The organism is Arthrobacter sp. RIT-PI-e (assembly GCF_001187915.1).
Classification (GTDB): Bacteria; Actinomycetota; Actinomycetes; order Actinomycetales; family Micrococcaceae; genus Arthrobacter_D.
In genome coordinates, this window is record NZ_LGIU01000054.1 from 1 (window position 1) to 49,019 (window position 49,019).

The 49,019-nt window shown below is 71.8% G+C and carries 41 protein-coding genes, 2 tRNA genes and 2 pseudogenes; 25 read left to right on the forward strand and 20 right to left on the reverse strand.

The annotated features are described in order from the left end of the window. Positions 1-375, forward strand: a pseudogene (locus AC792_RS07385) (hypothetical protein); the annotation flags it as partial. Here AC792_RS07385 and AC792_RS07390 read toward each other — a convergent pair. The 8 genes from AC792_RS07390 to bcp form a co-directional block, all read right to left on the reverse strand. Beyond that, positions 376-1,299, reverse strand: coding sequence for an oxidoreductase (locus AC792_RS07390; protein WP_049829920.1), 924 nt, complete (start codon positions 1,297-1,299; stop codon positions 376-378). It lies immediately after the preceding pseudogene. 139 nt (positions 1,300-1,438) lie between these two features. Then, on the reverse strand, positions 1,439-1,999 hold the full coding sequence (locus tag AC792_RS07395; RefSeq protein WP_049829921.1) for a MarR family winged helix-turn-helix transcriptional regulator: 561 nt from the start codon (positions 1,997-1,999) through the stop codon (positions 1,439-1,441). Between the two features lie 54 nt (positions 2,000-2,053). Continuing rightward, entirely contained in the window at positions 2,054-5,389 is a 3,336-nt protein-coding gene (locus AC792_RS07400) for an efflux RND transporter permease subunit (RefSeq protein ID WP_049829922.1), read from the reverse strand. Positions 5,390-5,445: 56 nt separating this feature from the next. Further along, the gene (locus tag AC792_RS07405) at positions 5,446-6,933 is read right to left on the reverse strand and encodes a malate:quinone oxidoreductase (RefSeq protein WP_152916085.1); all 1,488 of its coding nucleotides are present in this window, start codon (positions 6,931-6,933) and stop codon (positions 5,446-5,448) included. A 118-nt stretch (positions 6,934-7,051) separates the two neighbouring features. Further along, positions 7,052-8,770: an ABC transporter substrate-binding protein gene (locus tag AC792_RS07410; protein WP_235436452.1), complete on the reverse strand. Its 1,719-nt coding sequence runs from the start codon at positions 8,768-8,770 to the stop codon at positions 7,052-7,054. A 206-nt stretch (positions 8,771-8,976) separates the two neighbouring features. Further along, entirely contained in the window at positions 8,977-9,711 is a 735-nt protein-coding gene (locus tag AC792_RS07415; RefSeq protein ID WP_049829924.1) for a fasciclin domain-containing protein, read from the reverse strand. Between the two features lie 249 nt (positions 9,712-9,960). Next, a tRNA-Leu gene (locus AC792_RS07420) sits at positions 9,961-10,042 on the reverse strand. A gap of 61 nt (positions 10,043-10,103) precedes the next feature. Then, positions 10,104-10,577, reverse strand: coding sequence for a thioredoxin-dependent thiol peroxidase (bcp, locus tag AC792_RS07425; RefSeq protein ID WP_049829925.1), 474 nt, complete (start codon positions 10,575-10,577; stop codon positions 10,104-10,106). Positions 10,578-10,731: 154 nt separating this feature from the next. On the opposite strand from bcp, the gene AC792_RS07430 reads away from it, so the two are divergent. Then, a complete protein-coding gene (locus tag AC792_RS07430) occupies positions 10,732-11,238 on the forward strand; it encodes a MarR family winged helix-turn-helix transcriptional regulator (RefSeq protein WP_049829951.1) in 507 nt (168 codons plus the stop codon). A 209-nt stretch (positions 11,239-11,447) separates the two neighbouring features. Then, positions 11,448-12,266, forward strand: a complete 819-nt coding sequence (locus tag AC792_RS07435; protein ID WP_235436453.1) for a sigma-70 family RNA polymerase sigma factor — start codon at positions 11,448-11,450, stop codon at positions 12,264-12,266. A 48-nt stretch (positions 12,267-12,314) separates the two neighbouring features. Here the strand turns inward: AC792_RS07435 and AC792_RS07440 are convergent, their stop codons facing one another. Further along, the gene (locus tag AC792_RS07440; protein ID WP_082177557.1) at positions 12,315-13,325 is read right to left on the reverse strand and encodes a glycosyltransferase family 9 protein; all 1,011 of its coding nucleotides are present in this window, start codon (positions 13,323-13,325) and stop codon (positions 12,315-12,317) included. A 130-nt stretch (positions 13,326-13,455) separates the two neighbouring features. Between AC792_RS07440 and AC792_RS17730 the strand changes: the two genes are divergently transcribed. The 7 genes from AC792_RS17730 to AC792_RS07475 all read left to right on the forward strand — a co-directional run bounded on the left by AC792_RS17730 (position 13,456) and on the right by AC792_RS07475 (position 20,219). Further along, positions 13,456-14,004, forward strand: coding sequence for a D-glycero-alpha-D-manno-heptose-1,7-bisphosphate 7-phosphatase (locus AC792_RS17730; RefSeq protein WP_049829926.1), 549 nt, complete (start codon positions 13,456-13,458; stop codon positions 14,002-14,004). Further along, positions 14,001-15,104 (forward strand): glycosyltransferase family 9 protein, encoded by a 1,104-nt coding sequence (locus tag AC792_RS07450; protein ID WP_049829927.1) that lies wholly within the window; start codon positions 14,001-14,003, stop codon positions 15,102-15,104. Before AC792_RS17730 ends, AC792_RS07450 begins: the two co-directional genes overlap by 4 nt. Next, positions 15,101-16,102, forward strand: coding sequence for a glycosyltransferase (locus AC792_RS07455; protein WP_049829928.1), 1,002 nt, complete (start codon positions 15,101-15,103; stop codon positions 16,100-16,102). The genes AC792_RS07450 and AC792_RS07455 overlap by 4 nt, the downstream gene beginning before the upstream one ends. Further along, positions 16,099-17,391, forward strand: a complete 1,293-nt coding sequence (locus tag AC792_RS07460) for a glycosyltransferase (RefSeq protein ID WP_082177559.1) — start codon at positions 16,099-16,101, stop codon at positions 17,389-17,391. The genes AC792_RS07455 and AC792_RS07460 overlap by 4 nt, the downstream gene beginning before the upstream one ends. Before the next feature lie 74 nt (positions 17,392-17,465). After that, entirely contained in the window at positions 17,466-18,086 is a 621-nt protein-coding gene (locus AC792_RS07465) for a D-sedoheptulose-7-phosphate isomerase (protein ID WP_049829953.1), read from the forward strand. Beyond that, positions 18,083-19,450, forward strand: coding sequence for a PfkB family carbohydrate kinase (locus tag AC792_RS07470; RefSeq protein ID WP_049829929.1), 1,368 nt, complete (start codon positions 18,083-18,085; stop codon positions 19,448-19,450). The genes AC792_RS07465 and AC792_RS07470 overlap by 4 nt, the downstream gene beginning before the upstream one ends. Before the next feature lie 55 nt (positions 19,451-19,505). Further along, positions 19,506-20,219 carry an SDR family oxidoreductase gene (locus AC792_RS07475; RefSeq protein ID WP_049829930.1) on the forward strand — a complete coding sequence of 238 codons (714 nt, stop codon included), beginning with the start codon at positions 19,506-19,508 and terminating at the stop codon, positions 20,217-20,219. On the opposite strand, the gene AC792_RS07480 is transcribed toward AC792_RS07475, so the two are convergent. Next, entirely contained in the window at positions 20,185-21,336 is a 1,152-nt protein-coding gene (locus AC792_RS07480) for a glycosyltransferase family 9 protein (RefSeq protein WP_049829954.1), read from the reverse strand. The genes AC792_RS07475 and AC792_RS07480 overlap by 35 nt on opposite strands. A 310-nt stretch (positions 21,337-21,646) precedes the next feature. Between AC792_RS07480 and AC792_RS07485 the strand changes: the two genes are divergently transcribed. The 4 genes from AC792_RS07485 (at position 21,647) to AC792_RS07500 (ending at position 26,090) form a co-directional block, all read left to right on the forward strand. After that, complete coding sequence (locus tag AC792_RS07485; RefSeq protein ID WP_049829931.1) at positions 21,647-23,056, forward strand: aldehyde dehydrogenase family protein; 1,410 nt, start codon at positions 21,647-21,649, stop codon at positions 23,054-23,056. Beyond that, positions 23,056-24,582: a D-glycero-beta-D-manno-heptose 1-phosphate adenylyltransferase gene (gene rfaE2, locus AC792_RS07490; RefSeq protein ID WP_049829932.1), complete on the forward strand. Its 1,527-nt coding sequence runs from the start codon at positions 23,056-23,058 to the stop codon at positions 24,580-24,582. Before AC792_RS07485 ends, rfaE2 begins: the two co-directional genes overlap by 1 nt. A 205-nt stretch (positions 24,583-24,787) precedes the next feature. Beyond that, entirely contained in the window at positions 24,788-24,976 is a 189-nt protein-coding gene (locus AC792_RS07495) for a DUF2795 domain-containing protein (protein ID WP_049829955.1), read from the forward strand. A 163-nt stretch (positions 24,977-25,139) separates the two neighbouring features. Beyond that, positions 25,140-26,090 (forward strand): cation diffusion facilitator family transporter, encoded by a 951-nt coding sequence (locus AC792_RS07500; RefSeq protein WP_049829933.1) that lies wholly within the window; start codon positions 25,140-25,142, stop codon positions 26,088-26,090. Here the strand turns inward: AC792_RS07500 and AC792_RS07505 are convergent. Beyond that, the gene (locus tag AC792_RS07505) at positions 26,087-26,575 is read right to left on the reverse strand and encodes a VOC family protein (RefSeq protein WP_082177562.1); all 489 of its coding nucleotides are present in this window, start codon (positions 26,573-26,575) and stop codon (positions 26,087-26,089) included. The two genes, AC792_RS07500 and AC792_RS07505, sit on opposite strands and share 4 nt — an antisense overlap. Positions 26,576-26,936: 361 nt before the next feature. Continuing rightward, positions 26,937-27,009: transfer RNA gene (locus AC792_RS07510), tRNA-Lys, on the reverse strand. 158 nt (positions 27,010-27,167) lie between these two features. Between AC792_RS07510 and AC792_RS18005 the strand changes: the two genes are divergently transcribed. Further along, on the forward strand, positions 27,168-27,773 hold the full coding sequence (locus AC792_RS18005; RefSeq protein ID WP_326947887.1) for a hypothetical protein: 606 nt from the start codon (positions 27,168-27,170) through the stop codon (positions 27,771-27,773). Next, positions 27,773-28,132 carry an NAD(P)-dependent oxidoreductase gene (locus AC792_RS18010; RefSeq protein ID WP_326947891.1) on the forward strand — a complete coding sequence of 120 codons (360 nt, stop codon included), beginning with the start codon at positions 27,773-27,775 and terminating at the stop codon, positions 28,130-28,132. The genes AC792_RS18005 and AC792_RS18010 overlap by 1 nt, the downstream gene beginning before the upstream one ends. Positions 28,133-28,170: 38 nt before the next feature. Here AC792_RS18010 and AC792_RS07520 read toward each other — a convergent pair whose 3' ends face one another. Beyond that, entirely contained in the window at positions 28,171-28,665 is a 495-nt protein-coding gene (locus AC792_RS07520) for a hypothetical protein (RefSeq protein ID WP_049829934.1), read from the reverse strand. A gap of 231 nt (positions 28,666-28,896) precedes the next feature. Between AC792_RS07520 and ilvD the strand changes: the two genes are divergently transcribed. The 7 genes from ilvD (at position 28,897) to metG (ending at position 38,740) form a co-directional block, all read left to right on the forward strand. Next, positions 28,897-30,600, forward strand: a complete 1,704-nt coding sequence (gene ilvD, locus AC792_RS07525; RefSeq protein ID WP_049829935.1) for a dihydroxy-acid dehydratase — start codon at positions 28,897-28,899, stop codon at positions 30,598-30,600. A gap of 356 nt (positions 30,601-30,956) precedes the next feature. Further along, complete coding sequence (locus AC792_RS07530; protein WP_049829936.1) at positions 30,957-32,837, forward strand: acetolactate synthase large subunit; 1,881 nt, start codon at positions 30,957-30,959, stop codon at positions 32,835-32,837. A 2-nt stretch (positions 32,838-32,839) separates the two neighbouring features. Next, positions 32,840-33,352, forward strand: coding sequence for an acetolactate synthase small subunit (ilvN, locus tag AC792_RS07535; protein WP_049829937.1), 513 nt, complete (start codon positions 32,840-32,842; stop codon positions 33,350-33,352). A 63-nt stretch (positions 33,353-33,415) separates the two neighbouring features. After that, positions 33,416-34,441, forward strand: coding sequence for a ketol-acid reductoisomerase (ilvC, locus tag AC792_RS07540; protein ID WP_049829938.1), 1,026 nt, complete (start codon positions 33,416-33,418; stop codon positions 34,439-34,441). A 131-nt stretch (positions 34,442-34,572) separates the two neighbouring features. Then, positions 34,573-36,165, forward strand: coding sequence for a phosphoglycerate dehydrogenase (gene serA, locus AC792_RS07545; protein ID WP_049829939.1), 1,593 nt, complete (start codon positions 34,573-34,575; stop codon positions 36,163-36,165). Between the two features lie 24 nt (positions 36,166-36,189). Next, on the forward strand, positions 36,190-37,119 hold the full coding sequence (locus AC792_RS07550) for an acetamidase/formamidase family protein (protein ID WP_049829940.1): 930 nt from the start codon (positions 36,190-36,192) through the stop codon (positions 37,117-37,119). Positions 37,120-37,165: 46 nt separating this feature from the next. Beyond that, positions 37,166-38,740, forward strand: a complete 1,575-nt coding sequence (metG, locus tag AC792_RS07555; RefSeq protein WP_049829941.1) for a methionine--tRNA ligase — start codon at positions 37,166-37,168, stop codon at positions 38,738-38,740. 24 nt (positions 38,741-38,764) lie between these two features. Here the strand turns inward: metG and AC792_RS07560 are convergent, their stop codons facing one another. From AC792_RS07560 to AC792_RS07590, 7 genes and pseudogenes are all read right to left on the reverse strand, one after another. Next, positions 38,765-39,304 carry a hypothetical protein gene (locus AC792_RS07560; RefSeq protein ID WP_049829942.1) on the reverse strand — a complete coding sequence of 180 codons (540 nt, stop codon included), beginning with the start codon at positions 39,302-39,304 and terminating at the stop codon, positions 38,765-38,767. Between the two features lie 31 nt (positions 39,305-39,335). Further along, positions 39,336-41,021, reverse strand: a complete 1,686-nt coding sequence (locus tag AC792_RS07565; RefSeq protein ID WP_152916086.1) for a sensor histidine kinase — start codon at positions 41,019-41,021, stop codon at positions 39,336-39,338. Positions 41,022-41,105: 84 nt separating this feature from the next. Beyond that, entirely contained in the window at positions 41,106-43,406 is a 2,301-nt protein-coding gene (locus tag AC792_RS07570; RefSeq protein ID WP_049829944.1) for an ABC transporter permease, read from the reverse strand. Next, a complete protein-coding gene (locus AC792_RS17735) occupies positions 43,331-43,708 on the reverse strand; it encodes a hypothetical protein (protein WP_049829945.1) in 378 nt (125 codons plus the stop codon). Before AC792_RS17735 ends, AC792_RS07570 begins: the two co-directional genes overlap by 76 nt. After that, on the reverse strand, positions 43,683-44,468 hold the full coding sequence (locus tag AC792_RS07580; RefSeq protein WP_049829946.1) for an ABC transporter ATP-binding protein: 786 nt from the start codon (positions 44,466-44,468) through the stop codon (positions 43,683-43,685). The genes AC792_RS17735 and AC792_RS07580 overlap by 26 nt, the downstream gene beginning before the upstream one ends. A 100-nt stretch (positions 44,469-44,568) precedes the next feature. Further along, a pseudogene (locus AC792_RS07585) lies at positions 44,569-45,197 on the reverse strand (LuxR C-terminal-related transcriptional regulator). Positions 45,198-45,380: 183 nt separating this feature from the next. Beyond that, complete coding sequence (locus AC792_RS07590; RefSeq protein WP_049829947.1) at positions 45,381-46,586, reverse strand: sensor histidine kinase; 1,206 nt, start codon at positions 46,584-46,586, stop codon at positions 45,381-45,383. Between the two features lie 111 nt (positions 46,587-46,697). On the opposite strand from AC792_RS07590, the gene AC792_RS07595 reads away from it, so the two are divergent. Both AC792_RS07595 and AC792_RS07600 read left to right on the forward strand, forming a co-directional pair. Beyond that, the gene (locus tag AC792_RS07595; protein WP_049829948.1) at positions 46,698-47,753 is read left to right on the forward strand and encodes a 3-isopropylmalate dehydrogenase; all 1,056 of its coding nucleotides are present in this window, start codon (positions 46,698-46,700) and stop codon (positions 47,751-47,753) included. Between the two features lie 91 nt (positions 47,754-47,844). Next, the gene (locus AC792_RS07600) at positions 47,845-48,951 is read left to right on the forward strand and encodes a branched-chain amino acid aminotransferase (protein WP_049829949.1); all 1,107 of its coding nucleotides are present in this window, start codon (positions 47,845-47,847) and stop codon (positions 48,949-48,951) included. Positions 48,952-49,019 lie beyond the last annotated feature (68 nt).

Below are 49,019 nucleotides of genomic sequence, written 5' to 3' on the forward strand. Positions count from 1 at the left end.
CGCGCCCCGCCGCGGGGCGCGCGGGGGCCCGGCCGCGCGCCGGGGCCCGACCGGGTGGAGCCCCATTTCGTGATCCGGCTCATCACCGGGTTCAGGTTCTTCGGTTCCTATGGCATCACGGACCGGGTGGGAAGCGACGACGGTCTGGCCTGTGCGCTCCCGAACACCGTGGAGGCGGGGGAGAGGCTCGGGCGCGTGAGCTTCGGCGACCTCCCGGTCCTGGTCCCGAAGACCCCCGCCGACACCGGACCCGCGACGGGGGCCCTCGGCCCACCCGGCGAGGCGGGGGAGTACCACGCCACCACGGACTTCGACGTCGTCGGACAGGTCATCCGGTCCCTCCGGTTCGAGGAGGGCGCACGGGAACCCGGGTGATCACCCGTCCGTGGGCCGGAGCGAGGAGAAGTCGACGCCCGTGAGCTCCACGCTGCGGTTCCAGAGCCGGACGGCGACGTCGCGGTCGAGCACGCGGGGGACGGGGGCCACGAGTGCGGGTGCGCCACGGGTCTCCCCGGGACCGGAGGGCCCGTAGTAGTCCCCGCCCCGGACGCCGTCCGCCGTCGCCGCGTACAAGGTGGGCAGTGCTCCTTCGGCGTCCGACTGGCTGACCATCCTGACGACCACCGAGACGACGTCGAGCACCGCCGGGATCTTCATGCCGGCCGTCAGGTTGGTGTTGGCGACCCCGGGGTGCGCCGCGACCGAGACGAGGTCCCGACCCGCGGCCCGTGCGCGGCGGTCGAGCTCCGTCATGAAGTACAGGTTGGCGATCTTGCTCTGGCCGTAGGCCGCCCATCGGCTGTACCGCCGCTCCGACTGCAGGTCGTCGAACGCAATCCGCCCGCGCTTGTGGGCGAGACTGGACAGCGTGACCACGCGGGCCGGCCCTGCAGCCTGCAACTGGTCCAGGAGCAGCCCCGTGAGGGCGAAGTGGCCGAGGTGGTTCGTGCCGAACTGGAGCTCGAACCCGTCCGCCGTCGTGCCCCGGGGGGTCGCCATCACGCCGGCGTTGTTGATCAGGAGGTGGACCGGGCCGGTGAGGTCCGCCGCGAACCTCCGGACGGATCCCAGGTCGGAGAGATCGAGCTGCCGCATCTCCACGGAGGAGCTGCCCGTCTCCGCGCGCACCCTCCGCTCCGCCTCCCTGCCGCGTCCGGCGTCCCGGCAGGCGAGGACCACGTCGGCGCCCTTCCGTGCCAGGCCGATCGCGGTCTGCAGACCCAGGCCGCTGTTGGCCCCGGTGATGACCGCACGTCTGCCCGTGAGATCGCCGATCGCCTCCGCTGTGAAGTTGCTCATGATGTGCCCTCCCTGGGTCCTGGTATCCTCGAGCGGTGTCCACCGCCGGCGTCAGGATGATCCTCCTCTCAGCTTAGGGTCGCGAGCGGTCCGGTGGGTGCCGGGGGTTCGCAGGGGGTCGGAGCGCCCCCGGAGGGCTTCAGCCGGCGTGGTCCAGACGCGTGTTGATGCGATCCGTGAGCATCTTCAGCTGCTCCATCTCCCCGGAGGTCAGCGCCGGTGCCAGCACGTCCTGGATCCGCTGCACGTGGGCGGCGCCGATGTGCCGCTGGACGGCCCGGCCCTCCTCCGTGAGGGCGATCTCCACACCCCGCTGGTCGTTGTGCGCGGGACGTTTCTCGACGAGCTGCTTGGACTCGAGTCGATCCACCATGCGGCTGAGGCTGGGCTGACTGATGAGCAGGTGCTGGTTCAGTTCGTTCAAGCGGGTCCAGCCGGTCGCGCAGCGGCTCAGGTTGAACAGGACGTCGTACTCGCTGATCGGCAGTTCCCGGAAGGCGGGATCCTGACGGAGCCGACGCATCACTCCCACCTGGGCCCGGAAGAGCGACTCCCAGGTCTCGGACGCCTGGCGCGCGGAGGGCTGTGCCGACGGTGCGCCGGCGGAACTCCCCGCCGGTCGTCCGGCCGTCCGGGTGCCGCACTCCTCCGCCGGTACAGGACTCCCGTCCTGCGCCGTGGTCGACGTCTGCTCGGTCATGCCGTCCTCCCGGGACGCCTGGGTGCGCCCGCCCGATGGATTCGAATGCATCTACTATACGTGGGAACCCCGGACGGCATCATCCGTGCCCCTCGCTGCCCTGCGCAGGGCCCGCTCCTCGCGTCCTCCCTCCACCAACCGGTAGAGCACGGGGACGAGCACGAGCGTCAGGACCGTCGAGGAGACGAGCCCGCCGATCACGACGACCGCGAGGGGCTGGGAGATGAAGCCACCGCCACCGGTCAACCCCGAAGCCATCGGGATGAGGGCGAAGATGGTCGCGGAGGCCGTCATCAGGATCGGGCGCAGGCGCTGCCGCGCCCCCTCGCGGATCGCCTGGGGCACCGGCATCCCGGGCACGCCGTCGCGGGGGAGACGGTACTGGTTGATCAGGTCGATCAGCACGATCGCATTGGTGACCACGATGCCCACGAGCATCAGCATCCCGATGAGGGACGGCAGACCGAGGGGGATCCCGGTGAGGAGCAGCAGTGCGATCGCCCCGGTCCCGGCGAACGGGATGGAGACCAGCAGGATCAGGGGTTGGACGAGGCTCTTGAAGGTCGCCACCATGATCACGTAGACGATCGCCACCGCGGCCCAGAGCGCGAGGAACAGCTGGCCGAACGAATCGGCCTGCTCCGCCGTCGCGCCGCCCACCGTGGCGGTCGCACCGGCCGGGAGGTCGATCGTGGACAGCCGCGTGTCGACAGCCGAGGAGAGGGTGCCGAGATCGTCGCCCGACGGGGCGATCGACACCCGCGCCGTCCGCTGCCCGTTGGAGCTGGTGATGGAGAGCGGGACCTGCACCTCCTCCACCGACGCCACGTCCGAGAGCGGTACGGGGCCGCCGGCCGTGGGGATCTGGAGCCCACGCAACTGGTCCAGACTCGTGATCGGCGTCCCCTCACCGATCAGTACCGGGTAGTCGTCGGTGTCGAAACGGACGGAACCGGCCGGCAGGGCGCTGACCGTGCCACCCAGCAGTCCCGCGATCTGCCCCTCGCTGAGCCCGGCCGCGGCCGCGGCCGCGCGGTCCACGTCCACCTGCACCTGCGGCTGGTCCGAGGACAGGTTGCTGCTGACCTCCCCGGCGCCGTCGATGCCCTGCATGCCGTCGAGCACCGCGGCGCTCGCGGCCTCGAGGTCCTCGCTCGACGGAGCGGTGATGTCGATGTCGATGGTGTTGGACGTGCCGAGACCGCCGCCCTGGCTGGTCAGGGAGAACGTCCCGGCGTCGTCGAGCTCCTCGAGTTCGCGGCGCACCGCGTCCTGCAGCGCTTCCTGGTCCGCTTCCGCGTCCGTGATCACGGTGAACGTGGCGACCGACGCACCACCGGAGAACTGGGCGGCGAACCCTCCCTGGGCATTGCCCACCGTCAACTGGACGTCCTGGATGTCCGGATCGTCGGCGAGGATCTCCTCGGTGCGGCTTGCGGCCGCGGTGGTGGTCGCGAGACTGCTCCCGGGAGCCAGGGTTTGGGTGAGGGAGAAGCTGTTCTGGCCCGTCCCGCCCAGCAGGTTGGTGGGCAGGAACGGGATCATGGAGGCGGTGGCCCCGAGCACCAGCACCCCGCACAGCAGGGTGATGACGGGGTGGCGCTGGGTCTTCTCCAGCACCGGGAGGTAACCGCGCTGCAGGAACGAGCGGCGCTCCACGGCGGCGGTGTCCTGCGGATCTCCCGCGGACGACGCGGCGGCGTGCCGGGCCCGGCGCTTCCACGGCGGTGCGGCCGAGGTCCGGGGCAGGAACCAGTAGGCGAGGACCGGGACGATCGTGAGGGAGACGGCCAGGGAGGCCAGCAGGGCGATCCCGCTGGTCACCGCGAAGGGCCGGAACAGCTCCCCGGCCAGACCGCCCACCAGGGCGATCGGCGCGAAGACGGCGACCGTGGTCAGGGTGGAGGCGGTGATGGCTCCGGCGACCTCCCGGACGGCGGTGAGGATCGCCTCCCGCTTCTCCTCGCCGTAGCCCAGGTGCCGCTTGATGTTCTCGATCACCACGATGGAATCGTCCACCACGCGGCCGATGGCGATGGTCAGGGCTCCGAGGGTCAGCAGGTTGAGGGAGTACCCGGCGGTGTAGAGCCCGATGAAGGTGACCAGGAGGGAGAGGGGGATGGAGATGGCCGTGACGAGCGTGGAACGCACCGAGAGCAGGAAGACGAGGATCACGAGGACGGCGAAGCCGAGCCCCAGGATGCCCTCGGTGGTGAGGTCCTCGATGGACTGCTCGATGAACGGGGCCTGATCGAAGATGACGGTGATGTCCGCGGCGTTGCCGAGCTCGGTCTCGAGATCCGGGACGAGGTCGATGATCTGGTGGGAGATGTCCACGGTGTCGCCGTCCGGCACCTTGGTCACCGTGAGCGCGAGGGTCTCCACCCCGTTGGTGCGCGTGACGGAGGTCGGGTCGTCGTCGACGAGGTCCACGTCCGCGACCTCGCCGATCGTCACCACGGCCGCCGGGGCCGCGGGCGTCCCGGAGCCGCCGGCGTCCGGGAGCTCCGTGGGCACCCCTGTGCCGCCCTCCGCTGCGCCCGGTCCACCGGGAGGCGCGGTTCCCGCGGTGGCACCTCCCGGTGGCGTGCCGTCAGCCTGGGAGGCGCCGCCGGATGCGTCCGTGCCGGCACCGCTGTTCCCGGATCCATCGGGGAGCACCGGCAGCGTGCGGATGTCGTCGAGCGACCCGATGCGGCTCCCGGCCTCGATGGTCAGGGACTGCGGGTCCGCCTCGAGCGTCCCCACGGGGAACAGCGCGCCGTTGTCCTCCAGGGTGGAGGAGAGATCGGCGACGCTCAGCCCGGCGTCCGCCAGGGCCTCCTCCCGGGGGAGGACAGCGACGTGCTGGGTCGTTCCTCCTGAGATGTCCGCCGTGCGGACGCCCTCGATCTCCTGCAGGCGCGGCACCGTCAGCCGGGCGAGATCCAGATTGAGCTCGCTCAGGGACCGGTCCGAGGAGACCGCCATGAAGACGATCGGAAGATCGTTCACGCTCCCCGCGAGGGACTGCGGCTCCACGTCGCTCGGCAGGGCAGGACGCACCGCGGAGATCGCGCGGTCCACCTGTGCCCGGGCACGGTCGAGGTCGGTGCCGTAGACGAACACCAGGCTCACCGTGGACAGGCCGGTGCGGGAGGTCGCCGAGGACGACTCGAGTCCCTCCACCCCGGTGAGCGCCGCCTCGAGCGGTGCGCTCACCTGCTGGTCCAGGTATGCCGCGGAGGCGCCCGGCACGGTGGAGAGGACCGTGATCTGCGGGAACTCGAGGGACGGGACCAGTTCCTGCCGCAGGGAACCCAGCGTGATGACGCCGAATACCGAGGCGAGTACGGTGATGAGCGCGATGAGCGCTCGGTTGGCCAACGACAGCTGAGCCAGACGGAACAATGAACCTGCCTCTTGTCACGAGCGGAAGTGCAGCGGACCGGCGTGGCCGGCGGTGGCTAGGTGAGCTGGAGTACGCGGTCGGTGTGCGCCTGGACCTCGCCGGCCAGCGCGGCGTCCTTGTTCAGCTTCACGCCGTAGCCGGGAAGCATGTCCTTGAGCTTGGGCTCCCACTCGGACACCTTGCCGGGGAAGCAGCGCTTGAGCAGTTCCACCATGATCGGCGCAGCGGTGGAGGCTCCCGGGGAGGCGCCGAGCAGTGCTCCGACGGACCCGTCGGAGGAGGTGATGACCTCGGTCCCGAACTGCAGCACCCCGCCCTTCTTCGGTGCCTTCTTGATGACCTGCACGCGCTGTCCGGCGGAGATCAGTTCCCAGCTGCTCCCCTCCGCGAGCGGCATGAAGTCCGTGAGGGCCTCGTTCTTGGCCTCGCGGTTCTTCAGTACCTCCGTCACGAGGTACTTGGTCAGCGCCATGTTGTCCTTGGCGACGGCCAGCATGGGCACCAGGTTGGAACTGCGGATGGAGGTGGGCAGGTCCAGGTAGGATCCGCGCTTCAGGAACTTGGTGGAGAAACCGGCGTAGGGGCCGAAGAGCAGCGACCGCTCACCCTTGACGAAGCGGGTGTCGAGGTGCGGCACGGACATCGGCGGAGCGCCGACCGAGGCCTGGCCATACACCTTGGCCCGGTGCTGGTCCACGATCTCCGGGTCCGTGCAGCGCAGGAACTGCCCGGAGACCGGGAAGCCGGCGAAGCCACGGCCCTCGGGGATACCGGTGCGCTGCAGCAGGTGGAGTGCACCGCCGCCCGCCCCGATGAACACGAACTTGGTGGTGACGGTGCTGGTCTCGCCGGTCGCCTTGTTCTTGACCTTCACGTCCCAGCGTCCGTCGGAGGCGCGGGCCACGTCGAGGACGTCGAAGCCGTAGTGCAGGTCCACGCCCGTGCCGTCGAGGTAGGTGGTCAGCTGACGTGTGAGTGCACCGAAGTCGACGTCGGTGCCTCCTGCCACGCGTGATGCCGCCACCGGCTGGGACGGGTTGCGGCCGGCCATGATGAGCGGTGCCCACTCGGCGATCTTCGCGTGGTCCTCGCTGTACTCCATGGAGGAGAAGAGCGGTTGCGGGCTCAGGGCCTCGTGACGCCGGCGCAGGTACCGGGCGTTCGCCTGGCCCCAGACGAAACTCATGTGCGGGACCGCGTTGACGAAGGTCCGGGGGGAGCTGATGTGCCCCTCGGACACCAGGTGCGACCAGAACTGGCGCGAGACCTGGAACTGCTCGTTGATGGCCACGGCCTTCGTCGGATCGACCGAGCCGTCCTTGGAGGCGGGGGAGTAGTTCAACTCGCAGAGGGCCGAGTGTCCGGTCCCGGCGTTGTTCCAGGGATCGGAACTCTCGAGCCCGGCGACGTCGAGCCGTTCGAACAGGGAGATGTCCCAGTCGGGCTGGAGCTGTCGGAGGAAGGTGCCGGGCGTGGCGCTCATGATCCCACCGCCGATCAGGACGACGTCGGTGGTCTTGGCGGGCGAACCCTGGCTGTTCATGGTCAACATCGTCTCCAGTCGCGAGGTCCTAGCAGGGAAAGCGTGGCCTCTGCCGGTGACCTTACTTAAATCCGGAGGACTGCCCCGCGGCGGCCTGGTGCCGGGTGTCCGAGGGCGGTCACTCGGGGCGGGCGGGAACGGAGGTGTCGAGGTCGATCCGGTTGAAGACCTCGTTCATCACCGGGCTGGTGGGGTAGGAGATGACGCGGGGACCCATGGCCAGCGCGGAGATCGGGAACGCGAGGGGAACGGCGGGGATCCGGCGCGAGAGCTGGGCACTGATGTCCGCGTAGGCGGCACGCCGGTCATCCCCCTCGGACAACCCCCGTGCCCGATTGATCTTGCTGACGAGCTGGGGGTCCGAGTACCCGAACTCCGCGCTCGTGCTCCCGAACAGCGCACCCACGAAGTTGTCCGGGTCCTGGTAGCTGCCGCTCCACCCGAGGAGGTGGAACGCCCGGTCACCCTCACGCTGCACCGTGTCGAGGTAGTCGTCGCTCCACTGCACGGGCACCGGCTGGATGGTGAATCCCGCCTCCGTGAGCTGCCTGCTCAGCTCCGCGTACACCTTCTCCGGCGACGGGAGGTACGGCCGCGAGACGTTGCGCGGGTAGTAGAAGGGGAGGGGACGGCCGTCGTACCCCGATTGCTCCAGCAGTTCCCCCGCCAGCTCGGGGTCGTACCCGTAGTCCTCGACGTCCTCGGTGCCGACGCCGAGCTTCTGCGGGATGAACTGCGAGGTCGAACGGGTCCCGTTGAGGAAGCGTCCGTCGATCAGCGCGTTCTTGTCGATGGCGTGCGCCACGGCCTGACGGAAGAGCAGGTCGTCCACGCCCGGGAAGTCCTGGTTCAGCCCCAGGTACAGCACCGAGTAGGGATCGCGCTGCAGGAACTGGAGGCCGTTGCGGGCGAGGTCCCCGGCGCTCTCCACCGAGACGAAGTCGTAGCCGTCGATCCTCCCGGAGGTCAGGGCCCGCGCCCGCGAGTCGGGGTTGGAGATGGTGGTGAACACGACCTCGTCGATGTCACCGCGCTCCCCCCAGTACGCGTCGAAGAAGCGCAGGTCCACCCGGCCGGCCTGCCAGTCCTCCAGGACGAACGGCCCGGTGCCCACGGGGGCGAGGCCGTAGCGGGACACCGCACCGCTGTCGCGCGTCTCCGAGAGGACGTCGGCGGTCTCCGCCTCGAGCGCCGCGGGGGAGGCGATGGCGAAGGCGGGGGACGCGAGCGCGGACAGCAGACCCGTGACCGGGCTCGCGAGCCTGATCTCCGCCGTGTACTCGGACGTCGCGCTGCAGCCCTGGTAGAGGCTGAGTTCGGGCTGGTCGGAGTAGGCACGGAAGACGTTCTCGAACGGCAACCGCGCGGTGCCGCGTGCCTCGCTCGGGAGCTCGTACCAGCGGTCGAAGTTGGTGCACACCGCCCGGGCCGTGAAGGGCGTGCCGTCGTGGAAGACGACGTCCTCCCGGAGGTCGAACTCGTAGCTGCGCCCGCCGTCCCCCTGTTCCCAGGACTCGGCGAGCAGGGGGACGGGTTCGGAGGTGAGGGGGTCCACCCCGGTGAGACCCTCCATGATCTGCTGCGTCACGCGGTAGGACTCGGTGTCGTTGGCCAGGGCCGGATCGAGGGTGCGTGGATCCGCGGCCGTGCCGAAGGTGAAGGTGGAGAGCTCTGCGGCGCCCCCGCCCTCGGTCGCTGCCGTGGTGGGCTGCTGCGGTGCGGGGACCTCGGCGGGTGTGCAGGCGACGAGCGAGAGCACGGCGGGGACCGCGACCACCGGGGGGCGGCGGACGACGGGGCCGCCGGGGCGGACGCGGCTCGCAGCTGGGGGCTTCACGGGGTGGTGCTCTCCGGGCAGGGGCGGTCCCGGTCAGCGGGGCCGGGCGGGGTCGACTGCCCAGTCTAGGCGATGGTCCTGGTGGCATCCGCCGGGGAGGTGGACGGGCAGGGGCGGGAACGAGCAGGACCCCCTCGCCGCGTGGCCGAGGGGGCCCCGCTCAGGATGCTGCACGGAGGCGGGTGCGCCCGGGTGGCGTGCCGGCTCTACTCGGCCGGAGGGGTGAGCACGCCGTCGATCAGGTAGACCACGGCGTTGGAGGTCTGCACGCCACCGCAGATGACGTTGGCGTCGTTGACCATGAGCTCGTCGCCGGAGCCGGTGATCTCCACCTCGCCGCCCTGGACGGTCTCCTGCATGGTGCCCTCGAGCTCGGTCGGCTGGATCTTGCCGGCGACCACGTGATAGGTCAGGATGCTGCTGAGCGTGTCGGCGTCGGTCTGCAGGGTCTCGAGCGTCGCCGCGTCGAGTGCCTCGAAGGCCGAGTCGACCGGAGCGAAGACGGTGAACTCGCCGCTGTTGAGGGTGTCGACCAGGTTGACGTCGGGGTTCAGCTGGCCGCTGACCGCCGCAGTGAGCTGCGTCAGGAGCGGATTGGCGCCTGCGGCCTCGGTGACGGGGAGGAGGGACATGCCCTCGACCGAGCCGTCCCCGTCCGGCACCTGTGCCGCGTAGTCGCCGCAGCCGGCACCCACGAGGTTGGCCATGACGTCCATGTCCTCGCCGGCCATCGGGGTCTCCGAGGCCTCCATGCTCGATTCCATGCTGGCCTCGGGCGATGCGGACTCGCTCTCCATGGGTGCCTCGGAGGCATCCTGGCTCGGGCCGCCCTGGGTCGCCATCTCCGGCTCGTCGTCGCCGCCGCCGCAGGCCGCGAGGCCGAGCATCGAGACTGCTGCGATGCCGAGGATGGAGAGGTTCCTGCGCTTGGTGATTCCCATGAGATCTTCCTCCGTGAACGTGACCCGGGGTGTGCCCGGGATCTGTGGCTGATGGTGAAACACATCGTGTCGATGTCTCAGGGGTACTTCGCCCCGCCCCTCCGGGTGGATGGGTCGGTCCTGGAAAATTTCTTCGCCGTGGTCCGCGCCCGGTGCGGGAACCGCCGGGACTCCGGTCCGTGCCCGCCCGGCGACAGCGAAGGCCCCGACCGATCGATCCGGTCGGGGCCTTCGTCATCTGCGAGATCGTGCGCGAGAGGGGACTTGAACCCCTACGTCCGAAGACACTGGAACCTAAATCCAGCGCGTCTGCCAATTCCGCCACTCACGCCCGCCGAGCACCCCGCAGGGGCTCGCGGTGCACCACTCTATCGAACCCGCGCTCGCGGCCGCTATGCGTCGATGCCGAGGTCGCGGCGGAGCTTGGCCACGTGTCCGGTCGCCTTCACGTTGTACTGCGCGAGGCCCACCGTGCCCGCAGGGTCGACGACGACGGTGGAGCGGATGAGCCCCTCGTAGGTCCTCCCGTAGTTCTTCTTCTCACCCCACGCACCGTAGGCCTCGGCCACGGCGTGGTCCTCGTCGGACAGCAGTGGGAACGTGAGGGACTGCTGCTCGGCGAAGGCGGCGAGCTTGTCCACCGGATCGGGCGAGATCCCGAGCACGCGGTACCCGGCCGCTGCGAGGGAGGCCAGGTTGTCGCGGAAGTCGCACGCCTGGGTGGTGCATCCCGGGGTGGATGCAGCCGGGTAGAAGTAGACCACGACGTTGTCGCCGCGGAAGGAGGACAGCGTCACCTCCGCGCCGTCGGCGGCGGTCAGCGTGAAATCGGGGGCGTCGTCCCCGACGCCGAGTCGGTTCGTCATGGTTCTCCCGGTGGCTCGAAGGGCGGGTCGCTGCCGCGGCGGACGTCATGTCGGGGCAACGGAGGGCATTCCTAGCCAGTCTAGCTATCATGGTGGGATGCCCGGCGACGACCGACGTCGCCGTGCAGTCGATCGAGAGGAAGTGCACATCACCATGCCCGATCTGGAGCAATGGCCCACGGGCCGACTGCTGACGACGGCAGCGCGTCTTGTCGAGCACGCCTGGAACGAGCGCCTCGTGGACATCGGGGTCACCCATGCCGGGGTGATCGCCCTCGGCGTCCTCGGCGACCAGGGTGCCATGACGCAGGCGAGCCTCGCGCAGATCGTGCGGGTGCAGGCGCAGACCATGGGCAAGACGCTCGCGCGGCTCGAGGGCCGGGGGCACGTGCAGCGGGTGCGCAACGATCTCGACCGGCGCTCGCACCTGGTGTCCATCTCGCCGGCGGGGCGGGAGGTCCTCGTGGCCGCCGCCGACATCGAGCGCACGCTGATCGCCGGCGGCGGTCTCGTGTCCGAGGAGCTGAGGAAGCATCTCCAGGGCGTGATCCGCCAACTCGGTGCGCCGCGCTGGAACCCCGTGAGCGGCGGTCAGGAATTCTCCACTGCCGCGGGCGAGCAGTCGGACGTCCCCGGGGACGTGACCCCGGTACTCCGCTAGGAGCGAGCCTGCTCCGGAGGAGCTCGACGTCCTGCGGCACGCAGAACGCCCGAGCGGGCCCGGTGACGACTCGTCCCCACCCTCGTGACGACCCGGCGCCTACTGCGCTCTTTACACTGCTTCTCCCGGGAAGGGAACCGTAGGCCGGGTAGCACCGCTGCAGCATGATCCACTTGCGCGACCAGCAGGCTGATGATCTGTTGGGGATCGTGAGCCTCGATGATGCAGGAACCAGTACGCGCAGGCGTCCGCCCGCAGGCACGCCGGCAGCGACGGCGTGCACCACGACGGACGGCGCCCCCGCAGGGCCTTCCCTCAAAGCAGCCCTCCGGGACGACATCGCCCTGCGTCATCTGGAGATCGCCGAATCGGTGGCGCGCTCCTTCGCCGTCGCCGGTCCCGAGGCCCCGGACATCCGGCAGGTCGCCTACCTCGGCCTCATCAAGGCGGTGCAGCGCTTCGACCCCTCCCGCGGGGTGCCCTTCGCCTCCTTCGCGCTGCCCACCATCACCGGGGAGATCAAGCGCTACCTGCGCGACTCCTGCTGGGTCATCCGCCCGCCGCGGGACGTCCAGGACCTCAGAACGGAGATCACGCGGACGGCCCCCGCCCTGGCACAGCGGCTGGGCCGGGAGGCCACCGCACGTGAGCTCGCGGTGGAGCTGGGGTGTCCGGAGAGCAAGGTCCTCGAAGCGCAGATCTCCCACACCAGCCTCCGCCCCGACTCCCTCGACGTCCCGTTCGAGGGCCGCAGCTGGGGCGACACCCTCGCCGCGGACCTCCATGGGACGGAGCGCAGCGACGACATGATCTCGCTGCGCGGGGCCGTCAACGAGCTGGACGGGGCGGAGAAGGAGCTCCTGTACCGCCGGTACTTCATGGAGCAGACGCAGCAGGCCATCGCCGACGACCTCGGGATGTCGCAGATGCAGGTCTCCCGGATGCTCGCGCGGATCCTGGTAACGCTGCAGAAGCGGCTGCTGGAGGCACCCGCCCCGCAGGGCGTGCACTCGTCGCGGACCGGCTGACACCCGGGCCGGCTCCCTCGGGGGAGGATCCGGTGCCAGGTCCCGGGATCAGGAGATCCCGTGGTCGGCCGCGGCGGCGAGGACCTGCTCCACGGTGACGGCCAGCAGTGCGGGATCGGGCAGGGGGGAGAACGTCTCGCCCACCCGCACCGACTCGTCCGTGAGCACCGTGTGGGGTCCGGGCGGCGGCCCCCAGGCCGATGGCGGCGCCGGCCCGAACAGCACCACGGACGGGCGTGCGTAGGCGGAGGCCAGGTGCGCGGCGCCGGTGTCGGCGGAGATCACCAGGGCCGCGCCGGAGATCAGCCCGGCGAACCGATCGAGAGTCAGCCTGCCCGCCGCGACGGAGTCCTCGGGCAGTCCGGCCGCGTCCGCGACGGCGAGCGCGCGGGGGCGTTCCTTCTCGCTGCCGGTGAAGAGCACCCGGTGGCCGGAATCCGCCAGCACGCGGGCCACCGCGGCGAACCGCTCCACCGGCCAGAGCCTGCTGCCGTAGGCGGCACCCACGTGGATGACGACGGCGCCGGGCGCCGGGCTCCCGCCCTCGGGTACGAGCAGCCCGCAGTCCAGGGGATCGGCGGGTACCCCGTGCCAGCTGACCAGCGAGGCCCAGCGTTCCCGCTCGAGGGCGCCGTCGTGCCACCGAGGGCCGTCCCACCCGGGCGCGCGGTACCCCATGCGCCGTTGCGCACCGATCGCCTCCAGCCGGCCCCTGCTCTCGGCGCCGTTGCCGTGGAGGTTCACGGCGATCTCGATCCGCCCGTGCTCGACGGGCAGCGGGTCGTCGAGGCCGTGGGTGGGCAGGAGATCGTCGACCGCCCCGGTGAGGGCGATGACGGGGCGGAGCCACTCCTGGGCGGCGTAGAGGATCCGGTGCTCCGGGAAGGCCCGCCGGAGTCCCTTGAGCGCCGGGACCGCCACCAGGAGGTCGCCGAGTTTCAGCGCGCGCAGGGCGAGGATCTCGGGGCGTCCGTCGGGTGCGGGTGTGGACGCCGGGACGGTGGCGGTCTGTTCCGGCGCAGGCCGGGCGCTCGTGGTGGAGGTGCCCTCGGGAGTCATGGGCCTCATCCTGCCAGAGGTTGGCGGGAGCGCCCCGTTCCGGGTGCGGCGGGGAGGCGGAGGGCAGGCGGGGGAGAAGAAGTTCGGTGCAAAGTGTTTAGTAGTGCTCCTTCCCGGGAACTAAGCCTGTATGCATACTTCGCCCGAGCCGGCGCCCCCGGCGCCGCAGGCGGTCCTCCTGGACCGGGACGGCACCATCGTGGTGGACGTCCCCTACAACGGTGACCCCGACCTCGTCCAGCCCATGCCGGGTGCGCGCGAGGTGCTCGACGGGCTCCGCGGCCGCGGTGTCCGGCTCGGTGTGGTGACCAACCAGTCCGGCATAGCCCGCGGCTACGTCACCCGCGACCAGGTCGATGCCGTCAATGCCCGCGTGGAGGAGCTGCTCGGCCCGTTCGAGGTGTGGGAGGTCTGCCCGCACGGCCCGGAGGACGGGTGCGGATGCCGGAAACCCGGTCCGGGCATGGTGCTCTCCGCCTGCGCACGCCTGGGGCTGGAGCCGTCCGAGGTGGCCCTGATCGGGGACATCGGCGCGGACATGGGCGCCGCCGTCGCGGCCGGCGCCAGGAGCGTGCTGGTGCCCACCGACATCACGCTCGAGGAGGAGGTCCTCGCGGCCCCGGCGGTGGCCCGGGACCTCGCCGGAGCCGTCCGCCTCCTCGGGGTGGGGGCCTCGTGAGGCGACGCGTGCTGGTGGCGCGCCTGGACAGCGCCGGGGACGTGCTCCTCGCCGGCCCCGCCGTCCGGGCCGTGGCCGCCGGTGACCACGGGGACGCACCGAACGACGTCGTCATGCTGTGCGGGCCGCAGGGTGCCGCCGCGGCGCGGATCCTGCCCGGCGTCGTCGACGTCATCACCTGGGCGGCCCCCTGGACCGTGGACCCCGCACCCGCGCCCACCGCGGAGCACATGGCGGAACTGCACGACGCCGTGGTGGCCCTGGACGTGGACGAGGCCGTGATCCTGACCTCGTTCCACCAGTCCCCCCTGCCCCTCGCGCTCCAGCTGAGGCTGGCCGGTGTGCGGCGGATCGCCGGCGCGTCCGTGGACTACGCCGGGTCCCTCCTCGACGTCCGGCTGAAGCCCGGCGAGGACTTCCCGGAGGACCAGCCCGAGGCCGAACGCGCGCTCGGCATCGCCGAGGCCGCCGGGTACGCCCTGCCGTCCGGGGACGACGGCCGGCTGCAGGTCACCCGGCTGGAGGACGCCTCGGACCTCGTGGGCGCGGGCCCCTACGGGGCGGTGCACCCCGGGGCGGCCGTCCCGGCACGCGCCTGGCCGCCGTTGCCCCACGCCGCGGCCGTGGAGCTGCTCACCGCGGCGGGTTTCCGCGTGGTGGTGACCGGTGGCCCCGGTGAGACGGAGCTGACCTCCACCGTCGCCGGTCCGGAGGCGCTGGACCTGGGCGGGCGGACGGCGCTGCCGCTGCTGGGGTCCGTCCTCGCGGGGGCGTCCGGGGTGATCACCGGCAACACCGGCCCGGCGCACCTCGCCGCCGCCGTGGGAACACCGGTGGTGTGCCTCTTCCCCCCGGTGGTGCCGGCCGTCCGCGGGGCGCCCTACCGGGTGCCGGTGGAGCTGCTCGGCGACCAGGACGCCGCCTGCGCCCTCAGCCGGGCGCGCATCTGCCCGGTGCAGGGCCATCCCTGCCTGTCCGACGTCTCGCCCGAGAACGTGGTGGACGCCGTCCTCCGGCTCAGCTCCGGGGTGTCGTCCCTGGGGTCACGCCGCACCATCGGCCGTACGGACGGCCGCAGAACCGTGAGGGGAGATCGATGAGGATCCTGCTGTGGCACGTGCACGGGGGCTGGACCGACGCCTTCGTGCGGGGGACGCACACCTACCTGCTGCCCACCACGCCCGACGGCGGTGCGTGGGGTCTCGGTCGCGCGGGCAGGGACTGGCCCGGCTCCGTGGTCGAGATCCACCCCGCCGATCTCGCGGACGCCGACGTCGACGTCGTCGTGCTGCAGCGGGTCGAGGAGATCGCCGAGTGCGAGCGGCTCCTCGGGCGGACCCCGGGCCGGGATCTGCCGGCGGTGTTCCTCGAGCACAACACCCCGCGCCGCGACATCGTGGGCACGGTGCACCCGCTGGCGGACCAGACGGAGATCCCCGTGCTGCACGTCACGCACTTCAACGAGCTGTTCTGGGACAACGGGAGCGCGCGCACCCGCGTGATCGAGCACGGCATCGTCGATCCCGGGTACCTCTACACCGGTGACCTGGAGCAGTTCGCCGCGGTGATCAACGAACCCGTGCGGCGGGGCCGGATCACCGGGACGGACCTGCTGCCGCGCTTCGCCGGGGTGGCCCCGCTGGAGGTCTTCGGCATGGGGACGGACGGTCTCGCGGACGCCCTGGACCTCGGCCCGGGTGAACTGCTGATCGGCGGGGACCTGCCCATGGCACAACTGCACGCGCGGCTGGGCCGTTCCCGGGCGTACGTCCACCCTCTGCGGTGGACCTCGCTCGGGCTCTCGCTCCTGGAGGCCATGCACGTGGGGTTGCCGGTGCTGGCACTGGCCACCACGGAGGCCGCCCGCGCCGTGCCGCCCGAGGCGGGGGCGATCTCCACCAGGATCGACGACCTCGTGCGGGCCGCGGCACGCATGATCGAGGATCCGGGGGCAGCCCGGGCCCGGGGGCTGGTGGCACGGGAGGCGGCACTCGCCCGGTACGGACTGGCCCGCTTCCTCGCCGACTGGGACGAGGTCCTCGCGGAGGAACCGGGACGGGGACCGGTGCTGGCGGTAACGGAAAGGGGAGCACGATGAAGATCTCGATGGTGTCGGAGCACGCGAGCCCGCTCGCGGCGTTGGGAGGCGTGGACGCGGGTGGGCAGAACGTCCATGTCGCGGAGCTCTCGCTCGCCCTGGCCCGCCGCGGCCACGAGGTGACCGTATATACGCGCCGGGACGACGCCGCGCTGCCGGACCGGGTGCGGACCGACCCGCTGCTCGAGGTGGTGCACGTCACCGCCGGGCCCGCGCACAACGTGCCGAAGGACCAGCTGCTGCCCTACATGGCCGAGTTCGCGACGGGGATCGTGGCCGACTGGGGCGAGGATCCGCCGGACATCGTGCACGGGCACTTCTGGATGTCCGGCCTCGCCGCCCTCGATGCCGCCCGGCAGGCCAGGACCGCCGGCCGGCAGGTCCAGGTGATCCAGACCTTCCACGCCCTCGGCTCCGTCAAGCGGCGCCACCAGGGCGCGGAGGACACCAGCCCCTCCGAGCGGTTGATGCTCGAGACGATGGTGGGACGCAGCGCCGACCGGGTGATCGCGACCTGCTCGGACGAGGTCTTCGAGCTGAAGGCGCTCGGCGTACCGGTCGGCCAGATCTCGATCGCACCGTGCGGTGTGGATCTGGACCTCTTCATGCCCCGGGGGCCCGTGGAGTCGCGCGGGCGGGCGCACCGGATCGTCAGCGTGGGCCGGCTGGTGCCGCGGAAGGGCATGGACCTCGTGATCCGGGCCCTGCGCGAGCTGGCGGACCTCGGCCGCACCGACGTCGAGCTCGTGATCGTGGGTGGTGCCGGCAACGCGGTGCGCCTGGAGGAGGATCCCGAGGCGCGGCGGCTCCTCGCCCTGGCCGCGGACCTCGGGGTGTCCGACCGCGTGGTCCTGCGGGGTCAGGTCTCCCGCGCCGAGATGCCGGCGGTGCTGCGCAGCGCCGACGCCGTGGTGTGCGCGCCCTGGTACGAGCCCTTCGGCATCGTGCCGCTCGAGGCGATGGCCTGCGGTGTGCCCGTGGTGGCGGCCGCCGTCGGCGGGCTGGTGGACACCGTGGTGGACGGCACGACCGGTCTGCACGTGCCTCCCGAGGATCCCGCCGCGCTGGCCGCGGCGATCGAGCGGGTGGTGGCCGATCCGGACTGGGGCCGCCGGCTGGGCGACGACGGTTACCGCCGGGTCCGGGCCCGGTACTCGTGGAGCCGCATCGCGGCGGACACGGAGAAGGCGTACCAGAGCGCCCTCGGTGCGGCAGCGCCCGCCGAAAGGGCCACCGCGCGGCGGAGCGCCGCGCGTCGACTCGAGAGCACGGGGGGCAGGGCACTGTGACAACGCATCTTCCAGAGGTCCGGACGGCGGGATCGGCGATCCCGGTGACACCGGAAGGCCGTACGGCCGAGCCGGTGCAACCGGTACAGGACGCCGGGGCGGCCCGCTTCGATCCGCGCCGGCTCGTGCTGGAGCACCTCGACGCGGTCACGCCCGCGCTCGAGTCCCTCGCATCCAACGCCGACACGCTCGCTACCTGGGGGGTGGAGCTGGCCGAACGGCTGCTGGCCGGTCAGCGCCTGCTGGCGGCCGGGAACGGCGGGGCCGCCGCCCCGGCCCCGCACCCCCCCGCCGCGCTCGTGGGTCGGTTCGACGGCGAGCGCGACCCGTTCTCCGCGATCTCGCTGCACGCCGAGAGCTCCGCCGTCACGGCGATCGCCAACGACTACGGGTTCGACCCCCTCTTCGCGCGTCAGGTGAAGGCCCACGGCCGCGCCGGTGACGTCCTGGTGCTGCTCAGCACGAGCGGCAGGAGCGCGAACCTCCTCCACGCCGTGGATGCGGCACGCGCGATCGGCATCACCACCTGGGCGCTGACCGGTGCGGGCCCCAACCCGCTGACCGATCGCGTGGACGAGCACGTGGCGATCGACGCCCGCTCGGCGAACGCGCAGGAGGGCCATCTGATCGCCCTCCACGCGATGTGCCGTGCCTTCGACGCCGCCGTCGCCCACCGGCGGGAGGCGCAGCGATGAGGATCGTCGTCGTCGGGGACGTGCTGCTGGACACCGACCTGTCCGGGGGCGCCGGGCGGCTCTCACCGGACGCGCCCGTGCCCGTGGTGGACGTCGACCGCGTGCAGCGCCGTGCCGGGGGTGCCGGGCTCGTGGCACGGATGCTCGCCGCGGACGGTCATGACACCGTGCTGGTCACGGTGCTCGGGGAGGACGACGCCGCGACCCTGCTCCGCACGGAGCTCGACGGCGTGACGGTGGTGTCCGGTCCGTCCGGCGCGCCGACCCCCGTGAAAACCCGCGTGCGGGCTTCCGGGCAGCCGGTGGTGCGCTTCGACGAGGGATGCGCGACACCACCGGTCCCCGCCGTCCCCGCAGCACTGCTCGCAGCACTCGACGGGGCGGCCGCCGTCGTCGCCGCCGACTACGGTCGCGGTCTGCTCGCCAACGACGAGCTCCGGGCACGCCTGGAGACACTCGCGGCGTCCGTCCCCGTGGTCTGGGACCCCCACCCCGCCGGCGCGCAGCCGGGCCCCGGCGCCGCGGCCGTCCCCCCGAACATCGGCGAGGCGCTGCGCTTCTCCGGCGTCGAGGGTTCCGGTACCTCCGCGGCCGCCGCGGCGGCGGAGGTGCTGCTCGACCGCTGGCGCAGCCGCGCCGTGCTCGTCACCATGGGGGAGCAGGGGGCCCTGGTCTCCGCCGCCGGACTCCTGCCCCAGGTGGTCCCCGCGCCGAAGGTGACGGCGGCGGACCCGTGCGGGGCCGGGGACCGCTTCGCCTCCGCGCTCGCCGTCGCCCTCGCCGGCGGTGCCGCCGTCGACGCCGCCACGCAGCAGGCCGCGGAGGCCGCCGCCCTGTTCCTCGGCTCGGGGGGCGTGGGTGCCATGGGCCGCAGGCGCGACAAGGCGCCGGAGCAGCTGCCGGTGGACGGACTGGACGCGCTGAACGTGGTCCGCCGGACCCGGGAGGCCGGCGGCACAGTGGTGGCCACCGGAGGGTGCTTCGACCTCCTCCACGCCGGGCACGCCCGGACGGTCGCGGCGGCGCGGGGCCTCGGGGACGGCCTGATCGTCTGCCTGAACTCCGACGAGTCCGTGCGCGGGCTCAAGGGGGAGAGCAGGCCGATCATCAAGCAGGAGGACCGCGCCGAGCTCCTCGCTGCCCTGGAGTGCGTGGACGCCGTCCTGGTCTTCGGCGAGTCGACACCGGAGAACGCGATCTCCCGCCTCCAGCCCGACATTTGGGTCAAGGGCGGCGACTACGCCGCGGAGGACCTCCCGGAGGCCACCCTCATGAGCAGCTGGGGTGGGCGGACGGTCACCGTGCCCTACATCCCCGCCCGCTCCACCACGAAACTCGCAGCCGCCCTCGCCCGCGTGGGCTGAGCGGCTGCAGACCTGCGCCCGGTGTCATCGGGCGGACGCAACGAAAGGAACGAACATGACGGAGAACGCATCGGCCAGTGGCTTCAACCCGGGACGCGTCCTGGTGACCGGAGGGGGCTCCGGTCTCGGAGCGGCGATCGTCCAGGGCGTGCTCGCCGCGGGCGGCACCCCGGTGGTCCTGGACCGCGACATCAGCCGCGTCAGCGGGGTCAAGGCCTACGAGGTGGACGTCGCCGACCGCGAGGCCGTGGAGAAGGCGGTCAAGGAGGCCGCGGAGACCCTGGACGGACTCGACGCCGTGGTCACCGCCGCCGGGATCGACCGCTGCGGGGCGCTGGACACGGTGCCGGCGGACCAGTGGGAGAAGGTGATCGGCGTGAACCTCATGGGCACGGCGTCCACCGCCCGCGCGGCGCTGCCCTACCTCAAGCAGACCCACGGCCGCGTGGTCACCATCGCCTCCACGCTCGGCATCAAGGCCGTGGGCGACGCCACCGCGTACTGCGCGTCCAAGTTCGGCGTCATGGGCTTCTCGCAGGCCCTCGCCGCCGAGACCACCGGTCAGATCGGCGTCACCACGATCATCCCCGGCGGCATGAAGACCCGCTTCTTCGACGACCGCGACGAGCAGTACAAGCCGCAGGACGACTCCCGCCTGAACGACCCCGAGCGCGTGGCCGAGGCGATTCTCTTCGCGCTCTCACAGCCCAGGAGCTGCGAGATCCGCGAGATGGTCATCGCCCACGCAGAAGAAGGCTCGTGGCCCTGAGTTCGGCGACGTCCGCGTAGACGGCGTCGGGCCGGACGGCGGAGACCAGTGAGTCGTCGTGCTCGCAGCGTTCCGCCGTCCAGCCCACCTGGGTGACGTCCACCCCGCAGACGGGACACGCGATCACCCAGGCGAGGTGGACGCGGTGGAAGGTACGGCCGATCGCCCCGGCGTTGATCATGTTGCCCACCCAGTACACGCCCACCGTCGGCGTGCCCACCGCCTGGGCCAGGTGGCGCGGTCCGCTGTCGTTGCCCACCATCACCGCACTGCGGTCCAGCACCCCCGTGAGCTCACCCAGGCCCAGCGTCCCGGCGAGGGAGCGGACGTCCGCGCCCGGGGACACCTCGAGGGCCAGCCGAACGATCTCCTCGGCCATCGGCACGTCCGTGGCGTCCCCCACCACCACCACCTCGCACCCCTCCGCGGCGGCCCGGACGGCGACCTCCGCGAAGGACGACGCCGGCCAGCGGCGCCGGGGGTCGGTGGCGCCGGGGTGCAGGGTGACCACGGTGCCGTCCCCGGTCAGCGCGGCGGCCGCATCCACCTCCTCGGGGCGGACCTCCACGCGCGGTTCGAGGTCCACGGCCACGGCGCCGGCCAGACCCACCACCTCCAGGGCGCGGAACACCTCGTGCTGGTAGTAGACGTACGGGACGGTGCGCTCCAGCTCCGCCGCATCGGGCGTCCGCGTACCGATCGTGTGCCGGGCGCCCAGCCGCAGCAGGAACGGGTTCGAGTTGCGGCCGCCCCCGTGCAGCTGCGCGGCGAGGTCGAACCGGCCGCGCACGTCCTCGAAGAACGCCTCGACCGCCGCCGGATCGGGTTCACCGGGCCGCACGCCGGGGGAGACGGGTAGCTCCACGACGGCGGACACCGGACCGGGCCGGCCGCTCAGGAGCGCCGCGTGCGCGGGCATCCCCAGGAGGGTGATCTCCGCCTCCGGGTAGCGGTCCTTCAGCGCCGCGATGGCCGGTAGGGCGAACATGAGGTCCCCGAGGCCGCCCCCGCGCAGCACGGCGATGTGCCGTACGTCCTCGAAGGGGGCGAACACGGGGCCCACGGAACGGGCCGTGCCGTGGCGCCCGCCGAGGTCCGCCGTCGTCTCCTGGCGCATGATGTCCTTCCCGTTCCTGTCCTGGCCCGTGTTCCGGGGTCCGTTCCCGGCCGCTGCCGATCCCGTGCCGTGTCCCGCACCCGGCACCGCGGTGCCGGGTGTCGTGCCGGCGGAGCCGCGGATCCGCCCGGCTCCCCGGCCACACTATGCCAGGCGCGCCGAGGAGGAGTCCCGACCATGTCCCGCCCTCGGCCCGGGTATTTGCCCCCGGACTGTGTGAAGGATCGGCGGCCTGGGTATGGGAAGAGTAGCCGTGCACCCGGTTGCGGCGGGTGGCACGGCCACAGGCAGGACGACGACGAGGAGCACCATGTCCGGCATGACCCAGGAGAGCCCCCTGCTGCAGGTGGAGGGCGAGCGGTCCATCACCATCCAGGACCCCCGGGACGGCAGCGACGTGGGCACGCTCGCCTGCGCCGACCGTGAGCAGGTGGCGCTCGCCGTCCCCCTCGCCCGCACCGTGCACCCCGAATGGGCGGCCACCAGCCCCGCCGAGCGCGGAGCGGCGCTCCGGCGTGCAGCGGCGGCGCTCCGGGCCGGTGCGCAGGACCTCGCCGAACTCAACACCCGGGAGACCGGCAAACCGCTCGAGGACGCACTGGGCGGTATCGAGGCGGGGATCTCCACCCTCGAGCAGTACGCGGAACTGGGCCCCGTGCATCGCGGGCTGAGCCTGCGCGGGGCGGTCCTCGCCACCGACTACACCGTGGCGGAACCACGCGGCGTCGCCGTGCTGCTGACACCGTGGAACGATCCGGTGGCCGTGGCGGCAGGGCTGATCGGGGCCGCGCTGGTGACCGGCAACACTGTGATCCACAAGCCGAGCGAACGCTGCCCCCACGTGGGTGCGCTGCTCGGACGCCTGCTGCAGCCGGCCTTCCCTCCCGGGGTGTTCACGACGCTGACCGGCGATGCGGGGACGGGACACCTGCTGACCACGGAATCCGGCGTGGACGTCTTCGCGCACGTGGGTTCCAGTGCCACCGGTGCGCGGATCGCGCGGGCCGCGGCCCTGACCGGCGCCCACGTGATCAGGGAGAACGGCGGCAACGACCCCCTGCTCGTCGACGCCGACGTGGATCCGGTGTGGGCGGCGGGTCAGGCCGCCCTGGGTGCCTTCGCGAACAGCGGCCAGATCTGCACGTCCGTGGAGCGCATCTACGTGCACCGCGACATCGCCGAGCCATTCCTCGCGGCGCTCACCGAGGAGGCCCGGAGCAGGAACGCCGGGAGCTTCGCCCCCCTGGTGGACCGGCGCATGCGCCGTGTCGTGGACGAGCAGGTGGGTGAGGCACTCACCCTCGGAGCGACGTGCCTGGAGGGCGGTGCCGTCCCGGACGGACCGGGCGCCCACTACCCGGCCACCGTGCTCACCGACTGCACCGAGGCGATGACCCTCATGACCGAGGAGACCTTCGGCCCGGTGGCCCCGGTGACGGTGGTGGACAGCTTCGAGGACGGGCTCCGGCTCGCCGCCGCGGGCCCGTACGGGCTGGCGGCCTCCGTCCTCACCGGGAGCATCGCGCACGCGCAGCAGGCGATCGCCGGCCTGAGCGTGGGGACGGTCAAGGTCAATGCCGTCTTCGGCGGGGCACCCGGAGGCGCCGCGCAGCCGCGCGGCATCAGCGGTGCGGGCTTCGGGTACGGTCCGGAGCTGCTGGACGAGTTCGCCCTCGTGAAGGTGGTCCACATCAGCACACCGCCGGCGAGGGCGCACTGATGGAGGAGGCGGTCGACGGCGCGCACGGTGAGCTGTCCGAGGTCCGCGGACCCGCGGCCTGGCTGCCGGCCGCCATCGCCGACCGCGCACCCCGCGTCACCGTGGTGGGCGACGCCATGCTGGACGGCTGGTGGAGCGGCACCATCGAGCGTTTCTGCCGGGAGGCACCGGCCCCGGTGGTGGACATCACCCGCCGGGACTACGCCGCCGGTGGGGCGGCCAACACGGCCATGAACCTCGCGGCGCTGGGCGCACGCGTGCGCATGTGCGGGTTGATCGGGGACGACGACGCCGGTACACGGCTGCGGGCCCTCCTCGACTCCGCCGGTGTGGACACCACCGACCTGCTGCAGGATCCGCGGGTGTCCACCACCACCAAGTACCGGATCCTGGGCGGTGACCAGGTGATGCTGCGGCTGGACGACACCCAGGACCGGGTGCCGGTGGCGGCGGTCGAGGCCCTGGCCGCCCGGGTACCGCACGCCGTCGCCGGTGCGGACGCGGTGATGGTCTGCGACTACGGCTCCGGCGCGCTCGGCGGACCGGTGCGGGAGGTCCTCGGGCGGGCCGGGATGATCGCTCCCGCCACCCTCGTGGTGGTGGACGCCCACGACACCGCGGCGTGGTGCTCCCTGAACCCGGACATCGTCACCCCGAACGCACAGGAGGCCGAGCAGGTCCTCGCCCTGCGCCTGGATCCGCGCACGGACCGCTCCGCCGTGGTGGGGCAGCACCGGGAGCGGCTGCTCGCCGCGACCAACGCGGCGGCCGTGGTGGTGACCCTGGACCGTGACGGCACGGTCCTGCTCGCCCGCGACGGCGAGGTGCACCGCACCTGGGCGCGTCCGGCCACCGAGAAGCAGGCCTCCGGGGCGGGCGACACCTTCGTGGCGAGCCTCACGGCGGCCAGGGCTGTGGGGCTGCCGCTCACCACGAGCCTGGACCTGGCCCAGGCCGCGGCCGACGTCGTGGTCCACCGCCCCGGCACCTCGGTGTGCACCACCGCCGATCTCACCTCCCACCTGCAGCAGGTCGCCGACACGGCGTTATCCACCCCCGAGCTCCTGCGCGAGGTCGCGGCCCACCGGGCGGCGGGGCGGCGGATCGTGCTCACCAACGGGTGCTTCGACGTGCTGCACCGCGGCCACACCCGGTACCTGAACCAGGCCAAGCAGCTGGGCGACATCCTGGTGGTGGCCCTCAACGACGACGCCGGTGTGCGCAGGCTCAAGGGCCCGGACCGCCCGATCAACCCGATCGCGGACCGCGCGGGGGTCATTGCCTCCCTGAGCTGCGTGGACTACGTCACCGTGTTCGACACCGACACCCTGGTACCCCTGATCGAGCAGCTGAGGCCGGACGTGTACGCCAAGGGCGGCGACTACACGGCCCAGATGCTCGAGGAGACCCCCGCCGTGGAGGCGTGCGGCGGCAGGGTGAGCATCCTCGACTACGTGCCCGAGCGGTCGACGGCGGCCGTGGTGCGGCGGATCCGGGCCACACCGCTCGCCGAGGACGCCCCGTGAGCTGACATCGCTCGGGGACAGGGGCCCCGACGCCTCCGGTGAGGCGCCAGGCATGGATCTCCCCTCGGGTGCGCTGCACCCGGACGGGATGCTCATCACGGTGCCGGACCGTGACACAGACACTGCCCGGGTGGTCCCCGGGCCAGTGACGGCCCTCCCGTCCGGGAGTGCCGTGCGGAACCGAAGCGACACGAAGGAGCACACCATGGCAGATCCGAGTCCCATCGACATCCAGAAGGCCCTGGGCGGCATGGAGTACCCGGCGTCCAAGGCGGACATCGTCTCCCACGCGAAGGACAAGGGCGCCGACGACGCCGTCCTCGACGCCCTCAACGGTCTCCCGGACCGGGAGTACGATTCGCCCACGGACGTGAACAAGGAAGCCTCCAACTAGGAGGACCCCGGGTGCGGCGCCCCTCCCCGGGAGGGGCGCCGTTCCCGGACCGGCACGAGGCGCGGAGAGGTATGCCATGAAGAGGCCGGTCCCCTCCCCGGGGCGTGGGAGCGCCCCGGTCCGTTCCGGTTCGACGGGCCGGAAGAGGGGCGGGGAGGGGCCGGTGACGGTCATCATCGCGTTCACCGCCAATCTCCTCGTGGCGGGGGCCAAGTCGTTCGCCGCCCTCGTCACGGGGGCGGCGGCCCTGACCCCCCAGGCCGCGCCCTCCCGGGCGGCCACCGGCAACCAGATCTTCCTCCTGGTCGCCGAACGCAAGTCGAGGCGGCACCGGGACCGTTCGCCCCCCATGGGCTACGGACGCGAGGCCTACGTCTGGTCCATGTTCGCCGCGTTCGGCCTGTTCACGGCGGGCGCCGTGGTCTCCATCACGCACGGCATCCAGCAACTCCTCGAGCCGGAGTCGGCGGGTGACTACGGCATCGCCTACGCCGTCCTCGCTTTCGCGTTCGTGCTGGAGGGCATCTCCTTCCTCCAGGCCTACCGGCAGGCGAGGAAGGCCGGGAGGGAACGCGGTACCAGCACGCTCCGGACCGTGTCCGACTCCTCCGACCCCACGTTGCGCGCCGTCTTCGCCGAGGACTCCGCGGCACTGGTGGGGCTCGTGCTCGCGTTCACCGGGATCCTCCTGCACCAGGTGACCGGTTCACCCGTGCCGGACGCCATCGGGTCCATCCTCGTCGGGGTGCTGCTCGGGGTGGTCGCCGTGATCCTGATCGACCGGAACCGGCGCTTCCTGGTCGGGCAGGCGGTGTCGCCGGACCTGCTGGACCTGGTGGCGGGACGGCTCGGCGCCCATCCGAGCATCGAGCGGATCACCTACCTCCATCTCGAGTACGTGGGGCCGGGACGGCTCTACCTCGTCGCGGCGGTGGGCCTCGTGGGCGACCACGTGGGGCACGACGTCGCCGTGACGCTCCGGGCGGGGGGGCGGGCCGTCGAGGAGCACGAGCACATCGAGGAGGCCGTCCTCACGCCCTCCACCCCGGACGAGCCGACGCCCGGGCGCGGCCCCGCCGCACCCGCTCCCGTGCACGGCGGTGGGCGCGACTAGACGCCCGTCGCATCCCCCGGGGTGTCCACCGGTGGCGCCGGCGGGGCTGCGGGGGCGGGGGGGCCGCCGTCGTCGGGTGAACCGGGGATGTTGACCATCCAGTCGACGCCGAGGCGGTCCCTGCACATGCCGAAGCTGTCCCCCCACGGTGCGGGGGAGAGCGGCATGATCTCGGTCCCGCCCGCGGCCAGGGCCTCCCAGTACCCCCGGAGCTCCTGCTCGTCGTCGCCGCTGACGGACAGCGCGTGACCGGCCGGCGCGGTGTACTCCATGCTGTTCGGGGTGTCCGCCGCCATGATCACCTGGCCCGAGGGTGTGGTGAGGATCGAGTGCATGACCTTGTCCTGCTCCGCCGGGTCCTCGCTCACCCGGTAGTCCGCGAAGGTGGCCACCTGCAGTTCACCGCCGAACACCGACCGGTAGAAGTCCATGGCATCCCTGGCCGTGTCCCTGAAGTTCAGGTAGGTGGTGATCGTCGCTGCCATGGGTGACCTCCTGCCGGGTGGCTCGCGCCACGTCCTGTCCGCTGATAGGAGGGATTATCTCCGACCCGGACCTCGGGTGGAAGAGCTGTACTGCAGCCTCACGACGATGTGGATCCGGACCGCGGGCCCGAGGGCACCGGCCACCTTCTCCCCGAGGGAGGCGACGGTGGCAGCGGGCAGACGATCAGACCGTCGAGCTCCCTGCGTGCCCTGCGGTGGGCGGAGAGCTCCCCGGGCGAGAACGACGACGGCTCCCGGGGGCGGAGGGGATCGCTTCCCGCTCCGACGCCTCCCGGTGGAGGGCGGACAGAACGAAACCCCGCACTCCGGGCGGCGAGACCTGGAGTACGGGGTTTCGAGGTGCACCCCCCGGGACTTGAACCCGGAACCCATTGATTAAGAGTCAATTGCTCTGCCAATTGAGCTAGAGGTGCGAGGCGTTTTCCTTCCCGGTGAGTACCGGTGGGGTCATCCGCAACAGCATTGAACTCTACCAGCAGTCCTGCGGAAACCCGAAATCGTGGAGATTCCACCGATCAGGGGGCCCGGCGGGGCGGGCAACCCCAGGACGCGGAACAACTAGGCTGGCGGGATGACGAACGCCGCAGTTCCCTCCGTCCGAACGCTCAGCGTGCCCTCCCGTGAACTGCTGGAGGCCCTGACGGACGTGTCGTCCGAGGTCGACGTCGTGCTGTGGGACTTCCGGGACGCCCCCGAGGGCTGCGACCCGGCGGACCTGGACGCCGTCGTCCTGCCGTACACGGGCCGGGACCGCGTCGGTGAGGCCCTCCGGGACCTGCCCCGGCTCGCACTGGTCCAGACGCAGTCCACGGGCTACGACGGCGTCGCGGACCTCGTCGGCCCCGACGTCGCGATCGCCACGGCGTCGGGTGTCCACGCCGCCGCGACCGCCGCGCTCGCCGTCGGACTCGCGCTGGCCTCGCTGCGGGGCATCGACGACGCCGTCCGCCGGCAGGCCGCGGGCGTGTGGCGCAGCGACCGGTACCCGGGGCTCGCGGACCGCCGGGGGCTGCTCGTGGGGGTCGGCGGGATCGGGGGGGGGATCCGCCGGCGCCTGGGGGCGTTCGAGGCCGAGGTGGCGCGGGGGGGCAGCGCGGCGCGCGGCGACGAGCACGGCCACGTGCACGGCAGCGACGAACTGGGGGCGCTGGCGCCGCACCACGCGTCGTCATCCTGATCACCCCGCTCACCGACTCCACGCGGGGGCTCGTCGACGCCGAGGTCCTCGCGGCGCTGCCCGACGGCGCGCTCGTGGTCAACGTGGCCCGGGGGGCCGTGGTGGACACGGACGCCCTGACGCGCGAGGTGGGTGCCGGCCGGCTGAAGGCGGCGCTCGACGTCGTGGACCCGGAGCCGCTCCCGGAGGGGCACCCGCTCTGGCACGCCCCGGGCGTGATCATCACCCCGCACGTGGGCGGGAACACCGATGCCTTCGCCCCCCGCATCCTGGCCCTGCTGCGCCGGCAGGTCGAGGCCCTGGGCGCAGGGCGGGAGCCCGGGAACCTCGTCCGGCGGGGGCCGTGGGCCCAGGGCTGACGCCCCCGCCTCCCCGCGGGGTCCGCGACGGCAGGGCGTCAGGCCCGCGCGATGAACTCCTCCATGAAGGCGGAGAAGTCGATCAGGTCCAGTTCCTGGCCAAGGCTCAGCGGCCTGCCCGGACCGACGTCGAGCACGTGCTCCGCCCGCACGTCGAAGCGGAAGATCCGGCCCGTGCTGGTGCCCACCTCGTAGCTGCCGTCCTCGTCCCACTGCAGGGCGTGGGCCAGGTTGGTCATGTTCACCTCGGCGGGCACGCCGGCGGCGGTGATCGCCCCGAGGTGCACCGGTGCGATCATCAGCTCGGTGGGCCGCCACCGGTAGCCCACCACGAAGGCGGTCAGCGCGTCCGGAGCGCCGGTGGAGGATCCGGTGCCGGGCGCCGGGCCGTCGTGCGGCAGACGATCGGCGAACACCAGGTTGTAGGCACCGAAGTTCGGGATCTGCCCGTCGAAGACGTGGTGCAGGGCATCCTTCAGGTCCTGACCGCCGTCGAGCGGCTGGGCGGGCTGGTGCGGTTCGTCGTGGGTCATCTCGGGGCCATCGCGGTAGGTGTCGTCGGACCCCCGCGGGGAGATCGCCGCCGCTGACCGTGCGGCGCGCCGCCGTCCCCGCCGCGGAGATCCACACTGTACCGGAGGGGACGGAGGCCGCACGAGAGGGGATCCGCTCCGGCCCGCGCCCGGCCGCACGGCCCGCGACCTGCATGTAACAGGCAGGTCATCCGGGAAAACATGATCGTTGCACGGGCCTAGACTCGACCCATGAGCGTGGAGACAACCCCAGACATCAAACCCCGGAGCCGCGTCGTCACGGACGGCATCCATGCGGCCCCCTCTCGCGGTATGCTCCGCGCCGTAGGGATGGGCGATGACGACTTCGCCAAGCCCCAGGTCGGCGTCGCGAGTTCCTGGAACGAGATCACCCCCTGCAACCTGTCCCTCAACCGGCTGGCCCAGGGTGCCAAGGAGGGCGTCCGCGAGGCCGGCGGGTTCCCCATGCAGTTCGGCACCATCTCCGTCTCCGACGGCATCTCGATGGGTCACGAGGGCATGCACTTCTCGCTGGTCTCCCGCGAGGTCATCGCCGACTCGGTCGAGACCGTCATGCAGGCCGAGCGCATCGACGGCTCCGTCCTCCTGGCCGGCTGCGACAAGTCCCTGCCGGGCATGCTGATGGCGGCGGCCCGCCTGGATCTCGCCTCGGTGTTCCTCTACGCGGGCACGATCATGCCGGGCTTCGCCAAGCTCGAGAACGGCACCGAGAAGGAGGTCACCCTGATCGACGCCTTCGAGGCCGTGGGCGCCTGTGCGGCAGGCACCATGAGCCTCAAGGACCTCGACAGCATCGAACGCGCCGTCTGCCCGGGCGAGGGCGCCTGCGGCGGGATGTACACGGCGAACACCATGGCCTGCATCGGCGAGGCTCTCGGCATGTCCCTGCCCGGGTCGGCCGCTCCTCCCTCCGTCGATCGACGACGCGACACCTTCGCGCAGAAGTCCGGCGAGGCCGTCGTGAACCTGCTGCGTCTCGGCATCACGGCGCGCGACATCATGACCAAGAAGGCCTTCGAGAACGCCATCGCGGTGACCATGGCCTTCGGTGGCTCCACCAACGCCGTGCTGCACCTCCTCGCGATCGCGCGCGAGGCCGAGGTGGACCTCACGCTCGAGGACTTCAGCCGCATCGGCGATCGGATCCCGCACCTGGGTGACCTCAAGCCGTTCGGGCGCTACGTGATGTACGACGTCGACAAGGTGGGCGGGGTGCCGGTGATCATGAAGGCGCTGCTCGACGCCGGCCTGCTGCACGGCGACTGCCTCACCGTGACCGGGAAGACGCTCGCGGAGAACCTCGCGGACATCGATCCGCCGGACCTCGACGGCAAGATCCTGCGCGCCCTCGACAACCCGATGCACAGCACCGGGGGCATCACCATCCTCCACGGGTCACTCGCACCCGAGGGTGCCGTCGTGAAGAGCGCCGGGTTCGACGCCGACGTCTTCGAGGGCACCGCACGCGTGTTCGAGCGCGAGCAGGGGGCACTCGACGCCCTCGACGAGGGGCGGATCCACGCGGGCGACGTCGTCGTGATCCGCTACGAGGGCCCGAAGGGCGGGCCGGGGATGCGCGAGATGCTCGCCATCACCGGCGCCATCAAGGGCGCCGGTCTCGGCAAGGACGTGCTGCTGCTGACCGACGGCCGCTTCTCCGGGGGCACCACGGGCCTGTGCATCGGTCACGTGGCACCCGAGGCCGTGGACGGCGGGCCCATCGCCTTCGTGCGCGACGGCGACCGCATCCGGGTGGACATCGCCGCCAAGAGCTTCGATCTCCTGGTGGACCCCGTGGAGCTGGAGGAGCGCAAGGTGGGCTGGGAGCCGCTCCCCGCGCGCTACACCAAGGGCGTGCTCGCCAAGTACGCCAAGCTCGTCCACTCGGCCTCCCAGGGTGCCTTCTGCGGCTGAGCGGGCGGAACCCGGGGCGGGGACGTGAGTCCCGCCCCGGGTACGACCCGGACGGGATGGTCCACCCAGCGGACACCCTGTCCACCATGTGAGACGCGTGCTGCGCCGGTTGACACCCTTTCGCGAGGGCGAGGAAACTACAGGTATGCAGCTCGAACCCGTAGTCGTCATCGTTATCCAGCGCGTGGCCTGAAGCCCGACCGGTAGACGACTTCAGTCACGCGCAACCCCTCACGGAGCCTCACCGGGCCGAGGGGTTTTTTTGTTGACACGACCTGTCGACGATCGGGTGCGTGACACCCAGTCAGCAGCACCAGCTGTAACACTCCAGCGAGATGTTCCGAAGGAAGTCGAAGATGTCCAAGGGATCGCCCATCAGTCCAGCCCTGCTGGCCGCACGGCCAGCACCGTCCGCACCCCAGGTCAGGGACGTGGTCCCCGCGGTCCAGGCCGGTGCTGTCCGCGGGCCCAACAACGTGGTGGCTCCCACGCAGATGCTCGGCTCCGCGGCGATCGTCCGGTCCCTCGAGGAACTCGGCGTGGACGACGTCTTCGGCCTCCCCGGCGGCGCGATCCTCCCCACCTACGACCCGCTCATGGCCTCCACGAAGCTGCGCCACGTCCTCGTGCGGCACGAGCAGGGAGCGGGGCACGCCGCGCAGGGCTACGCGATGGTCACCGGAAGGCCCGGGGTGTGCATCGCCACCTCCGGCCCCGGTGCCACGAACCTCGTGACCGCGATCGCCGACGCCAACATGGACTCGGTGCCCCTGGTGGCCATCACCGGGCAGGTCTCCAGCGGCGTGATCGGCTCCGACGCCTTCCAGGAGGCGGACATCGTGGGCATCACCATGCCGATCACCAAGCACTCCTACCTGGTCACGGACCCGGAGGACATCCCCCGCGTGCTCGCCGAGGCGTTCCACATCGCCACCACCGGCCGGCCGGGCCCCGTGCTGGTGGACGTGGCCAAGGACGCCCAGCAGTCCACCATGACGTTCTCCTGGCCGCCCCGCGTGGAGATCCCCGGGTACCGGCCGGTGCTCCGCGGCCACGCCAAGCAGGCGCGGGAAGCGGCGCGGCTCATCGGTGAGTCCCGGCGTCCCGTCTTCTACGTGGGCGGCGGCGTGATCAAGGCGAACGCGGCCGAGGAGCTGATGGAGCTCGCGGAACTCGTGGGCGCACCCGTGGTCACCACCCTCATGGCCCGCGGCGTGTTCCCCGACTCGCACGACCAGCACGTGGGCATGCCCGGTATGCACGGATCCGTCTCCGCCGTGACGGCGCTGCAGCAGGCGGACCTCCTGATCACCCTCGGAGCCCGCTTCGACGACCGCGTGACGGGCGTGCTCTCCAGCTTCGCCCCGCAGGCGAAGGTCATCCACGCGGACATCGACCCGGCCGAGATCTCCAAGAACCGCACGGCGGACGTGCCGATCGTGGGCTCCGTCAAGGAGATCATGCCCGAGCTGACCGCGGCCGTCACCGACGCGTTCGCGGCCAACGGCCGGCCCGACATCTCCGCCTGGTGGAAGACCATCGACCACCTGCGGAAGACCTATCCGGTGGGCTTCACCCAGCCGGAGGACGGCCTGTCCGCGCCCCAGCAGGTGATCAAGCGGATCGGGGAGCTCACCGGACCCGAGGGGGTGTTCGTCTCGGGCGTGGGGCAGCACCAGATGTGGGCCGCGCAGTTCATCAAGTACGAGCGTTCCCGTTCCTGGTTGAACTCCGGCGGCCTAGGCACCATGGGGTACTCGGTGCCCGCGGCCATGGGCGCCAAGGTGGGGGACCCGGACCGCGTGGTGTGGGCGATCGACGGCGACGGCTGCTTCCAGATGACCAACCAGGAACTCGCCACCTGCGTGATCAACAACATCCCCATCAAGGTGGCGGTGATCAACAACTCCTCGCTCGGCATGGTGCGCCAGTGGCAGACGCTCTTCTACGAGGGCCGCTACTCCAACACCGACCTCAACACCGGGCACGACACCGTCCGCGTGCCCGACTTCGTGAAGCTCGCCGACGCCTACGGCTGCGTGGGCCTGCGCTGCGAGCGGGACGAGGACATCGACGCCACCATCGAGCAGGCGCTCGCCATCAACGACCGCCCCGTGGTGATCGACTTCGTGGTCAGCCGTGACTCCATGGTGTGGCCGATGGTGCCCGCCGGGGTCAGCAACGACCTCATCCAGATCGCCCGCAACATGACCCCGACCTGGGAGCAGGAGGACTGACCATGGCACGGCACACCCTTTCCGTCCTCGTGGAGGACGTCCCCGGCGTCCTCACCCGCGTGGCGAGCCTGTTCGCCCGGCGCGCCTTCAACATCAACTCCCTCGCGGTGGGCCCCACCGAGGTGGCCGGCATGTCCCGGATCACCGTGGTGGTGGAGGCCGAGGGTGACCTGCTCGAGCAGGTCACCAAGCAGCTCAACAAGCTCATCAACGTCATCAAGATCGTGGAGCTCACCAGCGAGCAGTCGGTGCAGCGCGACCACGTGCTGATCAAGGTGCGGGCCGACGCCGCCACGCGCCTGCAGGTCACCCAGGCCGCCGATCTCTTCCGTGCCTCCGTGGTGGACGTCGCGATCGACGCCCTGATCATCGAGGCCACGGGGACCCCGGAGAAGCTCGCCGCGCTGCTCTCCGTGCTCGAGCCCTTCGGCATCCGTGAGATCGTGCAGTCGGGCACCCTCGCGATCGGTCGCGGCGCGAAGTCGATGAGCGACCGCGCGCTGCGCAGCGCCTGACCCGCGGCTCACCGAGCCGCCCGGACTTTCCCAGCACCACCCACCCCAAGGAGAAGAAGACCCGTGACCGAGATGTTCTACGACGACGACGCAGACCTTTCCATCATCCAGGGCCGTACCGTGGCCGTCATCGGCTACGGCAGCCAGGGCCACGCCCACGCCCTGAGCCTGCGTGACTCCGGCGTCGACGTGCGCGTCGGGCTGAAGGAAGGATCGGCGTCGCGCGCCAAGGCCGAGGCCGAGGGCCTCCGGGTGCTCTCCGTGGCGGAGGCCACGGCCGAGGCGGACCTGATCATGGTGCTCACCCCGGACCAGGTGCAGCGCCACGTGTACAGGGAGGACATCGCCCCGAACCTGCAGGCCGGTGACGCCCTGTTCTTCGGGCACGGCTTCAACATCCGGTACGACTACATCCAGCCGCCGGCCGATGTGGACGTGGCCCTCGTGGCGCCCAAGGGCCCCGGGCACATCGTCCGCCGCGAGTTCGAGGCGGGCCGCGGGGTCCCCGACCTGATCGCCGTCGAGCAGGACGCCTCGGGCACGGCCCGCGAGCTCGCGCTGTCCTACGCGAAGGCGATCGGCGGCACCCGCGCAGGTGTCATCGAGACCACGTTCACCGAGGAGACCGAGACCGACCTCTTCGGCGAGCAGGCCGTGCTCTGCGGTGGTGCCTCGCAGCTCGTCCAGTACGGCTTCGAGACCCTCACCGAGGCCGGGTACAAGCCCGAGGTGGCCTACTTCGAGGTGCTGCACGAGCTCAAGCTCATCGTGGACCTCATGGTGGAGGGCGGGATCGCCAAGCAGCGCTGGAGCGTCTCCGACACCGCCGAGTACGGCGACTACGTCTCCGGGCCGCGCGTGATCACCCCCGAGGTGAAGGAGAACATGAAGGCGGTGCTCGCGGACATCCAGAACGGTGCCTTCGCGAAGCGCTTCATCGACGACCAGGACGCCGGAGCGCCCGAGTTCGCCGAGCTGCGCAAGAAGGGCGAGGACCACCCCATCGAGAGCACGGGACGCGACCTGCGCAAGCTCTTCTCGTGGATCAAGACGAGCGACGACTACACCGAGGGGTCCGTGGCGCGCTAGCGCACCCCCTCCCGGCAGGGCACCTGCTCGACGCTCACCGACGAGCAGGTGTCCTGCCGGATCCGTGTCCGGCCGGTCCGCCCTGCCGCACATCACCCGCCCCGTCCGCGCCAGCACAGAAGGAAATCCCCGTGACCCCCAAGCCCGTCGTCCTCCTCGCCGAGGAACTCTCACCCGCGACCGTCGAAGCACTGGGCCCGGACTTCGAGATCCGCACCACCGACGGCGCCGACCGTTCCCAGCTCCTGGGCGCACTGGCCGACGTCGACGCCGTGCTGGTGCGCTCGGCCACGCAGCTGGACGCCGAGGCCATCGCGGCCGCCCCGAGGCTCAAGGTGATCGCGCGCGCCGGGGTGGGCCTCGACAACGTGGACATCAAGGCCGCCACCCAGGCCGGTGTCATGGTGGTCAACGCGCCGACGTCGAACGTCATCTCCGCCGCGGAACTGACCGTGGGTCACATCCTCGCCCTCGCCCGCAACATCCCCCAGGCCAGTGCCGCCCTGAAGGCGGGGGAGTGGAAGCGCTCGAAGTACGCCGGCACGGAGCTCTACGAGAAGAACGTCGGCATCATCGGACTCGGGCGCATCGGCGCGCTCGTCGCCGCGCGGCTGCAGGGCTTCGGCACGCAGATCCTCGCCTACGACCCCTACGTGACCTCGGCGCGCGCCGCCCAGCTCGGCGTCCGGCTGGTGAGCCTGGAGGAGCTGCTCCGCGAGTCCGACTTCGTGACCATCCACATGCCGAAGACCCCGGAGACCGTGGGCATGCTCGGCGCCGAGGCCTTCGAGCTCATGAAGGACACCGCGTACGTGGTCAACGTCGCCCGGGGCGGGCTCGTGGACGAGGCCGCCCTGCACACCGCCCTGGAGCAGGGGACGATCGCCGGGGCCGGCGTGGACGTCTTCGTCACCGAGCCGAGCACCGATCTCCCGTTCTTCGCGCACGACAGTGTGGTGGTGACCCCGCACCTCGGTGCCTCCACCGCCGAGGCGCAGGAGAAGGCCGGGATCTCCGTGGCGAAGTCCGTGCGCCTGGCCCTGGCCGGGGAACTGGTGCCCGACGCCGTGAACGTGGCCGGCGGCGTGATCGACCCCGCGGTGCGCCCCGGCATCCCGCTGATGGAGAAGCTGGGACGCATCTTCACCGCACTGACCCACGACTCCCTCACGCAGATCGACATCGAGGTGGCGGGGGAGATCGCGGCCCTCGACGTCAAGGCGCTGGAGCTCGCCGCACTGAAGGGCGTGTTCACCGACGTCGTCTCGGAGCAGGTCTCCTACGTCAACGCCCCCGTGCTCGCCGAGCAGCGCGGTGTGACCTCCCGCCTGGTGACCACCCCGGAGTCGGAGGAGTACCGGAACGTCCTGCGCCTGCGCGGTGCGCTCTCCGACGGCAGCCAGATCTCCGTGGCCGGTACCCTCACCGGCCCCAAGCAGGTGGAGAAGCTCGTGGGCGTCAACGGCTACGAGCTGGAGATCCCGATCAGCGACCACCTCCTGGTGCTGCTCTACGCCGACCGCCCCGGGGTGATCGGCGCGCTCGGGCGCCTCCTGGGGGAGCGCGGCATCAACATCGCCGGGATGCAGGTGGCCCGGAACAAGGAGGGCGGCCAGGCGCTGTCCCTGCTCACCGTGGACAGCTCGGTGCCGCAGGACGTGCTGGACGCCATCCGCGAGGAGATCGGTGCCACCGTGGCGCGGGAAGTGGATCTGCAGGACTGACCCGCACCGCGAAGGAGGAACCGTATGACCACGCACCAGCTGCCCATCGCACCCGGGACCGCCGTCCAGGTGCTCTCCCGGGACACCCCCGCCGTGCTCACCGTGGAGCCGGGCGACACCGTGGTGGTCGGATCGCTGGACGCCTGGGGGCACCTCGAGCGGCAGGCCGCACCCGGAGCGGTGACGCCCTACCGCTTCGAGGACCGGCGCGGGCACGCCCTGACCGGCCCCGTCGAGGTGGCGGGCGCCGTTCCCGGGGACGTCCTCGCGGTCCGCTTCGACGCCCTGGAACCCGCCGACTGGGGCTGGACCGCCGCCGGCCGCAGGGACGACGCGTTCACCCGCAGCCTCGGGCTCGAGGGCACCGGCCCGGCCTGGCTGCTGTGGGACCTGGACCGCGACGCCCGCACCGGCACCAACCAGTACGGGCACACCGTGGACCTCGCACCGTTCCTCGGTGTGGTGGGACTCCCGCCCGCCGAGGCGGGGGAGTTCTCCACCACGCCTCCGCGGGCCGGGGGCGGCGGCAACATCGACTGCAGGGAACTGGTCGCGGGCTCCACCCTCTTCCTGCCCGTCACCGTCCCGGGAGCCCTGCTGCACCTCGGGGACGGCCACGCGGCCCAGGGCGACGGCGAGGTGGGCGGTACGGCGATCGAGTGCTCGATGACCTCCACGGTCACCCTCGACCTCGTCCGGGACGCCCCGCTGGGCAGCATCCACGCCGTCACCCCGACCTCGCGCATCACCTTCGGCTTCTCCGCCGACCTCAACGTGGCCACCGCCGAGGCCCTCGGGGCCATGCTGACCTGGCTCCAGGAGCTGTACTCGCTGGAGCGGAAGGCCGCGCTGGGGCTCGCCAGCGCCGTCGTCGACCTCCGGGTCACCCAGATCGCCAACCAGACCTGGGGAGTCCACGCCGTCCTCGGTCTCGACGCCGTCCGGAGCGGATGACGCCCCTGCTTGGGCAAATCACCGGGCACCGGGGTAATTTCGTAGGGTGACCCCTCCAGCCGACGTGCGCCCCCCGTTCTACCTCACCACCGCCATCTCCTACCCGAACGGTGTCCCGCACATCGGCCACGCGTACGAGACGATCGCCGCCGACGCCCTGGCGCGTTTCAAGCGCCTCGACGGTTTCGACGTGATGTACCTGACCGGGACGGACGAGCACGGACTGAAGATGCAGCAGGCGGCGGACCGCGAGGGCATCCCCGTGCGCGAGCTCGCCACGCGCAACGCGCTCGCCTTCCGCGACATGAACGACGTCGTCGGCACCTCCTACGACCGCTTCATCCGCACCACGGACGAGGACCACTACGCGGCCGCGACCGAGATCTGGAGGCGGATGGAGGCCAACGGGGACATCTACCTGGACACGTACGCCGGGTGGTACTCGGTGCGTGACGAGGCCTTCTGGGCGGAGGACGAGACCGAGGTGCGCGAGGACGGCGTGCGCTACGCCAGGGAGACCGACACCGAGGTGACCTGGACGGAGGAGGAGAGCTACTTCTTCCGGCTCTCCGCCTACCAGCAGCGGCTCCTGGACCTCTACGAGCAGCAGCCCGGGTTCGGCGCCCCGCAGTCGCGCTTCAACGAGGTCATCTCGTTCGTGCGCCGCGGCCTCGAGGACCTGTCCATCAGCCGCACCACCTTCGACTGGGGCGTCCCGGTGCCGGGCGACGAGCGTCACGTCATGTACGTGTGGGTGGACGCCCTTACCAACTACCTCACCGGTGTGGGGTTCCCGGACACGGACTCCGAGGCCTTCCGGACGTTCTGGCCCGCCGACGTGCACATCATCGGCAAGGACATCTCACGCTTCCACGCCATCTACTGGCCGGCGTTCCTCATGTCCGCCGGCCTCGAGGTGCCGCGGCGCGTGATGATCCACGGCTTCCTGCACAACCGCGGCGTCAAGATGTCCAAGTCCCTGGGCAACACGGTGGCACCCGCGGACTGGGTGGAGCAGTACGGGCTCGACCAGGTGCGCTACTTCCTCCTCCGCGAGGTGCCGTTCGGCGCCGACGGCTCCTACAGCCACGAGGCGCTGGTGGGCCGCATGAACGCGGATCTCGCCAACAACTTCGGGAACCTCGCCCAGCGCTCGCTGTCCATGGTGGCCAAGAACTGCGGTGGCGCGGTCCCGGAACCCGCGGAGCTGCTGCCCGTGGACCGGGAGCTGCTGGGGCGGGCGGACGCGCTGCCGGACACCGCGCGGTCGGCGTTCGACCGCCAGGAGTTCTCCCGGGCGCTGGAAGCAGTGTGGGGCGTGCTCGGCGACACCAACGCGTACTTCGCCGACCAGCAGCCGTGGGTGCTGCGGAAGACCGATCCCGAGCGCATGGCCACGGTGCTGTACGTGACGCTGGAGGTGCTCCGCGTGGTGGCGATCCTCGCGCAACCGGTGCTGCCGGGCAGCGCGGGGAGGATCCTCACCGCACTCGGGCAGGGCGCCGGCGACGACGACGTCCGGCGTCGCTTCGCCGCGCTGGACACGCGGATCGAGCCGGGCACACCCCTGCCTGGGCCGACGCCGGTGTTCCCCAAGTACGAGGAGCCCGCTGAGAACTGAGACCCACCGGCTCGATGCTGCAGGTCAGGCCCGGAGGAAGCGGCCGGAGGCGGTCTCCGTCATCACCCGGGCCACGGTCTGCTGCTGTTCCCGGGAGGACGCGAGGAGCTGTTCGATGACCGAGTGGTTCAGGACCGGTTCCCCGGCCACCGCCGTGCTGTGCAGGGAGAGGGCGTGCAGGGTGGCCCACATGCCCTCCTTGACCTTGAGGAGGGACTGCAGGGCCTCGAGCTCGAGCTGGGCGCCGGCGGTGGCCTGACGCCGCCCCGGGTTGAGCGGGTTCCACTCCGAGACCATCGTCAGCAGCCGGGCCACCGTCATCTTCACGACGTTGGGTCGGTGCCCCAGGGCGCGGATCATGCGCTTGAGGTACTCGCGTTCCTCGTGGATGTCCTGCCGCAGCCGTTCGAACACCGGCTCGAACGGCGTCCCGGCCCAGGATCTCGCGGCGGCGTCGAACAGGCGGACACCGTTGGTGGCACCCATGAGGTGCAGGTCCAGGTAGGGCAGAACGGTGTCCAGGTCGAGCTGACTCAGCGCGATGCCGTTCTCGGCGTGCTGCATGGAGGGTTCCTTCCAGGAGGTGACGGGCTTGTCAGCCTACGTGAGCGTGATCGAGCAACGGTAGCGCGATGGCCACGGACGTCCCGGTACCCAGGGTGGAATCGATGGTGATGCTGCCGTGGTGCGCCTCGATCGTCCGCTTCGCGACGGACAGGCCCACGCCGGCGCCGGGCAGCGCACGATCGGCGTTCGACGCCCGGTGGAAGGAGTCGAACAGGTGGGGGAGGTCCTCGGCGGGGATGCCGATCCCCGTGTCCCGCACCTCCACGACGGCGCGCCCGTCCCCCGGTCCCAGGTGCAGCCCCACGAAGACCCGGCCGCGCTCCTGCGTGAACTTGATGGCGTTGGACAGCACCACCCCCAGGGCCGTGGCGAGCTGGGCCCGGTGGCCGGAGACGGTGACGGCGTGGTCGGGCAGCTCGCGGTCGAGGCCGATCCCGCCGGCGGAGGCCTCCAGCACGGCCCGGCCCGTGACCTCCGAGATCAGGTGCACGAGATCCACCGGGCCGTGGTCGGAGGGATCGGGCTCCTCGGAGGACAGCGCGGAGATGTTCTCGATCAGCTCGCTCAGCCTGGCCGTGTTGCGTTCCACGGCCTGTAGCATGGTGCTCGCGGCGGGTGGCAGCTCACCACCGAGTCCGTCGTTGATCATCTCGATGTAGCCGGTGATCGATGCCAGCGGCGTGCGCAGCTGGTGGTTGACCGTGCCCACGAAGTCGCTCTTCGCCACGTTGAGGGCGCGCAGTCTCCGCACCGCCTCGTGCTGCCGGGAGATCAGCTGCGCCTGGATCAGGCCGTGGGCGAGGTTGCCGAGCACGTGCTGGGTCAGGCCGTTCATGGCACCGGACCACCCGAGGTCCCCGGCATCGCCGACGATCCACAGGAGGCCGAACGGCGTGTCCCCCTCCCCGAGCGCGGCCACCACCCCGCCGACGCCCCAGTCCTCCCCGGCGCCGGTCCTCAGCCCTTCCGGCACCGGTGTCCGAGCCGTCGCGGTCCCGGGGCTGTCCCCACCGAAATCCGCGGTGGAGGACTGCTTCCACAGGGTGAGGGCGAGCGCGAGGGCGGCGTCCTGGTCCAGCGGGGCGCCGGGCGTCGCACCACGCGATGCCGCCTCCTTCGTCCAGCTGCTGCTGCGGGCGGCCACGCGGTCGTCCTCGAAGACCTGGAGTGCGAGGTGGTCCGCCCCGAGCGCGGCCCCGAGGTCCGGAAGGAACTGGTCGACCATGACGTCCGGATCGTTGGTGGACCGTACGCGGGCCGAGATGCGCCGCATGTGCTCCCGGAGACGGGCGGTGGACTCGCGGTGCTCCTGGCGTTCCCGACGGCGGGAGATCAGGGTGCGGGTCCGCTGCAGGAGCTCGGTGGGCCGCACCGGGCGGAAGAGGATGTCCGAGACGTACGGCTCCAGCCGGGCCGGGACCGTGCCGTCCGCCGGGAGTAGGAGGATCACGGGTAGGGCCCGGAGCCAGGGGTGCTCGGAGACGATCCCCGTGAGGGAGCCCGCGTACTCCAGTGCCATGTCCAGGTCCACGAGGAGCACGTGCGGTCTCACACGGAGGATCCGCTCGAGGAGCAGCTCCACGGAGGTGACGGCGTCCGCGGCGAGTCCACCGGAGGTGAGGACGGCGGCAAGCGCCCTGCAGTCCCCGTCCGACGGCGAGGCGACCACCGCCACGTCCCCACCGCTTCCCGGCGCTGCTTCCTGCTGCACCACGGCGCCCTCCCGATCTCCCGCTGCACTGCTCCCCAATATAGGCGGTCGACGCCGGTGCGGGACCGACGGCACGACCCGCCGTCGTCAGTCCGTGGCCAGCCCCGCCCCGGGGGGGGGCCGCGCCGCGCGCCCGGCAGGCAGCACCGAGGCGAGCAGTCCCGCCACCACGGCCACCGCGAGCACCAACCCGAGCTGACCGAACGGCACCGCCGGTACCACGGCCGTGACCCCGCCCAGCGCCGATCGCGCCCCCGCCCCCCCGTAGACGGCACCCAGCAGGGAGCCGAGCAGGGCTGCCACACCGGCGATCAGCACGGCCTCGACCGCGAGCATGCCGCGCAGCTGGCCCCGGGTCAGCCCCAGGGCCCGCAGCAGCGAGTTCTCGCGCCGCCGTTCCAGGACGGAGAGGGAGAGCGTGTTCGCCACCCCGATCAGGGCGATCAGCACGGCCACGGCCAGCAGTGCGGTGACGATCAGCAGCATCACGTCGATGATCTGGTTGTAGGCCGCGCGTTCGGTGGCGGCACCCTGCACCTGGTACTGCTCGAGTCCGGTGGCGGCCACGATCCGGGACTGCACGCCGGTGACGGCGTCGGCGTCCAGCCCGTCGTCGAGCCTGAGCCACACCGTGGTCCCCAGGTACGCGTCGAGGGTGGTGGCCGCCACGCCCTCCAGCGCTCCGGCGGCCACGGACTCCTCCCCGCCGTACGCCTCCAGGGCATCCGGGGCGGCACCGAGCCGCTCCGCCGTGGCGGTGGAGACCAGGGGCACGAAGAAGACGGAATCGGTAGCCGTGACCGGCAGGGTCACCGGCCCGTCCCGCGTGTCGAGGGTGACCTCCCGCTGCTCCCAGGACTGCGGGGCGAGCACCATGTCGTCGGTCAGGGCGGCGTCCTCGGCCCGGAGGACACCGGCGAGCTCCTGCGGATCCACGGAGTAGACCGGCTGCGCCCCGCCGTCCTCGTCCGTGAGGAGGGCGGGCGTCAGCTCGACGGCGCTCTCGACGCCGTCCACCCGGAGCAGGGCGGACACGCCCGCGACGTCGTCGGGCCCGGTTCCTGCCGATCCGGGGACCTCGGCGCCCAGCGCTGCGACCTGCAGGTCCACGGCGTAGTTCTCGTCCAGCTCGGCGTCGAAGGTGGTGCGGGCGGTCGCCGCACCCACCATCATCATGGTCACGAGGGTGACACCCACCATGAGGGCGGCCGAGGACGACGTCGTGCGGGCCGGGTTGCGCACGGCGTTGACCGAGGCGAGGACGCCGGGCACCCCGAGCGGGCGGGCGATCCGGCCCACCAGGGCCACGCTCGCCGGGACGAAGAACGGGGCCAGGAGCACGACGCCGAGGAAGGACAGGACGCCGCCGGCCACCCCCGGGAGGAGGGAGGCGCCGAGCGCCCCGGACCGCAGCAGGCCGGTACCCGCCAGCAGCGCGATGAGCCCGGGGACCAGCCGGAGGAGCCCGCTCCTGCCCCGTCCCGGCACCGGATCGCTCGGCCGCAGGGCGGCGAGCGGCGCCACCCGGGTGGCGGCACGCGCCGGGACGAGGGCCGCCAGCACGGTCATCAGGACGCCCACCAGCACCCCGACGAGGATCGCGGACGGGGGTACCGAGAGCACGGCGAACGAACCGAGCTCGGTCCGCTGGGCGATCATCACGAGCACCGCCATCACCCCGGGGGCGAGGAGGACGCCGAGGACGGCGGACACGAGTCCGACGATCGCCGCCTCCACGAGCACCGACGCCCGGATCTGCCGACGTTCGGCACCGATGCAGCGCAGCAGGGCGAGCTCACGTGTGCGCTGGGCCACGAGCACGGAGAACGTGTCCGAGAGGACGAGGCCGGCCACCAGCGCCGCCCCCACCGCGAAGGCCAGCAGGATCCCGGTGAGCACGTCGGTGCCCGAGGAGAGGGCGGCGACGTCCACGACCGTCTGCTCGGCGGGGGTGCGCACGGTCACCTCCCCTCCGGTGGGGGACTCGACGGTGGACACGATCTCCCCGATGGCCGCGCGCACCGCATCCGCATCGGCACCCGGTGCGAGGTGCACCTGGACGTTGGCGGGGTAGGCCTCACCGCCGGTCGTCTCGCGCAGCACCGCGGGCGAGGCGAGGACCTGCACGGTCCCGGCGACCGTGGGGTCGGAGCTCGGTGCGAGGAGACCGGTCACGGTGAGCGCTTCGCCCAGCGGGGGGGACCCGCCGGCGCTGTCGACCGCCACGGTGTCCCCGACGGAGACGTCGAGGCGGTCCGCGGAGGCGACGTCGAGTGCCACCTCGTCCGGCATCGACGGGTAGGAACCCTCGATCACGTCGGCGGTCTCCAGGGAGGCGGGAGCCGTCGCGGGCAGCACCGCGCTGGCGGGCCCCGCGCCGGTGACCACCGCGTGTACCCCCGTTCGAACCCGTGGACGGACCCCCCCCCTTCCCCCCCCCCGAGGTCGCCCCCCACCCCCGGGGGCACCCAGCCGTACTGGTTCGTCACCACGAGATCGGCGGCGGCGGAGGAGGCCCCGACACTGCGGGTGAGGCTCGCGGTGGTGGTCGAGCCGGCCATGAGGGGCGCCGAGAGGAAGGACACGCCGAGGATCACGGCGAGTCCCACGGCGACGAACCGGCGGGCGTTGGTGCGCACCTGGGCGAGAGCCACCTGCAGCACGTCACGCCCCCAGCTTCGCGAGGGCACCGAGGATCTCCTCCGGCGTGGACCGCTCGAGCTCGCCCACGAGGGAACCGTCCTCCATGAGGAGCACCCGGTCCGCGTAGGAGGCCGCCACGGGGTCGTGGGTGACCATGATGATGCTCTGCCCCATCTCCCGGCTGCTTCTGCGCAGCAGGGAGAGCACCTCCGCCCCGGTGGCGGAGTCGAGGTTGCCGGTGGGCTCGTCACCGAAGATCACGTCCGGTCGGGTCAGCAGCGCCCGCGCGACGGCGACCCGCTGCTGCTGCCCGCCGGAGAGTTCGTGGGGGCGGTGCGAGAGCCGGTCGGTCAACCCCAGCGAGGCGGTGACCTGCTGCAGCCATGTCCGGTCCACCGTGCCGCCGGCGAGCGCCACGGGCAGCGTGATGTTCTGCTCGGCGGTGAGGGTGGGCACGAGGTTGAAGGCCTGGAAGACGAACCCCACCCGCTCGCGCCGCAACCGGGTCAGCTCGGCGTCGGGCAGGGAGGTGATCTCGGTGCCGCCCAGCCAGAGCCGCCCGGAGTCGATGCCGTCCAGGCCGGCGAGGCAGTGCATCAGGGTGGACTTCCCAGAGCCGGAGGGCCCCATGATGGCGGTGAAGCGCTCGCGGTCCACCTCGACGCTCACGTTCCGGAGGGCCTGCACGGTGGTCTCGCCCCGTCCGTAGCTCTTGGAGACGGCGTGCGCGGCGACGGCTCCCGAGGGGGCCGGAGGCGATGGCGGGGACCCGGCGGAGGGGCCCGGGAGATTCGTGGAGGTGGTCATGGGCCCACGGGAGGGATCGGGGCGGGGCCACCGGGTCGGAGGGGGGGCCCGTCCTGCCCGGGGATCTCTCATACCCCGGGATGAGCCGGGCCCTGCGTCGTCAGGGGCGGACCACGCCCGTGGCATAGGCGAGCACCACGGCCTGGACGCGGTCGCGGGCCTCCAGCTTCGCGAGGATGTGGCCCACGTGGGTCTTCACCGTGGCCTCCGAGAGGAACAACCGTCCCGCGATCTCCGGGTTGGACAGGCCCTGGGCGATCAGCTCGAAGACCTCCCGCTCACGGGCGGTCAGGCGGGCGACGGCGGCAGCCGCCGCATCCTGCGCGGCCGAGGGGCTGCGCAGGAGCGGCGCCACGTGGTCGAGGAGCCGGCGCGTGGTGGACGGGGCGATCACCGCGTCGCCGCGGTGCACGGTGCGGATGGCCTCGAGCAGCTCCTCCGGCGGCGCGTCCTTGAGCAGGAACCCGCTGGCACCGGCGTTGATCGCGGACAGCGCGTACTCGTCGAGGTCGAAGGTGGTCAGCACCACGATCCTCGGCGCGGGCCCGCCGCTCCCCGCGGCGCCGTGGTGCGCCAGGATCCGGCGCGTGGCCTCGATGCCGTCCATGCGGGGCATTCGCACGTCCATCATGACGACGTCGGCGGACGTCCTCGCGAGCGCCCGCACCGCCTCGTCGCCGCGGACGCCTCGGCGACCACCGCGAGGTCCGGTTGCCTGCTGACGAGCATCGCGAAACCGCTGCGCACCAGGGGCTGGTCGTCGACGATGACCACCCGGCCGGGCCGCACTGGTTCGTGCGGGTCCGCCGTGGCCCGTCCCGTCCTCGCTGCGGGGTCGATGTCCATGGATCCTCTTCTCCTCGGTGGTGTGCTGTGGGACCCGGTCGCGGATACGAGCAGGACCGGGTGGTGCTAGGCCTCCGTGTAGGGGATGAACGCCTCCCCCCGGTACCCGCCCCCGGCCCGCGGCGCCGCCCGGACCGTGCCGTCGTAGAGTCGCACGCGCTCCGTCATCCCCGCGACACCCTGCCCCGCCCCCCTGGTGCCGGGGTCGGGGGAGGCGCCGCGGCCGTCGTCGTCGACCGTGATGGTCAGTCCGCGCGCGCCGTGGTCCAGGGTGACCTCGGTGGTGCTGTACGCCCCGGCGTGCTTGAGCACGTTGGTCAGCGACTCCTGGATCACGCGGTACGCGGTCAGCTCCGCACCGAGCGGCAGCCGGCGCCTGGGTGCACCGATGCGCCGACAGGCGATCCGGACACCGGAGCGCCGGACGGACTGGATGAGCGCGTCGACGTCGTCGAGCGTGGGAAGCGGGCGCGTGGAGACGGTCTCGTCGCCGCGCAGCACCCCGAGCAGGCGCCTCATCTCCCGCAGCGAACCGCGGCCCGTGTCGGCGATCGTGCCCAGCGTCCGGACCGCGAGCTCGGGGGACCGGGCGCTCGCGTACCGCGCGCCGTCGGCCTGGGTGATGATCACCGAGAGGGAGTGCGCCACGATGTCGTGCATCTCGCGCGCGATGTGGCTGCGTTCGTCCGCCGCCGCGAGGTCGCGTTCCTGCTGCCGCTCGATCTCGAGGCGCCGGGCGCGATCCTCGAGCGCCTGCAGGGTCCTCCGCCGTGATCGGGCCAGGTCCCCGAGCGTCCAGGCGAGGAGAACCACCGACTCGACGAGGAACAGCAGGACGAGGAACAGGGGGACCCGCTCCAGCACGGACCCACCGGTGGTCACGCCCACGGGGTCCCCGAAACGGGCCAGCCCGGCAGCCAGGCCGACGGCGGCCAGCGCCAGACCCGTCACGCTCGCCCACCGGGGTCCGTAGGCAGCCAGGGTGTAGACGGTGATCAGGACGACGAACTGGGTGGGTACCGGCGCCACCCCCAGCACCAGCTGTCCCATGCACATCGTCGCGACGGCGGCCGCGGAGAGCACCACGTGGGACCGGCGCCAGATCAGCGGGACGACGAGGACGGCGGACCGGAGCGCGATCCGGAGGCCGTCCGGATCGCGGTCGACGGCGGAGACCAGCACCAGGGGCAGCAGGATCACCAGCACCAGCGCCGTGTCGATCGCCCGCGGGTGCGTACGCACCCAGCGCGCGATCCGATGATGGAGGTCCATGAGCCCCCACTCTAGGACTCGGAGCGCGGCGGCGGCGTCCTACCAGGGGCTGACCCGTCTCACCCTGCGGACCGATTGTGAGCGCTCCCGGCACTTTCTTACGCTGGAGCCATGACTGCTGCCCCGCACCGCATCGATCTCGCCGTCATCCCCGGGGACGGGATCGGCCCCGAGGTCACCGCCGAGGCGGTCAAGGTGCTGCACGCCGTGGTGGGCGACGACGTCGAGCTCGCCCTCACGGAGTACCGGCTCGGGGCCGAGCACTGGCTCGCCACGGGGGAGACGCTGCCGGATGCAACCCTCGCCGAGCTGCGGCGCCACGACGCCATCCTCTTCGGGGCGGTCGGCGCGGCGCCCGGGGACACCCGGATCCCCTCGGGCCTGATCGAGCGCGAGTTCCTGCTCAAGCTGCGCTTCTCCCTCGACCACTTCGTGAACCTGCGCCCCTCCAAGCTGTACCCGGGGGTACCGAGCCCCCTCGGGGCCCCGGGTGAGATCGACTTCGTGGTGGTCCGCGAGGGGACCGAGGGGCCCTACACGGGCAACGGCGGCACGCTGCGGGGCGGCACGCCTCAGGAGGTGGCCACGGAGGTGTCCCTCAACACCGCCTACGGGGTGGAGCGCGTGGTCCGCGACGCCTTTGCCCGTGCCGCCGCCCGCAGCCGGAAGAAGCTGACCCTGGTCCACAAGCACAACGTGCTCGTCCATGCGGGGCACCTGTGGAAGCGCACGGTCGAGACCGTCGCCGCGGAGTTCCCCGAGGTCACCCACGACTACCTGCACGTCGACGCCGCGATGATCTTCCTCGTCACCGACCCCTCACGCTTCGACGTGATCGTGACGGACAACCTCTTCGGGGACATCGTCACCGATCTCGCCGCGGCCGTGTCCGGCGGGATCGGCCTGGCGGCCTCCGCCAATCTCAACATGGAGCGGACGGCGCCCTCGATGTTCGAGCCCGTGCACGGCTCAGCACCGGACATCGCCGGGCAGCAGATCGCCGATCCCACGGCCGCGATCCTCTCCGCGGCGCTCCTCCTACGCCACCTGGGTCATGACCGGCACGCACAGCGGATCGAGCAGGCGGTGGAGGCGGACATCGCCGCGCGCACCGGGGCCCGGTCCACCGCCGCCGTCGGCGATGCCATCGCCGCCGCCGTGTCCTAAGGTGGTTACACATCGCTAACCCAGTGCCGGCGCACTGACCACCGACGGGCCGCGGCGGCTCTGCTGCAGTCCGTTCCAGCACGGAGGAACCATGACACCCACCGACCCGAGTTTCACGCAGCAGCTGACCACGCGGCCGACGCCGGTCGCGGAGCGCCAGGCCATGCTGGCGAACCCGGGGTTCGGTAATTTCTTCACCGACCACACCGCGATCGTGGACTTCCGTGCTGACGAGTCCGGCGAGGGTGGTTGGTATGGCGCGCGGCTGGAACCGTACGGTCCGATCGCCTTGGACCCGGCGGCCGCCGTCCTGCACTACGGTCAGGAGATCTTCGAGGGCATGAAGGCGTACCGCCATGCCGACGGATCGGTGTGGACGTTCCGCGCCGACGCCAACGCGGCCCGGCTCAACCGGTCCGCGGTCCGCCTCGCGCTGCCGCAGCTCCCGGAGGAGCTGTTCCTGGAGTCCCTGCGCCAGCTGGTCGGCGTCGACGTCGACTGGATCCCCTCCGGTGACGGCGAGAGCCTGTACCTGCGCCCCTTCATGATCGCCACCGAGGCCTTCCTCGGCGTCCGCCCCGCGCGCGAGGTCTCCTACCGGGTGATCGCCTCGCCCGCCGGGAACTACTTCGGCGGTGAGGTGCGCCCGGTGGACATCTGGGTGTCCCGGAACTACGCGCGCGCAGGTCGCGGCGGTACCGGTGCGGCGAAGGCCGGGGGGAACTACGCCTCCTCGCTGGCGGCCCAGCTCGAGGCGGAGGCCCACGGGTGCAAGCAGGTCCTGTTCCTGGACCAGGCCAATGACAACGCGGTGGAGGAACTCGGCGGGATGAACGTGTTCTTCGTGTTCCGCGACGGCTCCCTGGTCACCCCGGCGCTCTCCGGGACGATCCTCGAGGGTGTCACGCGCTCCTCGATCATCCAGTTGGGCCGGGATCGCGGGCTCACCGTGACCGAGCGGACGATCACGCTCGAGGAGTGGCGCGGGGGTGTGGCCTCCGGGGAGATCACCGAGGTGTTCGCGTGCGGCACGGCCGCGGTGATCACCCCGATCGGCCGGCTGCGCGACGGCGACGAGTTCATCGGTGCCCCGGACTCCGCCGCGGGGGAGGTCACGATGTCCATCCGCACCGAGCTGCTGGGGATCCAGACCGGCGTCGTGGAGGACACCCACGGCTGGCTCACCCGCCTGGTCTGACCCCGAGCGATCCCCCGACCGCAGTCCCTCGGGCGGGGCGCCAGGGCGTACGGGCCCGAGCGCCCCGG

What these genes read in the sequence shown, in the direction of transcription:
- AC792_RS07520 (WP_049829934.1), bottom strand. Translation starts at nt 28,665, where the DNA reads ATGACCCACGACGAACCGCACCAGCCCGCCCAGCCGCTCGACGGCGGT.
- AC792_RS07390 (WP_049829920.1), bottom strand. Translation starts at nt 1,299, where the DNA reads ATGAGCAACTTCACAGCGGAGGCGATCGGCGATCTCACGGGCAGACGT.
- AC792_RS07405 (WP_152916085.1), bottom strand. Translation starts at nt 6,933, where the DNA reads ATGAACAGCCAGGGTTCGCCCGCCAAGACCACCGACGTCGTCCTGATC.
- AC792_RS17730 (WP_049829926.1), top strand. Translation starts at nt 13,456, where the DNA reads ATGCATACTTCGCCCGAGCCGGCGCCCCCGGCGCCGCAGGCGGTCCTC.
- AC792_RS07505 (WP_082177562.1), bottom strand. Translation starts at nt 26,575, where the DNA reads ATGGCAGCGACGATCACCACCTACCTGAACTTCAGGGACACGGCCAGG.
- AC792_RS07600 (WP_049829949.1), top strand. Translation starts at nt 47,845, where the DNA reads ATGACACCCACCGACCCGAGTTTCACGCAGCAGCTGACCACGCGGCCG.
- AC792_RS07530 (WP_049829936.1), top strand. Translation starts at nt 30,957, where the DNA reads ATGTCCAAGGGATCGCCCATCAGTCCAGCCCTGCTGGCCGCACGGCCA.
- ilvD (WP_049829935.1), top strand. Translation starts at nt 28,897, where the DNA reads ATGAGCGTGGAGACAACCCCAGACATCAAACCCCGGAGCCGCGTCGTC.
- AC792_RS07580 (WP_049829946.1), bottom strand. Translation starts at nt 44,468, where the DNA reads ATGACCACCTCCACGAATCTCCCGGGCCCCTCCGCCGGGTCCCCGCCA.
- AC792_RS07485 (WP_049829931.1), top strand. Translation starts at nt 21,647, where the DNA reads ATGTCCGGCATGACCCAGGAGAGCCCCCTGCTGCAGGTGGAGGGCGAG.
- AC792_RS07455 (WP_049829928.1), top strand. Translation starts at nt 15,101, where the DNA reads ATGAGGATCCTGCTGTGGCACGTGCACGGGGGCTGGACCGACGCCTTC.
- rfaE2 (WP_049829932.1), top strand. Translation starts at nt 23,056, where the DNA reads ATGGAGGAGGCGGTCGACGGCGCGCACGGTGAGCTGTCCGAGGTCCGC.
- AC792_RS07430 (WP_049829951.1), top strand. Translation starts at nt 10,732, where the DNA reads ATGCCCGATCTGGAGCAATGGCCCACGGGCCGACTGCTGACGACGGCA.
- AC792_RS07495 (WP_049829955.1), top strand. Translation starts at nt 24,788, where the DNA reads ATGGCAGATCCGAGTCCCATCGACATCCAGAAGGCCCTGGGCGGCATG.
- AC792_RS07480 (WP_049829954.1), bottom strand. Translation starts at nt 21,336, where the DNA reads ATGCGCCAGGAGACGACGGCGGACCTCGGCGGGCGCCACGGCACGGCC.
- AC792_RS07590 (WP_049829947.1), bottom strand. Translation starts at nt 46,586, where the DNA reads ATGGACCTCCATCATCGGATCGCGCGCTGGGTGCGTACGCACCCGCGG.
- AC792_RS07460 (WP_082177559.1), top strand. Translation starts at nt 16,099, where the DNA reads ATGAAGATCTCGATGGTGTCGGAGCACGCGAGCCCGCTCGCGGCGTTG.
- AC792_RS07440 (WP_082177557.1), bottom strand. Translation starts at nt 13,325, where the DNA reads ATGACTCCCGAGGGCACCTCCACCACGAGCGCCCGGCCTGCGCCGGAA.
- ilvN (WP_049829937.1), top strand. Translation starts at nt 32,840, where the DNA reads ATGGCACGGCACACCCTTTCCGTCCTCGTGGAGGACGTCCCCGGCGTC.
- AC792_RS07415 (WP_049829924.1), bottom strand. Translation starts at nt 9,711, where the DNA reads ATGGGAATCACCAAGCGCAGGAACCTCTCCATCCTCGGCATCGCAGCA.
- bcp (WP_049829925.1), bottom strand. Translation starts at nt 10,577, where the DNA reads ATGACGAACCGACTCGGCGTCGGGGACGACGCCCCCGATTTCACGCTG.
- AC792_RS07395 (WP_049829921.1), bottom strand. Translation starts at nt 1,999, where the DNA reads ATGACCGAGCAGACGTCGACCACGGCGCAGGACGGGAGTCCTGTACCG.
- AC792_RS07470 (WP_049829929.1), top strand. Translation starts at nt 18,083, where the DNA reads ATGAGGATCGTCGTCGTCGGGGACGTGCTGCTGGACACCGACCTGTCC.
- AC792_RS07595 (WP_049829948.1), top strand. Translation starts at nt 46,698, where the DNA reads ATGACTGCTGCCCCGCACCGCATCGATCTCGCCGTCATCCCCGGGGAC.
- AC792_RS07560 (WP_049829942.1), bottom strand. Translation starts at nt 39,304, where the DNA reads ATGCAGCACGCCGAGAACGGCATCGCGCTGAGTCAGCTCGACCTGGAC.
- AC792_RS07475 (WP_049829930.1), top strand. Translation starts at nt 19,506, where the DNA reads ATGACGGAGAACGCATCGGCCAGTGGCTTCAACCCGGGACGCGTCCTG.
- AC792_RS18005 (WP_326947887.1), top strand. Translation starts at nt 27,168, where the DNA reads ATGACGAACGCCGCAGTTCCCTCCGTCCGAACGCTCAGCGTGCCCTCC.
- AC792_RS07550 (WP_049829940.1), top strand. Translation starts at nt 36,190, where the DNA reads ATGACCACGCACCAGCTGCCCATCGCACCCGGGACCGCCGTCCAGGTG.